The organism is Microcoleus sp. D3_18_C4, from assembly GCF_036702355.1.
GTDB lineage: Bacteria > Cyanobacteriota > Cyanobacteriia > Cyanobacteriales > Microcoleaceae > Microcoleus.
Genome location: NZ_JAUBTF010000044.1, coordinates 1 through 57671, shown reverse-complemented (window position 1 = coordinate 57671; position 57671 = coordinate 1). Strand labels below are relative to the sequence as shown.

General features: G+C 47.4%; 48 protein-coding genes (1 of these 48 running past the window's edge). 20 read left to right on the top strand and 28 right to left on the bottom strand.

Features of this window, described 5'->3' with window-relative positions:
* The 8 genes from QUA90_RS20670 to QUA90_RS20635 all read right to left on the bottom strand — a co-directional run.
* Positions 1-933, bottom strand: the 5' portion of a protein-coding gene (locus tag QUA90_RS20670) for an XdhC family protein (protein ID WP_333390640.1). It extends 207 nt beyond the left edge of the window; 933 of the gene's 1140 nt are visible here — the first part of the coding sequence; its start codon is at positions 931-933; its stop codon lies off the left edge, out of view.
* Positions 934-1136: 203 nt separating this feature from the next.
* On the bottom strand, positions 1137-1901 hold the full coding sequence (locus QUA90_RS20665; protein WP_333390637.1) for an NAD(P)-binding domain-containing protein: 765 nt from the start codon (positions 1899-1901) through the stop codon (positions 1137-1139).
* Between the two features lie 14 nt (positions 1902-1915).
* The gene (locus QUA90_RS20660; protein WP_333390635.1) at positions 1916-2368 is read right to left on the bottom strand and encodes a MarR family transcriptional regulator; all 453 of its coding nucleotides are present in this window, start codon (positions 2366-2368) and stop codon (positions 1916-1918) included.
* 46 nt (positions 2369-2414) lie between these two features.
* Positions 2415-2576 carry a hypothetical protein gene (locus QUA90_RS20655; protein WP_333390634.1) on the bottom strand — a complete coding sequence of 54 codons (162 nt, stop codon included), beginning with the start codon at positions 2574-2576 and terminating at the stop codon, positions 2415-2417.
* Between the two features lie 22 nt (positions 2577-2598).
* Positions 2599-4818: a xanthine dehydrogenase family protein molybdopterin-binding subunit gene (locus QUA90_RS20650; RefSeq protein WP_333390629.1), complete on the bottom strand. Its 2220-nt coding sequence runs from the start codon at positions 4816-4818 to the stop codon at positions 2599-2601.
* 126 nt (positions 4819-4944) lie between these two features.
* Entirely contained in the window at positions 4945-5937 is a 993-nt protein-coding gene (locus tag QUA90_RS20645) for a xanthine dehydrogenase family protein subunit M (protein WP_333390626.1), read from the bottom strand.
* Complete coding sequence (locus QUA90_RS20640; protein ID WP_333390623.1) at positions 5924-6769, bottom strand: 2Fe-2S iron-sulfur cluster-binding protein; 846 nt, start codon at positions 6767-6769, stop codon at positions 5924-5926. Before QUA90_RS20640 ends, QUA90_RS20645 begins: the two co-directional genes overlap by 14 nt.
* 63 nt (positions 6770-6832) lie before the next feature.
* Positions 6833-7777: a (R)-mandelonitrile lyase gene (locus QUA90_RS20635; RefSeq protein WP_333447450.1), complete on the bottom strand. Its 945-nt coding sequence runs from the start codon at positions 7775-7777 to the stop codon at positions 6833-6835.
* Between the two features lie 288 nt (positions 7778-8065).
* Between QUA90_RS20635 and QUA90_RS20630 the strand changes: the two genes are divergently transcribed.
* On the top strand, positions 8066-9049 hold the full coding sequence (locus tag QUA90_RS20630; RefSeq protein WP_333390618.1) for an AraC family transcriptional regulator: 984 nt from the start codon (positions 8066-8068) through the stop codon (positions 9047-9049).
* Between the two features lie 829 nt (positions 9050-9878).
* Here the strand turns inward: QUA90_RS20630 and QUA90_RS20625 are convergent.
* Both QUA90_RS20625 and QUA90_RS20620 read right to left on the bottom strand, forming a co-directional pair.
* A complete protein-coding gene (locus tag QUA90_RS20625; RefSeq protein WP_333447449.1) occupies positions 9879-11357 on the bottom strand; it encodes an O-antigen ligase family protein in 1479 nt (492 codons plus the stop codon).
* Between the two features lie 43 nt (positions 11358-11400).
* Entirely contained in the window at positions 11401-12246 is an 846-nt protein-coding gene (locus tag QUA90_RS20620) for a YaaW family protein (RefSeq protein WP_333082627.1), read from the bottom strand.
* A 469-nt stretch (positions 12247-12715) separates the two neighbouring features.
* Between QUA90_RS20620 and QUA90_RS20615 the strand changes: the two genes are divergently transcribed.
* From QUA90_RS20615 to QUA90_RS20605, 3 genes are all read left to right on the top strand, one after another.
* The gene (locus QUA90_RS20615) at positions 12716-13468 is read left to right on the top strand and encodes a class I SAM-dependent methyltransferase (RefSeq protein ID WP_333329533.1); all 753 of its coding nucleotides are present in this window, start codon (positions 12716-12718) and stop codon (positions 13466-13468) included.
* A gap of 64 nt (positions 13469-13532) precedes the next feature.
* Complete coding sequence (locus tag QUA90_RS20610) at positions 13533-14600, top strand: FAD-dependent oxidoreductase (protein ID WP_333385681.1); 1068 nt, start codon at positions 13533-13535, stop codon at positions 14598-14600.
* 39 nt (positions 14601-14639) lie between these two features.
* Positions 14640-14867 carry a Uma2 family endonuclease gene (locus tag QUA90_RS20605; protein WP_333329527.1) on the top strand — a complete coding sequence of 76 codons (228 nt, stop codon included), beginning with the start codon at positions 14640-14642 and terminating at the stop codon, positions 14865-14867.
* A 20-nt stretch (positions 14868-14887) separates the two neighbouring features.
* Here the strand turns inward: QUA90_RS20605 and QUA90_RS20600 are convergent, their stop codons facing one another.
* The 3 genes from QUA90_RS20600 to QUA90_RS20590 all read right to left on the bottom strand — a co-directional run bounded on the left by QUA90_RS20600 (position 14888) and on the right by QUA90_RS20590 (position 19203).
* Positions 14888-15823, bottom strand: coding sequence for a polysaccharide deacetylase family protein (locus tag QUA90_RS20600; protein WP_333329524.1), 936 nt, complete (start codon positions 15821-15823; stop codon positions 14888-14890).
* A 492-nt stretch (positions 15824-16315) separates the two neighbouring features.
* A complete protein-coding gene (locus QUA90_RS20595) occupies positions 16316-17932 on the bottom strand; it encodes a bifunctional pantoate--beta-alanine ligase/(d)CMP kinase (RefSeq protein WP_333447458.1) in 1617 nt (538 codons plus the stop codon).
* A gap of 194 nt (positions 17933-18126) precedes the next feature.
* Complete coding sequence (locus QUA90_RS20590; RefSeq protein WP_333385685.1) at positions 18127-19203, bottom strand: septal ring lytic transglycosylase RlpA family protein; 1077 nt, start codon at positions 19201-19203, stop codon at positions 18127-18129.
* Positions 19204-19698: 495 nt separating this feature from the next.
* Between QUA90_RS20590 and purM the strand changes: the two genes are divergently transcribed.
* Positions 19699-20727 carry a phosphoribosylformylglycinamidine cyclo-ligase gene (purM, locus tag QUA90_RS20585; RefSeq protein WP_333447447.1) on the top strand — a complete coding sequence of 343 codons (1029 nt, stop codon included), beginning with the start codon at positions 19699-19701 and terminating at the stop codon, positions 20725-20727.
* Between the two features lie 422 nt (positions 20728-21149).
* On the opposite strand, the gene QUA90_RS20580 is transcribed toward purM, so the two are convergent.
* Entirely contained in the window at positions 21150-21938 is a 789-nt protein-coding gene (locus tag QUA90_RS20580; RefSeq protein ID WP_333447445.1) for a pentapeptide repeat-containing protein, read from the bottom strand.
* A gap of 303 nt (positions 21939-22241) precedes the next feature.
* On the opposite strand from QUA90_RS20580, the gene QUA90_RS20575 reads away from it, so the two are divergent.
* Genes QUA90_RS20575 through QUA90_RS20565 form a run of 3 tightly spaced genes read left to right on the top strand, consistent with a single transcriptional unit; the run spans position 22242 to position 24654 of the window.
* A complete protein-coding gene (locus QUA90_RS20575) occupies positions 22242-22658 on the top strand; it encodes a hypothetical protein (RefSeq protein WP_333447442.1) in 417 nt (138 codons plus the stop codon).
* 51 nt (positions 22659-22709) lie between these two features.
* Positions 22710-23648 (top strand): hypothetical protein, encoded by a 939-nt coding sequence (locus QUA90_RS20570; protein ID WP_333447440.1) that lies wholly within the window; start codon positions 22710-22712, stop codon positions 23646-23648.
* A gap of 25 nt (positions 23649-23673) precedes the next feature.
* Positions 23674-24654 carry a type IV pilin-like G/H family protein gene (locus QUA90_RS20565; protein WP_333447438.1) on the top strand — a complete coding sequence of 327 codons (981 nt, stop codon included), beginning with the start codon at positions 23674-23676 and terminating at the stop codon, positions 24652-24654.
* A gap of 371 nt (positions 24655-25025) precedes the next feature.
* Here QUA90_RS20565 and QUA90_RS20560 read toward each other — a convergent pair whose 3' ends face one another.
* On the bottom strand, positions 25026-25649 hold the full coding sequence (locus tag QUA90_RS20560) for a DedA family protein (protein ID WP_333041712.1): 624 nt from the start codon (positions 25647-25649) through the stop codon (positions 25026-25028).
* Between the two features lie 351 nt (positions 25650-26000).
* On the opposite strand from QUA90_RS20560, the gene QUA90_RS20555 reads away from it, so the two are divergent.
* Positions 26001-26345, top strand: coding sequence for an STAS domain-containing protein (locus tag QUA90_RS20555; protein WP_333082637.1), 345 nt, complete (start codon positions 26001-26003; stop codon positions 26343-26345).
* Positions 26346-26389: 44 nt separating this feature from the next.
* Here QUA90_RS20555 and QUA90_RS20550 read toward each other — a convergent pair whose 3' ends face one another.
* From QUA90_RS20550 to psbN, 7 genes are all read right to left on the bottom strand, one after another.
* The gene (locus QUA90_RS20550) at positions 26390-27040 is read right to left on the bottom strand and encodes a hypothetical protein (RefSeq protein WP_333447436.1); all 651 of its coding nucleotides are present in this window, start codon (positions 27038-27040) and stop codon (positions 26390-26392) included.
* Positions 27033-27587, bottom strand: a complete 555-nt coding sequence (locus QUA90_RS20545) for an Npun_F5560 family protein (RefSeq protein WP_333032327.1) — start codon at positions 27585-27587, stop codon at positions 27033-27035. Before QUA90_RS20545 ends, QUA90_RS20550 begins: the two co-directional genes overlap by 8 nt.
* Positions 27588-27996: 409 nt before the next feature.
* Entirely contained in the window at positions 27997-28596 is a 600-nt protein-coding gene (locus QUA90_RS20540; RefSeq protein ID WP_333447434.1) for a class II aldolase/adducin family protein, read from the bottom strand.
* 866 nt (positions 28597-29462) lie between these two features.
* Entirely contained in the window at positions 29463-30386 is a 924-nt protein-coding gene (locus QUA90_RS20535) for a hypothetical protein (protein ID WP_333370562.1), read from the bottom strand.
* 633 nt (positions 30387-31019) lie between these two features.
* Positions 31020-31931 carry an MBL fold metallo-hydrolase gene (locus QUA90_RS20530; protein ID WP_333213683.1) on the bottom strand — a complete coding sequence of 304 codons (912 nt, stop codon included), beginning with the start codon at positions 31929-31931 and terminating at the stop codon, positions 31020-31022.
* A 1-nt stretch (position 31932) separates the two neighbouring features.
* On the bottom strand, positions 31933-33033 hold the full coding sequence (gene aroC / locus QUA90_RS20525) for a chorismate synthase (RefSeq protein WP_190659307.1): 1101 nt from the start codon (positions 33031-33033) through the stop codon (positions 31933-31935).
* 244 nt (positions 33034-33277) lie between these two features.
* Positions 33278-33409, bottom strand: coding sequence for a photosystem II reaction center protein PsbN (psbN, locus tag QUA90_RS20520; protein WP_190742515.1), 132 nt, complete (start codon positions 33407-33409; stop codon positions 33278-33280).
* 212 nt (positions 33410-33621) lie between these two features.
* Here psbN and psbH point away from each other — a divergent pair, with 212 nt between their 5' ends.
* The 4 genes from psbH (at position 33622) to QUA90_RS20500 (ending at position 35166) form a co-directional block, all read left to right on the top strand.
* On the top strand, positions 33622-33825 hold the full coding sequence (gene psbH, locus QUA90_RS20515) for a photosystem II reaction center phosphoprotein PsbH (RefSeq protein ID WP_333082642.1): 204 nt from the start codon (positions 33622-33624) through the stop codon (positions 33823-33825).
* Positions 33826-33976: 151 nt separating this feature from the next.
* Positions 33977-34240 carry a TatA/E family twin arginine-targeting protein translocase gene (locus QUA90_RS20510; RefSeq protein ID WP_333213679.1) on the top strand — a complete coding sequence of 88 codons (264 nt, stop codon included), beginning with the start codon at positions 33977-33979 and terminating at the stop codon, positions 34238-34240.
* The gene (pth, locus tag QUA90_RS20505) at positions 34241-34903 is read left to right on the top strand and encodes an aminoacyl-tRNA hydrolase (protein ID WP_333447432.1); all 663 of its coding nucleotides are present in this window, start codon (positions 34241-34243) and stop codon (positions 34901-34903) included.
* Positions 34900-35166: a DUF3146 family protein gene (locus tag QUA90_RS20500; protein WP_332958583.1), complete on the top strand. Its 267-nt coding sequence runs from the start codon at positions 34900-34902 to the stop codon at positions 35164-35166. The genes pth and QUA90_RS20500 overlap by 4 nt, the downstream gene beginning before the upstream one ends.
* Before the next feature lie 81 nt (positions 35167-35247).
* Here QUA90_RS20500 and QUA90_RS20495 read toward each other — a convergent pair whose 3' ends face one another.
* Both QUA90_RS20495 and QUA90_RS20490 read right to left on the bottom strand, forming a co-directional pair.
* Complete coding sequence (locus tag QUA90_RS20495; protein ID WP_333447429.1) at positions 35248-35622, bottom strand: S-layer protein; 375 nt, start codon at positions 35620-35622, stop codon at positions 35248-35250.
* A gap of 84 nt (positions 35623-35706) precedes the next feature.
* Positions 35707-36537 (bottom strand): CPBP family intramembrane glutamic endopeptidase, encoded by an 831-nt coding sequence (locus QUA90_RS20490; RefSeq protein ID WP_333447427.1) that lies wholly within the window; start codon positions 36535-36537, stop codon positions 35707-35709.
* A gap of 215 nt (positions 36538-36752) precedes the next feature.
* Here QUA90_RS20490 and QUA90_RS20485 point away from each other — a divergent pair, with 215 nt between their 5' ends.
* From QUA90_RS20485 to QUA90_RS20475, 3 genes are all read left to right on the top strand, one after another.
* A complete protein-coding gene (locus tag QUA90_RS20485) occupies positions 36753-38861 on the top strand; it encodes a hypothetical protein (protein ID WP_333447425.1) in 2109 nt (702 codons plus the stop codon).
* 114 nt (positions 38862-38975) lie between these two features.
* Complete coding sequence (locus QUA90_RS20480; protein ID WP_333329490.1) at positions 38976-39398, top strand: hypothetical protein; 423 nt, start codon at positions 38976-38978, stop codon at positions 39396-39398.
* Between the two features lie 179 nt (positions 39399-39577).
* Entirely contained in the window at positions 39578-41047 is a 1470-nt protein-coding gene (locus QUA90_RS20475) for a GTP-binding protein (RefSeq protein WP_333447424.1), read from the top strand.
* A 356-nt stretch (positions 41048-41403) separates the two neighbouring features.
* Here QUA90_RS20475 and QUA90_RS20470 read toward each other — a convergent pair whose 3' ends face one another.
* Positions 41404-42612 carry an argininosuccinate synthase gene (locus QUA90_RS20470; RefSeq protein ID WP_333329484.1) on the bottom strand — a complete coding sequence of 403 codons (1209 nt, stop codon included), beginning with the start codon at positions 42610-42612 and terminating at the stop codon, positions 41404-41406.
* Positions 42613-43178: 566 nt separating this feature from the next.
* On the opposite strand from QUA90_RS20470, the gene QUA90_RS20465 reads away from it, so the two are divergent.
* The 4 genes from QUA90_RS20465 to QUA90_RS20450 all read left to right on the top strand — a co-directional run bounded on the left by QUA90_RS20465 (position 43179) and on the right by QUA90_RS20450 (position 51013).
* Positions 43179-44117, top strand: a complete 939-nt coding sequence (locus QUA90_RS20465; protein ID WP_333329481.1) for a glycosyltransferase — start codon at positions 43179-43181, stop codon at positions 44115-44117.
* A 568-nt stretch (positions 44118-44685) separates the two neighbouring features.
* Positions 44686-47838: a PAS domain-containing protein gene (locus QUA90_RS20460; protein WP_333447422.1), complete on the top strand. Its 3153-nt coding sequence runs from the start codon at positions 44686-44688 to the stop codon at positions 47836-47838.
* A 377-nt stretch (positions 47839-48215) separates the two neighbouring features.
* Entirely contained in the window at positions 48216-50330 is a 2115-nt protein-coding gene (gene argZ / locus QUA90_RS20455; protein WP_333329475.1) for a bifunctional arginine dihydrolase/ornithine cyclodeaminase, read from the top strand.
* Between the two features lie 176 nt (positions 50331-50506).
* Positions 50507-51013 (top strand): DUF29 family protein, encoded by a 507-nt coding sequence (locus QUA90_RS20450; RefSeq protein WP_333447456.1) that lies wholly within the window; start codon positions 50507-50509, stop codon positions 51011-51013.
* Between the two features lie 329 nt (positions 51014-51342).
* Here QUA90_RS20450 and QUA90_RS20445 read toward each other — a convergent pair whose 3' ends face one another.
* The 3 genes from QUA90_RS20445 to QUA90_RS20435 all read right to left on the bottom strand — a co-directional run bounded on the left by QUA90_RS20445 (position 51343) and on the right by QUA90_RS20435 (position 56925).
* Positions 51343-52488 carry a citrate synthase gene (locus tag QUA90_RS20445; protein WP_333082657.1) on the bottom strand — a complete coding sequence of 382 codons (1146 nt, stop codon included), beginning with the start codon at positions 52486-52488 and terminating at the stop codon, positions 51343-51345.
* Between the two features lie 233 nt (positions 52489-52721).
* Positions 52722-53216, bottom strand: coding sequence for a phosphohistidine phosphatase SixA (sixA, locus tag QUA90_RS20440; protein WP_333447420.1), 495 nt, complete (start codon positions 53214-53216; stop codon positions 52722-52724).
* A 67-nt stretch (positions 53217-53283) separates the two neighbouring features.
* On the bottom strand, positions 53284-56925 hold the full coding sequence (locus QUA90_RS20435; protein ID WP_333329469.1) for a diguanylate cyclase domain-containing protein: 3642 nt from the start codon (positions 56923-56925) through the stop codon (positions 53284-53286).
* Between the last annotated feature and the right edge of the window lie 746 nt (positions 56926-57671).

The following is a 57671-nucleotide window of genomic DNA, read 5'->3' as shown; positions in this document are numbered from 1 at the left end:
TTGTAGTTCTTGCAATAATCGGGCTGTTCTTTTCTTAGGGCCAAGTACACCTAAGTATTTTAAGCCAGAAGGCAATAACACTCTCAGCAATTCCAGGTCATCTAAATAATTATGAGTCATAACTACAGCAACAGTACGCTCATCTATCTCGATGTTTTTTAATACATCATCAGGAGAACAAAATTTAACTCGATCTGCTTCTTGAAAACGCTTTCGGCTTGCTTCCCGTTGGCGGTTATCAACTACAGTAATATGCCATCCTAACTCTTGGCCAAAGCGAACAACGGGAAGAACGTCATACCCAGCACCCAAAATTACCAGCGACAGTGGCGGCTGAATGACTTGAATAAAAACTTCAACTTTCCCGCCTGTTAACTGATATTGTTTCCCTACCGAGGTTTTCTGTTGAAGTGCTGCTTGTGTATCCCTTAAAACCGCTGCTGCTAATTCCTCATCGCTGATGTGGTTGATGATATCTGAATTTAGTAGCAAGCGATCGCCTATTTGAGATTTGCTTTCACCCTCTATATTAAATACAGTTGCAATAGCACTCTCAAACCGAGCATCCAGGCATTTGTGGACAAAACTAATTTGGTTCGGCTCGTTTACTGGCAACGATTCAATCAAAACATAAGCAATGCCTTGACAGCCAAGCCCCAATCCCCAAATTAAATCTTCCTCGGAGGTGGAGTCATACTTAACCACACAAGGCCTACCAGTGTTCATTACCTGCTGTGCTTTCTCAAATACATCACTTTCCAAACAGCCACCGCTAATTGCACCTACTATCAAGCCATCTGCACTCATCAACATTCGCGCACCAGGCCGGCGATAAGTTGAACCTTCCACTTTAACTAAAGTTGCCAAGGCTAGCTTTTTCGTGGTGTCTTTTACTTGCTCTAAAGCAGCCTTAATATCGTGTATTTCTTTCATTGCTCAGCCTAAAAATTCTTGTATCTCACTGTTTAAGTTTGATTATAAGGACTTCAGCATAGGGAACGATATAACGATACTTGCAAGTTATTGTACAATCCTGCAAAATTCTTCTTCTAAACTAATCATGGGACGAGCGTGTAAAGCTTTGGTGTAATGACTTTTAACTTACTTGCTTGTCCCTTTCTTATCCCGAACTCACGTTACATATAAATCGCACGGCTCAGACGAACCCCGAAATCCGCATCCGGATTTGTCGTGGCGTCACCAAGCCGCTCTTGCATTACTGCAACTGCCAAGTCCCGGCGCTTTGGCGATCGTGATGCGTCGGCAGATGCCAGCGCTGCCGCCATCTGTTCGCGCGCGAGATCGGTGCAATAGCAGGGCGTGCCTGGTTGCTGACGCCACGAATCGGCGATCGTGCCCGCGTCGAAAGCATCAAGCCCGGTGTCTTCGACGAGGGCCATCGCCACGGAGCGATCGTTCTCGCGGTCAGCAGCCACAGGGAGGGCGATACGGCCAGGGCTTCCAGCAGGCTTGCCCAAGGTGGCGAGGGAGCCAGACCCGATCGCGTTCCACGCCTTGGCGATCGGCCGGCCTAGCTGTTCGGCCACCCAAAGGCTCTCAACCTGCCCGGCCTCGATAGCATCGATCTTGTCGTCGCGATGGGGATAGTAATTGGACGTGTCGATGACAACTGTCTCGGCTGGTAGGTTGGCAATCAGGGGCGCGATTGTGGAAATGCGGTTGAGAGGGATGGAGAGAATCACCACGTCAACGTCCTCCACAGCTTCGGCCGTCGATACCGCGCGTGCGCCGAAAGCCAGCACATCGGCCTCGATGGTCTCAGGACCGCGAGAGTTGGCCACCTTCACGTCGTGTCCGGCCTCAGCCAGTTTGCGTACCAAAGTCTTCCCGATATGGCCAGTACCCAAGATCCCGATGTTCATTTTCTTCGTGTTATCCATGATAAATCATCCTTTTACTGTGTTGTTTGACGGGGTATTGCCAGCCCGTTCAAGGTGTCGCGAAGCTCAGCAAGGTCTTCATCGGAGAGACGGCAGGCCGTCTCGATCTTTTCAGGGATCGAGCACGCTGCCTCGCGAAGTGCCTCGCCCGCTTCTGTCAGATCGATAAGAACGCGGCGTTCGTCCTGTTGGTCACGGGTGCGCGTCACCAACCCCGCGCTCTCAAGGCGCTTTAAGAGCGGTGTCAAGGTTCCGTTATCCATACCGAGTTCTTGCCCTACTTCCCCAACAGTGCGCGGGGTGCCCTCGTAGAGAGCCAGCATGACCAGAAACTGAGGATAGGTCAGGCCCAAAGGCTCAAGAAAGGGCCGATGAAGCCGAATGACGCGGTTCGACGCACTATAGAGGGCAAACGAAAGCTGCCTCCCCACCTGTCGCCGTTGGTTGATGTTCGAGTTGTTATCCATTTTAAAATCCAGTCAACCACTATTATATAGCGCACTACATAATAGTTCAATACCTATAATTCACTTTTTTCTGGATCGGTCTTGCACCCATTCCCATGCGTTGCACCAAGGCGACGGTACGAAGATTCTTCCACACTGCCCACCGTTGCCAGCGCGCACCGTTCCCCCTGAGGTTCGCGGAGGCGATCGCCTCGACTACCGCTGTCACTTCATTCCTCAAATGACCTGACTCAAAGCAGCTTGTCCGGCGTAATCGGCAGATCCCTGATGCGTTTGCCCGTGGCATGAAAAACAGCATTGGCGATCGCCGCCGGGATGCCCACCATGCCGAGTTCGCCCATGCCCTTGACACCGAGCGGATTGACAACTTTATCCTCCTCCTCAACGAATATCGTATCGATTTCCAAGACATCGGCATTAACCGGCACGTGATAGTGCTGCAAATTCGGATTCATAATCCGCCCGTAACGGTGGTCGATTTCAGTCGCCTCTTGCAGCGCCATACCAATGCCCCAGACAACGCCGCCGATTTCCTGACTGTGCGAGGCCTTCGGATTCATAATCTTGCCGCAGGCAGTCACTTCAATGGCGCGCGTAACGTGGACAGTCCCCACATCCGGATCGACCTTCACTTCAATAAACTGCGCGCCGTGCGCCAACGTCGCATACTTCTCCCGATCCTTTGAGGGACGCGACTCGAATGTTTCCGTGATTGCGGTGAGACCATTACGCTTCATCAGTGCGGAGATGTTGACGGAACGATCCGGGTCGCTTATTAGTCGCAGTTGCCCGTCGAGCATCTCGACATCGGAAGAGGCTGCCCCCTTGAGCGGAGAATTCGGTTCCTGGTTCGCGAGGGCGAGCAACTTCGTGCCGATCGCCAGAGCCGCCCCGCGCACCGCCGAGCCGACGCTCGCCGTCGTCCAAGAGCCCCCCTGCGACGGTGCCCGAGGGAACTTCGTGTCGCCGAGTTCAAATTTCACCTGCTCCAACTTCAGCCCCAGATACTCGGCAGCGATCATGGTCATCACCGTGTAGGTGCCAGGTCCGATGTCGCTGGTCGCACTTGCGACTTTGGCCGTGCCGTCCACCTGCAGCGTGACGAGGGCAGCAGCAGGCATCTGGAAAGCGCCCCAGACGCCGGTCGCCATTCCCCAACCGACGAGTAGGCGTCCGTCACGCATCGATCGCGGCTCGGACTTGCGATTCTTCCAACCGAATTTTTCCGCGCCCAGCCGGTAGCACTCCCGCAACGCCTTACTCGAAAATGGCTTGCCGCTCTCGGGGTCTACTTCGGCATAGTTGATCAGCCGAAGTTCGAGCGGGTCGATCCGCAGCGCGTAGGCCAGCTCGTCCATCGCGCATTCAAGCGCGAACATACCGCTAACGGCCCCGGGTGCGCGCATCCAAGTCGGGGTGGCGAGGTCCGTGTTGGTAATCTTCAGTGGCGCGTAGAGATTCGGGCAGGCGTAGACTTGGCGCGTGAAACCCGTGGTGTTGTCTGAGAACTCCTCGATGGTGGAGGTGTTGTGCACGGCTTCATGAATCATCGCCGAGAGCTTTCCCGATCGCTCCGCACCGAGGGCGATCTTCTGAATCGTGTGCGGACGATAACCGTGGCCAGTGAACATTTGCGTGCGCGTATAGACAACCTTGACTGGGCGCCTGAGTTCGCGGGCTGCCATCGCTGTCAGCGCCGGATAATAGTTCGGGCGCAGCGACGCTCCAAACGCCCCGCCGACGAAGGGCGAGACCACACTCACGTTTTCCTCGGGCAGACCGAAACTCGAAGCCAAATGTGTACGCACGCTATAGACCGCCTGCGTCTTGTCGAAGACCGTTAGCTTGGCGCCTTCCCAGACCGCGATCGCCGCGTGCGGCTCCATGGGGTTGTGGTGCTCGATCGGGATGCGGTACTCGGCCTCTACCTTCACGGCCGCTGCGCGCATCGCCTCTTCGGGATTACCGCGCGGCTTCGGAGGCGGCTCTTTAGTAGTGGGGACGCGCGCGCTTGAGCGCACCGCCTCAGTGTCGGTCATGTGCTGCTGTGAGTTGTAGGAGACTTTAACCAGACGTGCCGCATAACGTGCCTGCTCGTAGGTCTCGGCGACGACGAGTGCCACAGGCTGCATATTGAAGAAGATTTTGTCGGACTGGAGCGCCCGAAACGACTTGTCTTCCTCCTCGGTGGCGCGGGGCGGGGCCTGCTCCGTGGAAGACTTCGGACCAAGCTTCGGTGCGTTCAGGTGCGTGAATACGCGAATTACGCCTGCGGCGCCTTCAGCCTCACGCGTGTCGATCGATTTAATCGTGCCCTTTGCTACAGTTCCCAGCACGATAAAACCGTAAGCGAGATTGGGAACCTGGAATTCCGCCGCGTATTTAGCCTTGCCCGTAACTTTGGCTGCGCCGTCCACGCGGCTCATTTCTTTTCCGATGTATCTTGCCATTTCGTTTATCCTCCCTAATATCAAATCCGCCCTTCATCGTCCTGTATTCATCTCTCTGTTCTCTGACTCTGCGTTCTCTGCGTTCTCTGCGGTTTAATCATTCCCATGCAACCGGAATTGATATAATTAGGCCGCACCGCTCGTCATCGCTTTCTGCAAAGCCAGAACAATGGCGCGTTTTCCGAGTTCGACTTTATAACCGTTATGTTCAAGCGGTTTGGCATCTTTCAGAGCCGCTTCGGCAGCAGCCTGAAAAGTTGTTTCCGTCGCAGGTTTTCCGATCAGAACTCTTTCGGCTTCGGGTGAACGCCAAGGCTTATGCGCGACGCTGCCCAAAACAACACGTGCCTGTTTGATGGTGTTGCCGCTTGTTTCTAAAGCAGCAGCCACGGAAAGCAGTGCGAAAGCATAGGAAGCACGATCGCGAACTTTGAGGTAATAAGACTTATTGGCGAAATTATTCTTCGGCATTTCGATCGCGACGATCAATTCCCCATGCTGAAGATTGTTATCTTTTTCAGGCGTGTTGCCCGGCAAGCGATAAAAATCCTGAAGGGGGATTGTGCGTTCTTGCCCGTTCGTGCCGCGAATCCTCACTACCGCGTCCAGCGCATAAAGCGCATTCGCCATATCGCCCGGGTAAGTCGCCACGCATTTGTCGCTGTAGCCAAAAATGGCATGAATGCGATTGAGCCCCTCAAGCGCTCCGCATCCGCTGCCGGGATCGCGTTTGTTGCAGGGCATAGCGATGTCGTAAAAATACTGGCAACGGGTGCGCTGCATTAAGTTTCCCCCGTTGGTCGCCATATTGCGAAGCTGCGCGGAGGCGCCGGCTAAAATCGCCATTGACAGAAGCGGGTAATTTTGCCGGACCAGCGGATGGTTGGCCGTGTCGGTATTTTTGGCTAAGGCGCCGATCGAAATTCCGTTCGAGGTCGATCGAATCTCCGCCAGATTCAAACCTGAGATGTCAACAACTTCGCTGGGACGCTCGACGTATTCTTTCATCAAATCAATCAAATTTGTCCCGCCTGCGAGAAACTTTGCCGTTTGATTAGCGGAAACGGTGCCAACGGCGCTTGCCGCATCGGTGGCGCTGGAATATTTAAACGGTTGCATCGGCTTTGCCCTCCTCGTTTAATGCAACGGCAATTTCTTCATCGGTCGCAAAATGCCAAGCCTGGGCTGTTTCGCGCCCGGACTGAACTTCTCTGATTGCCGCCACGATTCCCGGATACGCGCCGCAACGGCAAATATTGCCGCTCATGCGTTCTCTGATTTCTTCATCAGAGAGTGCTACATTCTGCGTGATCGTCCGCAAATTGTTAGTGACGTGACTCGCGTCGCCGTTTTTGGCTTCCTCCAGAAGCGCCACCGCCGAACATATCTGCCCCGGCGTGCAGTAGCCACACTGGAAGCCGTCGTGTTTGATGAACGCCGCCTGCATCGGATGAAGATTGTCGCCGTCAGCGATCCCTTCGATGGTCGTCACCTCTTTCCCCTCGCAGCTAGCGGCAAGTGTCAGACAAGAAAGCACGCGGCGCCCGTCAACGATCACCGTACAAGCGCCGCACTGTCCTTGATCGCATCCTTTTTTGGTGCCGGTCAATCCCAGTGTTTCGCGCAGGGCGTCGAGCAGCGCCGTGCGCGAATCCACTTCCAGGCTTTGGGCTGAGCCGTTGATTTTCAAAAGAACCTTAACGGCGTTTTCAACCCCACGGGTCTGGGCGAACACGGCGTCGGGCGCAGCGGCGAGCGTGGAAAAGGCCTCCTCTTTAGCCAGCAGGTGGAAGGCGAAGGTGCCGAGTAGGGCAGCCATGCTTTGCCCCAAGAATTTGCGGCGAGCAGCGCCGACAATACCGAGTTGGTCGAGCAGTGTTTCTTCGTCCGCGCTGAGCTGCGAATCGCTCTCGGTTGAACTGAAATTATTCCGTTCTTGATTATCGTCCATGCTTCTCCTTGCAAAATTCTCAAACAATCCCTGGACAAGTGTTTGTTTTTCGCGCCGGCTCTTCTAACGGTCTGCAGCCACCGCAGGCTCTTGTGCGCCTTCGCTCGGGCGTCCTGTGCTCTCGAAGACTTCCTTAGTCACGCCAATCGCGGTAACTGCGTTAGGCCAGCCCGCGTAAAACGCCAAGTGAGTAATCGTCTCGATCAACTCGTCTTGGGTTACGCCATTTTCGCGCGCTCTGGCGAGGTGAAATCGAAGCTGGTCGGGACGGTTCATCGCGATCAGGGCGCTGACGGTCACCAGGCTGCGATCGCGCTTTGATAGCTGAGGACGTTCCCAGACATCACCAAATAGCACGTTGTCAGTAAGCTCGACTAACTTGGGGGCGATGTCGCCGAACGCTCTTTGGGCCGCCGTCGGTTGCACGCTGACAGCGGGGACGGAGCGTGCAGGCACAGCGGATGGCGATCGTTGCGCCTGGACTGGCGTGCCGTACTGCTCGTCGCTGACCTGTTCCATCCAGTCCGTGTTCTTGCCGTCGAGCTGTTCCACGATCGAGATATGCGTCATTGGCGTATTTGGCGAGGCTCCGTGCCAGTGTTTCTGACCTGGCGGAATCCGGACGACATCTCCTGGCCGGATCTCCTCGATCGGTTTCCCCCAGCTCTGCACCCGCCCGAGGCCCGCTGTCACGATCAGGGTCTGACCGAGCGGATGGGTGTGCCATGCCGATCGAGCACCAGGCTCAAATTTAACGTTGGCGCCAGACGTGTCTGCTGGATCGTTCGCCTCGAACAGAGGATCGACGCGCACCGAACCCGTGAAATTTTCGGCTGGCCCCTTCCGCGAGGGCCCAGAGCCGCTTCGCGTGATATTGATTGTCTGCGAATTTTGCATTGGCGCGGTCTGGGGAGCACCGGACCCCTCGGCGGTTCCTGCCGGATTTGCTTGGGCCGAGGCCGAAGCGAGCAGAGAAAGCGATAGGACTGTTGCGGTGAGCAGTTTCATCGTCTAAATTCCTTTTGCTACCCCCAATTGTAGAGATCGAGCACTTAGCGCCTGCTCTATCAATAGGGATGAATTTTTTAAGAAGCAAGGTTCGCCTTGATGCCCTTGTGGTTATCAGTAGGGGAATCTCTTGCCCAATCAAAACTGAGTTTACTTTTGTATAAAAATCCAGAATGCTTACAAGAAGCCAAAATGGTTTTTCATTGCTTTGGCTTCATTCTAAGAATCCTCAACGGCAAGCAATAGAACGATCGTCTAAGATTGTTGTACAATCCTGCAAACTTAGAAATGAACGCTGCCAAAACGAGTGGAAAGCCCGATATGGAGTTAATCAACGACCAGCAGGCCAAGCGCGAGGCAGATAGAGCGCAAGCCCACAGAGACGAACTGACCCAGCGGATTGCACAGGCGATTCGTCATGATGGGACGATTGAGCCGCTCAAAGGATTGCACTTCTACCGCTTCTCCTCACCTTCGGAATGCGTTCATAGTGTCTCTATCCCTGCCTTTTGTGCGATCGCTCAGGGCAGCAAAGAAGTTCTTCTGGGCAACGATCGCTATCTGTACGACCCTTTGCATTATTTGCTGTCTACGGTAAAACTGCCGATTGCCAGCCAAATTCAGGAAGCGTCTAAGGCGCTACCGTACCTTGGCCTTCGCCTCGATCTCGACCCCACTCTTGTTGGTTCAGTCATGGTTGAGGCGGGCGATCCCTCACCACAAAGGGATGCCAATGTGAAAGCGATTAACGTAAGTCCGTTGGATACAAATCTTTTGGACGCTGTGGTGCGGCTCGTCAGGCTTCTAGATTCCCCTGCTGAAGCTCATGTTCTCGCACCACTGATTAAGCGGGAAATTATTTACCGACTGCTGATGGGAGAGCAAGGTAGTCGGCTACGTCATATTGCGGTTTTGGGTGGCTGTACCCACCAAATTGCTAGAGCAGTCGATCGACTTCGTAAAGACTTTAACCAGCCGCTTCGGATTGAAAGCATCGCACGAGAGCTTGGAATGAGTGTATCGAGCTTCCACCATCACTTCAAGTCTGTCACTGCCATGAGTCCTTTGCAGTTCCAGAAGCAACTGCGGCTCCAGGAAGCTCGCCGTCTGATGCTGGGGCAAAACCTTGACGCTACGAGTGCGGCCTACCGTGTGGGTTATGACGATTCGTCGCACTTCAACCGAGAGTACAAGCGGCTCTTTGGTATACCACCGATGCGCGATATGGAGCGGCTGCGAGAAGCTGCTAGGCAGATTGCGAGTTCAACATGATCTCCTCAAGATGCCCTAATCAGGCCAGAAATCGCTAAAACATTGTGGAGACAGCTCTGTGTAGCGCACCGTATGCTGAAACAGGAATAGGGTTAAGCGGTTCACAAGTGAGTCGGATATTAAAGAAATAAAAGTACAGCTATAGCTCAATACGGTTCAGTTAAGGCTCAAACCTTGGTAAATCAGGGTAAGAGCATCTCAATCAGGCTTGACACAAGCACTTGAGAAAAGGCCTCGCGCCAATCGCAGCAGACCCGTTGGGTGTAGAACCCCTTGAAATTCCGGTATGCCGACTGATGGAATGCGATCAAAATCGTCATCATTTCGCTTAAACAGAGGCTGCCAGACCGTTGGCGCTGTTGCACACCGTCCCCCAGCAATTTCTGCTTCCACTGGGGTTCAAACCGTTGACAGAAGTCATACACATGACAAAACAAGGCTTCTCAACTAAGCGTGGGGTGGTCAGATGCGTTGAGAATGAGGCACTTTCAACTGTATCTGTTCCACCCCTCCTTATCCCGAAGTGACGTTATCTTAGGAAAAGAGAACGCCAGTTTAGTTATTTATTCTCTCTCCCGTCTCGAAGTCAAGAAGTGTATCAGGCTTCAGTTTAGATAACTATTTATGGGGCATTGAAAATCTTTCTACGCAAAAACAGTTATTTCAGGAATTCTTAGTTCAACTAACTATTCTCCTTGTTCAGTCATTAGTCAGTAGTCATTAGTCATTAGTCATTAGTGGGTTGTTGGTTGTTGGTTGTTCGTTCTAATAACCAATAACCAATAACCGATGCCCGATGCTCGATGCCCGATGCCTTATTCCCGATCGCCTATTCCCTCTGGCTGACTCCGCAAATTGCGGCTAACAGCAACCAGCTTGTAGTATTGACTCGGAAATCAAACAGCGTCACATCTACAGTGTTAAAAAGCGTACAGGCGGCGAAGGCTAATAAATAACTGAAAAAAATTAGGCGATCGGTTGCTCTTACATCTTGACAAACTATCTGATTTTGGCTAATAATTATAGACTGTTGATTAATCACTAAAGCAGTTTCCACTTGTTCCTGTGTTGCTATTTGCTCGTGTTTGATATCCCCAGAAAAAAGTGGCCAATTCGCCAGCAGCACAACACCTCTAGCCAAAACCCAACCAACTAAACCAAACAAAAAAAGCGTTGCGGGTATTCCCGTTTCCGCAGTCAACATCAGTATCAAACTGTGAGGATGACCGAGCCATTCTTGCATCTGAGCTTGATAGAGAGGCGTAAAATTTCGCAATCCCCAACCAGTCCAAGGACGCTGCTGAGTCATCGACCAAGCAAATTCCCACTGAGTTTTTCTTAAAGTAGCTGTCGGTCGATTTGGGAACATCTCGTCGGTGAGTCTCGCCCAGAAAAAAGCCGGGATAATTCTTCGCAAATACTGCCGTAAAGGTTCCGGGCCAAAGGCAGACAAAAAAACTGTACTAGCCACACTCAAAACCGCAGCTAATAATTTTTTATAACCCGCATAAAGTGCAAAAGCCAAAACTGCCAAAACTGCCAGTCCCCAAGCATTGCGAGAATTAGTATAAATCAAAGCAACAGCATTTCCGATCACTGCAAAACTTAAAAATAGGAATTGGGAATTGGGAATTGGGAATTGGGCATTGGGCATTGGTAAGTGGTGACGACTGACAACTGACAACTGAGAACTGACTTCTGCCATCCACAGTCCCAGTGCTAAAATAAAAGCAATTGTCAGATAGCAAGCTAAAATATTAGCGTACATAAATACAGAAGCCATACGGCCGGGGGGATTGCCTTGGGATGCGAGTACCCAGCCAAAAACAGGCTGCAATTGATCGATGCCACTCCAGCCTAAAAATTGCTGTCCCAGACCTAAAATTATCACTGGAATTGAACTAATTACAATCATCCAAGACAATTGCCATAATTGAGCCGAAGTTTGAATTAAACTGCTGAAAGCGGCAAACAATATAAAGAACGGCAAGAAATTGTACAACCCTATAAAAGCCTCGATGCGGTTGTGGGCAAAAACGGCTGTGATGACTAGCAGCACGCTCAAAATTGCGAATCCTCGATTCAACGGGCGGCGACTAATTTGACGGAACTTTTGTTTACAAGTGCCGGCCAATCCCAGGAATAAACCTAAAGCTCCCAAAATCGGAATTAAGGGAAAAATCAGCATCCCCACTTGGGCGAAATTCCAAGGGATTTGCAGGCGGGGATCTGGATGTTTTTGGAGACGAGACTTGAGATTTTCGGCTGTCTGTTTGGCAGCCAATTTCAAGCGATTTTTGATATTCACCCACACTCCCAATCTCAAATCTAAAATCTACAATTTACCATCGTTAAGCTAGTTCCCAAACGCATTCCGATCGCGTTAATCGAATTTGAGCTAAGGCAAAAATGGTCGGGATAATGCGGCCGTAGTTCGTGGAAATCGATCGCCAACCCAAATCCGCTAAAAACCAAGTCCACATCACCGGGCCTATCAACGAAAATACGCTCCGCGTCGCACCGTAACGAGCTGCACTCACCGCCATACCACGCCGCGCCGTCTGAAGTGCGACATAATTTTGAAACTGGGTTGCTGCAGTTGCAGTGCCTGCAAGCACTCCTTGTTTTGCCATTTGATAGGTGGCAAAATGCAGCGCAAATTGATTAGCCATTAGTTTGAGCAGCATTGGTTTTAAGATGGAACTAACAGCTAAAGCGCTGCCGCCTTTGAACAGTAAACCCAGCGGGTCTTTTTCAGCAGAAATTGGCAGGGGTTCTGAGAGTTTAGAATCAACGATCGCTCGCTGTACGCGCAGTGTCAGCGCTTGCTGTTCGTCTGCAGGTAAACGCTTCCACGCGCGACCCATTAAGTGCAGAAATACTTCTGCCTCTAAGTCGGTGGTTGACAACTGTCTGGGATAAGGGATTTTGAGATAGCGACAAACTTGAATTAGTGCTTGTCTGTAAGTTACTTGTTGGCTTCGCCCTCGGAGTACCGTCAACCCGTCCGCTGCAAGGTAGCGAAACCGCTGTTCTACGGCGTCGAGCCATGCTTCGCGATCGCGACTTTGTACATCTATCGGTGCGGGGGTTTGCACATAATCTAAAGGGTTAAACTTGCGGCTGAACAGAAGTTCTGTTAGTTGCTGCAATTCTTCTTCTGTTGTCAATTCGAGTGCTGCTCTGAGTTCGTCCAAAATTTTGCCCTCCCGTATTCGATTTTAGATTTTAGATTTTAGATTGCTGCTGATTGACAACCAGCGGGATTTAGTATTTACCTACAGTGGCTTTTTTTATTTTGTCTTAATCATGGATTCGTGCTGTCCCTTATTCTACTACCTGGCGCAGGACGATCGGCAGGATTGGCACAGAAGATCCGACTGCTAGAAGCTATAACCTCAGCAGCTACATTGATCGGCGGACGCGCATCTAAATTTTACAGTCAATTTTGGTGTCCCGCCGATCCTAAAAATACAATTTAGAGGCCCAACAGCAAACCCGGAAGCCCTCGGTACGTCTGCAACCCCGCAGCTTGAGGAGTCAAACCGTCGCCCTGAACCCCCACTATTTTATTCGCTATAAACAAAGGAAAAATAATTTAGTGTACTTCTGTTCAAAAATGTCAGTTAATCCTATAATGAGTTTGGTTTTTTTAGAACAAAGTAAATGATGTATTCTTCTGTCGCACCGTCTTTTTTGCAGGGATATTGGCAAGATACTTTCAATCTCAAGCAGCATCTACAGGATTTTTTAAACTTAGATTTAGAAACAATTGAACAAGAGCTGGCACTCGGTCAACAATCCCTAAAAGAAATAGGGCATCGGGATTTTGATTGGGAAAAAGCTAGCGAGTTTTATCGCGATCGAGTCGGACAAGCTTACCTATTTGACCTCGGAGCTTGGCATATGTCCAATCAGGATTACATAGGAGGCACTTTAACCTTAATATCAGATATGGCTGTCGGTCGAGTTTTAGATTTTGGCGGCGGTATTGGCACTCATGCTATTGCAGCAGCTCTTTGTCCTCACGTAGAACAAGTAGTCTATTGTGATCTTAACCCCATAAATTGCAATTTTGTTCAAAGCCGAGCTGCTAAGTTAGGATTGAGTGAGAAGATTTTGTGTAGTCTAGAAGTATCTCCTACAGAGGCTTTTGATACGATTATTTGTTTAGATGTGATGGAACATTTACTCAATCCCAGTCAGCAACTGATGGATTTTCACAAAATGCTAGCTCCGTCAGGGAAGATTATCCTTAACTGGTATTTCTTTAAAGGTTTTAATCAAGAATTTCCTTTTCATTTAGAAGATAAGCAAGAGATGAACACATTTTTTACTAAACTTCAGTCTAATTTTATGGAGGTTTTTCACCCTCATTTAATCACCGCTCGTTGCTATCGCAAATTAACTGCAAGTTAAGAAATCAGCTTAAGGCTTATTTCCTAGAAAAAGTCCGGTAAGTAATGTATCTGAAAGTCCAATTATGTTCGATGTTGCGGTGATTGGTGCGGGTATGGCGGGGCTCAGTTGCGCTCAACGGTTGCGTCAAGCTGGTTATTCTGTGGCGGTTGTTGAGAAATCTCGCGGCGCGGGGGGACGTGTTGCTACCCGCCGCGTACAGGGTACGAGGGCCGATCACGGGGCGCGGTATCTGGAACCGCAGGGGGATGCGGTGCAGGGGTTAATTGAGGTTTTGGTCGATCGCCACATCCTCAAACTCTGGACTGATAGTGTCTGGGAATTCAGACAGGGGAAACTTTCTGCTATTCCTAATTCTTGTTATGTCGCAGCTGCGGGTATGAATGCTGTGGGTAAGTATCTAGCGGAGGGTTTAGAAATTTGGTTTGGGCGCCGCGTACAAGCTATTTCTACTACAGATAACCAAATGTGGCATCTTTCCCTTGAAGTCACTGATGACAATTTACAGAGGCCTCAAGAATTGATTGCTAAGGCTGTGGTTGTGGCAATTCCTGCACCTCAAGCTTTAATTTTTTTGGATGAAAAAATCGGTTTGTCGCCTGATTTTACGGACAAATTGCGTTCGGTCGAGTACGACCCTTGCATTAGCGTTATGGCTGGCTATCCTCCGTCAAAACAGCACGATTTGAGCAATCTAAATCCGCAGTGGAAATCTGTTTCTTTTTCCGATAATTCTGATTTAGCTTGGGTTGGTTTGGACAGCAGCAAGCGGCTCGATCCGCAGCAACCAGTGTTTGTGGTTCACAGCAGCGCAAATTTTGCAGAACGCCATCTAGAATCAATTGATTTGCCAACAGTCGGTCAAGAATTGCTCGATCGCACTTCTGGATATTTAATCCCTTGGCTGAAAGATCCGGAATGGTTGCAGGTTCACCGCTGGCGCTATGCTTTTTGTCGAAATCCTTTGCCTGTTTCTTGTTTGGCTGCGGAGGAGACTTTGCCGCTGGTTTGTGCAGGAGATTTGTGCGGGGAAGGTCAAATAGAGGGGGCTTTGCGATCGGGTTTGGCGGCGGCTATTTGGGTGAATTCTCAGTTGCAAAATTTGCAGTTAGATTCAAGCCTAAATTGGTAATATGGCTAAAATGAATGTATCGATTTGGCCTCTAATGCTATGATTGCCATCCCGTCTGGGTTTAGCCCGGAAGATTACCTTGCCCTAGAACGTGATAATACCGTCCGGCATGAATATCGGCGCGGTTTGGTGTACGCGATGGCGGGAGGTAGCGATGACCACAGCCGTCTCTGTATTAATTTTATAACTGCGATTAACCTTCACCTGCGCGATAGAGTTATAAAAAATCCATCTAACGACTTACGAAAAAATGGAAAAATGGTGTAAATTCCCACTTTTCCAAATTGTTACTTTTGTGCTGTTTCCTGTTGTTGTAAGTCTTGTTCTTGCATCTGCAATAATTCGGGAACTGTTACGAAACTGTACCCTTCATTTCTCAATCGAGCAATAATATCAGGCAAAGCTTTTACAGTTCTTGCTCGATTGCCGCCGCCGTCGTGCATCAGCACAATGCCACCGGAATTTGCCTGCCTCATCACGTTGTCTATCAAAGATTCCGTAAGGGTGCGCCAATCAAAAGAATCAGCAGACCACATCACAACTGCATAATTTTTCTTTTGAGCATAAGCTGTCAATCCATTGTTTAAAATGCCTCCTGGCGGGCGGAACATCGATGTTTGGATGCCGGTCAAGTCCTCAATTAAGGATGAAGTGCGATCGATCTCGCGAGCGGCACCGTCTTCGTTATACTGAAGGTATTGATGGTTCCAAGTGTGATTGCCGATCGCGTGACCGGCTTCTGCGACCTGTTTGCCAATTTCGGGAGAATTTTGCAGGTATTTTCCTACCCAGAAGAATGTAGCCTTAATATTATTTTCCTTGAGAATATCTAGGATTTGTGTAGTTGTTTTTGGCCAGGGGCCGTCGTCAAATGTCAGGGCGATCGCCTTGTGCTGGGAGTCGAGTTTCGCGTGACGAATGGTTGTACCTTGAAACTGCGACGGTACGGCTGATTGAAATCGGATTGCCTGCAATTGGGTTAGAGCATTTTGGGAAAAGTCAACTCGATGGGCGATCGCCTCGGAGAACTTATTAATATTGGACATCGGCGGTTGTTCTTGCGACTGGGATACGGCCAAGACTTGCGCCTGAATCGGTTGCAATGGCTGACTGGCCCGCAAGTTAATCGGCCATGTCACACCCAGCAAAAAACTTCCTGTTGCTGCCATAAAAGCAACGATTAAAGTTTTTCGCCGCCTCCACAGCAGTTTCAATTTTGTCACGTCATTCTCTCCTTCACACCTTGCACAGTTAATTTGAGATTTTATGTTGATATCAAGTTAATCCACTTAAGAGGATAATCTTAAATTGGACAGTCCGTAAAAATGCTACTGGAAATAACCGATCGCGGGGAAGTCCGCCCGGATAAAAAAATTTAAGATTTGTGTGCCACAAATCCCCTAACCCATAAAAACGTGGGATGGGTGAACTTTTTCCCTAGCCAGGGGGACGGCCCTCAAGTCGGATTCATGGCACGATATTCTTAGGGAGTCAGCCCGCATCAGCCCGCGTCCCTACCGGACACTGCAAGTTGATTTAACCTGAGATGTTGCACCATTCTCAATAAGCTTTTTATGAACAGGCTTTTCGGCCTGTTCCACAAGAAAATTTACTCTTTGTGGAACAGCCATCTTGCCTGTTCTTGAGAATGGTGCAAGATGTGAGGTTAACCGGATTTGATATGAGGGCGATCTCGCGCCCCCAGCGTCGTAAAATTAACTTTTAGGGCCGATTCTCTCTTTGTACAAGCCGACAATCCGATCGATAACTTCAGCAACAGTCAGATTGTCTGTTTGAATTTCCACAGCATCGGCCGCTTTACGCAAAGGTGCAACCTCGCGGGTGCTGTCTTTTTCGTCCCGCAGGGCGATGTCTTGTTCCAATTGGGCCAAGCTAGTATTAGCCCGATCGGTATCTTTAAGTTCTAACAGCCGCCTGCGCGATCGCTCTTGTACCGAAGCCGTCAAAAAAATCTTTAGTTCCGCATCGGGAAACACGTTAGTGCCGATATCGCGGCCTTCTGCTATAATTCCGCCTTTTGTGCCGCAGCGCCGCTGTTCCTCCACCAGAAACTGCCGCACGGTGGGAAGCGCCGCCATTTCCGACACGCGGGATGTCACTTCCAAACTGCGAATTGCCTCGGTTACGTCTTCGCCGTTAATCTTCAACATCTTTGATGCGGGATCGAGGTTGTATTCCAAATAACTGGCACTGATTAATTCGGCGATCGCACATTCGTCGGAAATTGGCGTGTCTGTTTTCAATGCCAGCCAAGTCAGCGCCCGATACATCGCACCGGTATCCAGATAAAATAAGTTCAAAGCAGTTGCGGCAAGGCGAGTTACGGTAGATTTGCCAGCTCCCGCCGGGCCGTCGATCGCCACAATGGGCCGGCGATTCCTGAGAATTATATTGTCAATCAAACGAGTAGAGCCAACTCTGGCGGCCACGGCTAAAAGTCCCGCTGTTTCCACAACCTGCAACGGCGTCAAAGTGTCGGGATGGACGAGTTCGGCGTATTCGAGCTTGACTGCGGGTTCTCCTGCGACTGCTGCGTGGGCGGCAGCGAGTGCGGCTGCTGCGGTGCGGTCGCCTGAAGAAAAAGTTTTCGAGGCTTGTTGCAGCGCGCGGTAGAGTACGGAGGCTTGCTGTTTTTGCTCTGCTGTTAAATACTGATTGCGAGAACTCATTGCCAGTCCCGACTCTTCGCGGACGATCGGACAAGCGACAATCTCTACAGGCAAGTTAAAATCCAAGACCAGCTTCCGAATAATTGCTAGCTGCTGGGCGTCTTTTTGACCGAAATAAGCTTTTGTCGGCTGCACCAAACTCAAAAGTTTAGTAACAATTGCCGCGACGCCCTGAAAATGACCGGGCCTTGCTTTGCCGCACAAAACCGATGTCATCGCCGATGGCGGCACTACTTGAGTTAAGGATGAAAGGTGAATCTCTATCTGTTTTTGGGCGGTTTGCTCTGTTTCTGTACGCGCGGCGAAGCTATCCCGTAGGGAATCGAGCGCTTGGTTGCCGAACATTTCCGTTGCTGAGGGAGCAAATATGGCATCAACCCCAACTTGTTCGCACAACAGCCGGTCTTGCTCGATATTCCGAGGATAATCTTGAAAATCTTCTGTCGGCCCAAATTGCAGCGGGTTGACAAAAATGCTGACCAGGGCGATCGCATTTTCTTGCCTTGCCCGCTGGATCAAGCTGAGATGCCCTGCGTGCAAAGCTCCCATCGTCGGCACCAAACCGACTGTCAAATGAGGTGCAGTAGATTTTTGTGAATTTAAGTAGCAGCGAAGTGCTGCAATGGTAGTAAACAGGCGCACCGGTAGAATCTCCTGAAGGCATTCTGCAGAAGGCAGAATTTGTTTGTCGGAATTTGTTCGACTTGACATCTTGCATCATCCTCAAGAACAGGTAAGATGCCTCTTCTACAAATAATGGTGCAAGATGTCAGTTTTATTCTACTTTCTGCCTTCTACACTTCGGATAACTTTTGTATTCGGCCTTAGACTACCGTTCAGCGTCCAACAGTTGTTTGCTGCGGCGGTTCGATCACTTCGATTTCCACTCTGGCTACGCCACTGCTGATCATTCCTAGCACGTTGGCGGCGCCGGCGGACAAGTCAATGAGCCGATCGCCCACATAGGGGCCGCGGTCATTAATACGGACGACTACGGTGCGGCCGTTGTCGAGATTTCTCACCATGACTCTAGTTCCAAAAGGCAAATTTGGGTGGGCTGCGGTCAAATCATTTTGGTTGAAACGCTCGCCGCTGGCGCTGAGGTTGCCGTCAAATCCCGGGCCGTACCAGGAAGCCCAGCCGCTGAGGCGCACTTGAATTGGGCCCAGAGACAGCACAGCGGGTTCTGGTTGGGGTTTGCCTGCGACTTCTTCCAGGGGTGGGGCGTTGCCCAGAAGCCGGCGGAGGCGATTGGTTGCTTGCAGGGCGTCTCGGCTAAAGTTGCTGGTGGTGTCGGGGAGGATTGTTTCGGCGTTGATGTTTACCAAGTCCTCGCCGTTTGCCTGGATAATGTAGCGATCGCCTTTTTCCCACTTAACGGTAATGCTGTTGGGATCGATGTTGTTGCGGGCTAGCTGATTGAGTCTTGCTGCTAAGCTTGATGCCCGCCAAACTGAATCAGGTTCTTGGTTACTGTCGTTGCTGGCAATGTTTCCGACTTTGGGATTTTCTCTCGCGCCCGCTACTTTTGACGGACTGCTAGCACTGGGTTGGCTGTTGCCAGTTTCTCCCAAAGGCGTGTTTGTTTCCGGATTCGCGTTCAGAAAGGTGATGACTGGAATGTTTCGCACGTAGACTGTCGCTGCTTGTCGCCCGCCTAAGTCGTGGGGCTGAATTTTGGCGATCGAGTCTCGGGCAATTTCAGCTCTTGCTTGATACTGATACTGTCCGACTTTTTGCGCTTCGACCCGAGTAGCGTTTAACTGTCGGGACGGTTGGGTGGCAATTACTTGCTCGGAAACCTGAGAGTTTTGGTTGTCGGCACCTGTTGCTTGTGCGTGACAAGAGGATGCCGTTCCTACCATAGGAACTAACAGGACAGCTAGTAGACCACCAACAAATTTTTCCTTCATACGTCCATTTTTGTGAATAGCCATTGCCAACCGAGATTGGAGGATTGGCCATTTGGCGGCGGGCGTCAAGGATTTCTCTCTTGCCCTTCGCCATTCCCCCGTGAGTCAAAGCAAAGTATCCGGGTGCGTTTTTGCTTTAATGCTTCTACCCCAAAAAAAATTGGCGGAAACTTCCCTGACACTTGACAACTCATACTCGATTCGCAATTTGTGTTTTGTTCACGAACTGCAACAGACTACCACAAACTTTTGTGCTTGGGGATCGCTGGGATCGCGATTTTCACCCAATCTTCATCAAATTTTCTCAAAACCCTCTATCATAAAATCCTTTAGTGCCACGGGTTACAGCCGTTTCAGCCATTACGGAAAACTTTACAAAACTTTACAAAACTTTAGTGTATTTTGTGAGCTACGGAATGGCTAGTCTTAAAAAAGCTGTTTGTCAACTGTTATGGGAATAAACTAAAAATTAGAAGAAATCGATTTGGCGGACTTATGGATTATCGAGAAGCAGGTGTGGATGTTGAGGCGGGCAGAGCTTTTGTCTCGCGAATCGGGAGTATGGTCAAGAGCACGCACCGATCGGGAGTTTTGGGCGGATTCGGCGGGTTTAGCGGTTTTTTCAGCGTCCCGGAGGGTTTAAAAGAGCCGATTATGGTTTCGGGTACTGACGGTGTTGGGACTAAGTTGAAATTGGCCCACAATCTCGATCGGCACGACACGGTAGGTATCGACTTGGTGGCGATGTGCGTCAACGACGTGCTGACATCCGGGGCCGAACCCCTCTTTTTTCTCGATTATTTAGCCACGGGAAAGTTAAATCCCGAACAATTAGCTGCGGTGGTGGCCGGGATTGCTGACGGTTGCAAGCAAGCGGGCTGTGCTTTACTCGGAGGGGAAACGGCAGAAATGCCCGGTTTTTACCAAGCGGGTGAGTACGATTTGGCGGGGTTTTGTGTGGGAATTGTCGAAAAGAGCAAATTGTTGGACGGTTCCCAGGTGCGGGTGGGAGATGTGGCTGTGGGGCTGGCGAGTTCGGGCGTGCACAGCAACGGTTTTAGTTTGGTGAGAAAAATTGCGGGCGATTGCGGTTTTGACTGGCATTCCCAACCCGAAAAGTTAGGTGGCAAAACTTTAGGAGAAGTGCTGCTAACTCCGACTACAATTTATGTTAAACCAGTCCTCGAAGCAATTAAGAGCGGTCTAGAAATTCACGGCATGGCTCACATTACGGGCGGCGGTTTGCCGGAAAATTTGCCCCGCTGTTTGGGGGTTAATCAATCTGTGAAAATTGACAGCAATAGCTGGCCAAATTTGCCAATTTTCCAGTGGATTGCTGAAGCCGGCCAAGTTGCCACAGCAGATATGTTCAATACTTTTAATATGGGGATTGGCTTTGTGCTGTTGCTCGATTCCAGGGAAGTAGAACAGGCTGTTAAATGGTTTGAATCTCAGGGAATTGGTGCTTGGGCGATCGGGGAAGTGATTGAGGGGAAAGGAGAATTGATCATGGATAACGGTTAATGGGTAATTAATAAGAAGCAATCGCATGGGGTGAAGATTGCTTTGCTTTGTTTTATGCGTTAACAGACAATCTCAATCTGCATTCATCTGTGTATATCTGCGGTTAAATTTATACTTTTCAAAGTAACCGCAGAGGACGCAGAGGAGACAGAGGAAGAAAGAGAAAAAGGAATTCACAACAGATGACTCGTTGCTTTAATTTTAAATGAAATTGAAATCAGCTATTGTGCCTTTAAGTACGGTATAATTCAAAATCATTTCCGTCAATGAGTGCAAAAATTTCTGCCGAACGTTTAAATTAATTGAAGAGCTATACTATTTATTACATCGACTCTGAAATGAAGGATTGTTAATTGTTGAAGTGAGAAAATATCAAAAACCAAGTTAATATTTGTATCACAGTTTAAATAAAAAACACCTTATTAGGCTTGTACGTGACTCAAAATTTCCAAAAACTCCTGCACAACTAGATCCGGTTGTTCGCTGCATCGGGTAGCGTCGTAATGTTTGACAAGAAAGATGCCAGAATCTCTCAAAAGCCGATCGCACATTTCATCTTCTGTTGCGTTTGGATGGGATGATTCACGGTCAATGTTCAGCATCCCTAACTTGTTTTGGTAGAAGATCAGAAAGTCAGCTTCTAGATTCTGTCTACCTTCGGGTGTTGCGAGTCGGAGTCGGGAGTTGGGGATGTAGAGAGTGGAAGTGCGATCGAGTATTTCGGCAATTTTAACTTGTGCGTCGGAGTGAAGGCGAAAACCGTTCCAGTTAATTTCGTTTTCGGAGTCAGATAATTCAGTTTCGCTGTCAGAGGTTATTATTTTATCTAAATCGGTTTGAACATAATCCGCTTCATTTAAGTTGGCGAATAATCTAGCTCCACTTAAGTTAGCCCCGCTGAGATTTGCTCCGCTGAGGTTAACTTCTATTGTCAGATTTCGCTGTAGATTCACTTGAGTTCGCCGTAAGTATCGCTTTAAGACTGATTTGAGATTATCTTTTTTGACTTTTTCTTCTAGTGCTTTTGAAAGTAATTTCCAGAGTTTAGCACCAGCATCTTTGATATAATCATATTCATATTCAGTGCTGGCTGCAATTTCTTTATAAGACCGTCCTTCCCAGGATTGACGAAACACTATATCTTGAACTTTGTTGAGGCGATCGTAGTTGAGGGCTGTTTCTGCGATCTCTATGGCTTCGTCAACGGTCATGTGTCAAAGTCCCTTCACAGCTAAAACTTCTTCAAAACTAGATTATACTGCAACAAGTACAGAGTTGCACCAGGGCTTCGATCGACTCTGCTATTACTTTAATATTACTTTTAGATTACTTTTGTACTACTATTTTCCCTCTCAAGGCTGATGCAGAATTGCTATAGTTCTACAACAGCAATAGATGTGCGCCACTCTCATAGCTATTAATCTAGTGAGTTACTGGATAAGTTTTTGCTATAGTCAACGCCTCCGTCGCTCAAAAAATAAACGTCTGTTAACTAAATTGAGGAATTTCCTGTTATGGAACCTGTAACGCTGACAGCGATCGCAACTCTGGTCTTAATCAAAGCCACTGAGAAAGCGGCTGAAAAGCTTGGCGAGCAAGTCGTTGAGAAAGGTGGTAAATTGCTATCACTGCTGAAGCCGAGTACAGTAAGTGCTATAGAACTATCTCAACAGCAGCCATTAAATTATGGTAAAGCTGTTCTTGAATTAAATGCCACTACAGACCCAAAAGTTATTAAAGCAGTCGAAGACTTATGTACAGCAGTAAAGGCAAATCCAAGAATTGCTAAATTAGTGGAAGATCAGGTAAATACCCTTAGTTCTGAATCACAAAGCACTTCAAATTATACTAATGTAGCAAAACAACAGGTGAACATACCTCAAGGACCAGGAGCTTCTGTATATATAAATGAGCAAACCAACCACAATTGACCGGAGTCGCCCAATGGTGGGAAAAAAAATAATAAGCCAGGTACTGGTGTAATGAAGGGAACCGTTCTATTAGGTTTATTTTCTTTCTTGGCAGTAATTACTGTAGCAATACTAATAGTAGGCTTGCAATATCGTTATTCTCCTCCCACAGAAACACCACCACTTCCTCCTCCAACACGAAACGAGGGGAATACAGGTGAAGTTGTACCCCCAACTCCACCGGCAATAAATTTGCAGCCTCCAGTTTCGTCAGCGCTCACTCCACCTAAAACACCTGATATTGACCAAAAACCTGTCGTAGAACCACGAAAATCCAGCGATCCCAATATTGGCCTTTTAAAAGAAAGTCGCATTTTTCGGGATCGGCTCACCTCCAAAGACCAGGAAAAATCTTACTTTTTCACCCTAGATAAGCCAAGCAATGTCAGTCTTTACTTAGATCAAGTAACTAACCAAGTTGGAATGTGGCTCTATGTTGATACAAATGGTAATGGAATTATAGATTATGCAGAACAGATAGATACTACCTCGGCTTATAGCACTTCAACCGGAACAATTAATAGAACTTTAGGGCCAGACAGCTATATTGCTACTGTTAAATTTAAAGGTGGCAATAGTGACTATAACCTTCAAATTGTTAACAATACAAATGATGCAATTAATCTTAAATCTTTGCAAGAGCGTAAGACTTTTAGTCACACTGGTTCTTTAACTCGCCAAAATCGACAAAAATATTACTTATTTAGTCTGCAGAGTACCAGTAATGTCAACGTTGTCTTAGATCAAGTAACTAACCAAGTTGGAATGTGGCTCTATGTTGATACAAATGGTAATGGGGTTATAGATTATGGAGAACAGATAGATAGCGTTTCTGCTTATAGCAATTCAACCGGGACAATTAAAAGAAACTTAGGTGCTGATAACTATATTATTGTGGTTCAAGAAAAAGGAGGGAACACACCCTATACTGTGACTATGACTTCTCAATAGTAAATTAATACGTAGCTTCCTATGTGTGGATACTCAAATCAAAGAAATCATTATGACTCCCCCTCAAAACAACTCGAATCTTGTGCCTTGGCAATGGGCTTTAATTGGTGCTAGCTCGACTTTAGTGTTAGCCTTAGCTGGCTTTGGATTATATAATTTACTAAATCTTAAAACTTCTTCAACTTCAACTTCAACTTCAACGTCTACTCCTACGTCAACTTCAACTTCAACTTCTGTAGCTAATGCAACTCCTGAGAATTCTGTTGCTAAAAAATTGATAGGTCAATGGCAAGGGCAAATTTCTGGTCAGTCTGTAACATTAATCTTTACGCAGGAAGGGAAGTTATTTATTTTGGATACGCCTACTTCAGCTACCGAAATGGAGTATCAGACTAACGTAAATCATCAACAAAAAGACCTGGATATATTAGTAGGAGGTAAAATTACCGCGAGGACAATTTTTGATTTAACGGTCGATGGTCAGTTGCGTTTAGAATTAGATAATCTTGGAGAATCTCGACCCACATCTTTTAGTTCCAATGCAAGGGTTTTTCAAAAAATATCTGAGCAAACGACACTGCCCCCTAATGTTCAAGTAGTTAATCTCCAAAATCAACAAAACAAGGCTAGACAGGCAGAAGCAAAACAGTATGTTGGTTCAATGAACAGAGGACAACAAGCTTTTTACGCTGAAAATGCCAGTTTCTCATCTAGCATAGAAAAATTGCAATTAGGTATAAAATCAGAAACAGAAAATTACTCCTATAGCATTGTTTTAAGCAACGATAAGCGTTTTGTTCAATCAATTGGTTTAGCTAAGAAAGATGGATTGAAAAACTATACAGGTATAGTTTATTTAACTAAAAACTCGGATGGCAAATATACCTCTACACAAAGTAAACTATGCGAAAGCAATCAACCATCAAAAGAGCTTCCAGGAACACCAGCAGCTACTAACTTTCCCGACATACAATGTCCTTCAGATTTTTCAGAAGTGCTGCGGTGAAACTTTCCCCAAAATCAATCGATAATCCGCAAATTTATCTCTTGTCTCAAACACCTCAGTTGTTGGAGATAAGATTTCCACTTTATATGATGTTATGTTAATAACCAATAAAACTGCTTTGTAGTAAAGAGTTTAGTCTTTATTGACTAATATTTTCCCTATTCAGGACATAATTACTCACTACCAACTTGATGATTTTGAGGACACAAGTTCGCGCTACAAACTTGATGATTTTGAGACCGAAGTCCTGACTTATTAATAGGTGGCTATTAGACTTTTTGCCAAAATAGATAATATCTGCGTTTATTTGCGTTTATCTGCGGTTAAAAACAGAAAATCCAGAACTTTTGCAAAAAGTCTAACCACCAACCCTACTTAGTCTTGTCCAAAGTCCGCGACTCCAACCAAATAGGAATTGCAATCCAAGCAACTGCTAACAGCAAAGCAAATACCGCAAATTGAGCAGCCCAAGCTACCAATTTCTCTAAAGACACAACTTGTCCCAAGAAGTAGGATAAACTGACCATTACAGATGCCCAACTGGCAGCACCCAGAACATTGAACAGCGAAAATTTCCAAAAAGGCATTTCTGCAATACCTGCTAGGGGGCTAGCAAAAATTCGCAGCAATGCGATGAAACGGCCCAAAAATACGGCTTTAGCTGCATTTTTGCTAAACTGTTCTTTTAAGTCAAACAGTTGTTCTTCTCGAAAGCGGAAAAATTGTCCCAGCTTCAGCAGCAGCGGCCAGCCGCCGTACCTGCCGATCGCATAACCAAAATTTCCCCCCAATGTAGCACCGGCGATCGCACTGCCGAGCACAAACCAGTAATTCAGTTCCCCGCTGCCAGCTAAAAACCCGCCAGCAATCGTAATTGTCTCCCCTGGAAGAGGAACTCCCAGATTTTCCAGCAAAATTCCCAGAAATACTGCCCAGTAGCCGTAATCACGCGCAAACTGCTGAATAGTCTCTAACGATAAAAACTCAAAAGACATTCGATACTGCCTTCGTAAACTTTTGCAAAGCTCAATACATTTATATATTGGCTCGATTCAGCCAATAGTGCAATCTTTCGCTGTGATGAAGAACACACTGTTGTCGCGATCGCTGGCCCAACTAAAAATTAAGCTTTCAGGCATACTAGATGATATAGAGAATTGTTGCGGTTGCGTTCCGCGCGATCGCTAGCCAGTTTTCCTACTAAAATTTATCACAACGGCTCTCCCCACCAATTCCCACAAGGGCGATCGCCAATCCTAAAACATACGCTGAAATTCCCTGAGTCTCTCAACAGAGTCAGCAACTAAACTAACTTATTTATACTTTACGCTCGTAGGATAACTGCTATGGAATTTCCCAACTTCAACCAACCCATCGTCCTTCAACCTCACAACTGCCTCGACTCCCAAGCCGGCAGCCTCCTCCAGCAACAGCTAGCCGAGATTGTTCCCGATCGCCACAAACTCTGGGTAATAGACATGGCCGCCGTAGATTTCATCGACAGTTCCGGGATCTGCGCCTTAGTCGGCGGACTCAACGCCGCCCGCCACCGGGGATGCCGCCTCGTCATCTGCAACCTCTCAGCCACAGTCAAGCTAATTTTTGAAATTACTCAACTCGACCAACTCTTTGAAATCTTCGACAGTTTCGACCAAATAGTCTCCCCTGAAACTCCCGCTTTAGTTGCTTGATTAAAATGAGATCCCCAGTTTAAATCTCAAGTTTGCAAGAGACTTCAAGCAACCCCAGAGTTAATTTGTATATCATAAATAGGTTTATTTGTCAAGCAATACCAATGACAAACAAATAAATCCGGCACTTGAACGCCGACAGAAGCGATCGCAGGTGCAGCCGGAAAAGGCCAAAGTCGATCGAAACAAATCCTTTCCCCCACAAACCCGAACTGCATCAAATAAGTCGCCGGCGGCGCATTTAAAAGATTCAGCAAGCGGTAAGCCAACTCATACAACTGCTGTCGCCAAACATCCGACAAATGCACCGGTTGAGAGTAACTCAACTCGCCAGACTGCTTATCAGGTTCGCCACCGATCACCTCAGCATACAGTGGGCCCTTTGCAGTCAACACCACAGGCAGCCAAAAATTGCCACCCCCGACGGGACAAAGCAACTCCTGAGCCACTCGATCGCGCGCCCCCGAAACATTGGCACAAAATCGAAACACATCTTGAGCCGGAAAAACCAGATTTTCTGGTACATCCAGCGTCAAAGGACAAACGATCGCCCCACCCGGAGCGATCACGCCCGAATCGAGTTCAGAAACCCCACAAATATTGACTTCAGTTAAAGGATGAGATTGAGTGATCGCCGCCTTGAGACTTGCCGCCGGACTTTGCTCACCACCCGCCACAATCAAAACCTTAGACATTGCCAAAGCTCGGCATTTGAATTCCCCGATCGTCCGTTTCATCGACGCTCGGCAGATCCAAGCCCTTAGCCTTGCGGCTCCGCACAGCGAGACGGTAAGTGACGCTTTGCAACTCAGTGTGCAACTGGCGGTTTTCTTTTTGCAGTTGATCCAATTTTTCCTTAATTGGCTCGATCCGCTCGGCAAACTTCTGGCGGTAAACCCCCGGCAATTCCTGAACCACCTGTTCCAGCATCCGAGAGCGATCTGTCAATTCTTGCACCGATTGCCGCAGTTGGTAAACCTCAGCATCCCGCTCGGCGATTTGTTCCTGATAAAAACCCACCTGTTCTTCAACAGCTTGGAGTTGTTCCCGCATTGCCTGCATTTGAGCTTGGTGGCGATCGGAAACTTCCGGCGCCGGCACAAAACTAGAATTGCCCTTCACCAGCCTGAAAAGTTCTTGAGACAACTGCTGCACCAATTGGTCACGCATTTGCAGCTCTTCGGTGAGACGAGACACCTCTGATTGCAATTCTTTTGAGCTTACAAGTTTAGTTTGATTCACGATGACTCTCAGCTTTTGTTATATAATCTGTTTCTATTTAAAAATATCTTTCCCTTACCGCAGAGGCAAGAGGTACTTCAAAAGTTTTGAACCCATTAGGCTAAATCGAGCCAGCGGCCCGAGGTCAAGGGTAAAACTCAGTCTAACTCAAATCAGGCATCCACGTCATCACCTTAGTTTCTTGTCACTGAGATGTTGCACCATTTTCTCTTAACAGGCTTTCCGGCCTGTTCCACAAAGAATTAATTTGTTGTGGGGAGTAGGGGTTGAGCAGGAGAACCCGCCCAAAAAAGGATTAAGGACTATTGATATTGGTGCAACATCTCAGTGCCCATAGACACAGGTAAAATCCTAGGTTTTTTGTCAATAAACCAAGTTTATTAGCTTTTTTTGAGAATAGTTCAATATCTCATGTGTAACCAATTACAGCAGAAAGCACTTTGCCAGCTTCGTCCACTGTGCTGCCAAAACAGATAATCCCGTCCTCGTGACCGGCCATGGCCAGAATTTTGCGCTCGGCCAACTTCTCCTCCTCAAAAAGTCTAAACATTTCTAAGGCCATCTGGGGAGTGCCGTAAGGTATTTCTTTTCTAGTAGTAGGAATCTTAAACAGCAGTTGCTGCCATAGTTTAGGATTGTGGACATGAATTATCGCGCCCAAATCCTGTCTCTGAAAGTACAGGGCCCCGTGAGTCAGGGACTCCGACGAAGCTTGTACGGGGCCCCGGCAGCCGAGGTAATTTTTTTCTAAGTTAAATTCGGTAACAGTACAGTAGAATTCTGGTCCCAGAGTCTTCAAGTTTGCAGTCTGGGTTCCCGAAATCACGAATTGGCCGGAATTGCCGAGTCTGACGCTGGCGTTGCCAAACCCTATGCCATTTTCGTAGACGCCAATTAATCCCCAAGAGTGGAGCCGATCGCGCCAGTCCATCAAATCTGCTATGTTCCGGGCAGCTACAGGGTCTGCTTTTTCCCAGTCACAGCGGTACTTAACGACTCCTTCATCCATTTTTTTGTTTGATCAGACACGACTCTGACACGACAGACCTTGCCGAAGCTGAGACTTAATCGAAGTTGTCAACAAGTTGTCAAACAACTTTTTTTGGCTGCTGCCTTCTGTCTCCGTGCATCAGTGCCTTAACTAATCTACATTCCAGTGTCGCCGTAATTAGCGACCGACATTAGCAAAAAGTAAGCTAGGAAAGAAGAACCAATTATTCCAAAAATCATGATTTAGCCTCTAGGTGATTACAAAAGTTCAATATGAATATGTACGCTTTCAGTCGGGGAGTTTAATTTCAGGCTATTGCCCGATCGAGTTTCTGATGTGAAACTACATAACATCCTTGAATCGCTTATTGTCCTATACTACAGCATTTCTACTGAGGTGAGCTCTACCTTAATAAATATTTAAGGATAAAGTACCCTTAATTCGGTAACTCCGGCAAAAAGCAACCGTACATTTACTGATTTTTTATCATTATACATATAATGAAGCAAAAAGCAAGCGGAACACAAAAAATATTTTTTCGCCAGTCTGGGAGGAACTGGCACAATCTTCGGGTGATCTACGTTAGTCCACACCTCTGTCGATCGAGCAATTTTTAGCTCCGGGGCATCCTACAAGCTAAGAAAGCGGGTTGAGGGTAATATCATGTCGAGTAAAATCACCGCCACGCCAGCTCGCGTCGGCGGGTTCACCAAAATCTGTAGTATTAGTATAAGTTATACATCCCCTCAACCCGCGCCTGCCTAAAGGGGGATAGTCGATCGACCGAACCTGATATAAATCCTATTAAGAAACAAACAAGCCGATCGAGCAGTGAGGGCCCGATCGGCTAAATTTTTCTGTGAAGCGCGATCGCCCCCAGCCCTTTAAATGTGGAAGTGATACAAGATGCTGCCGTCGTCTTTAATTTCGCAATTGGCATTAAAGACTTCAGCTTGTTGGTTCAAAAAACGCTGAGCCACATCCGGCGACAGCCGCGTTTCCATCGCAAACCGCACCAGAGTTATTTCGCCGCGGCCTTCTTTGATCAGTCGGTACAAAGCACTTTGGAGCCTTTCGCTCTCTTCTCGCTGAAAAGCTGCTTTGTACTTCCAATCCGCCACCGAAGGAATCAAACCCCGGCTGACCAAAATCGCCAACAGTAAGCCAATTCCCAAAATCAGAGGCACTGTCGGATCGCTTGTGGGCGTCGCCACAATTTGCGGCACTGTAGCGGCGGCCAAACTGCTGACCATTTCTTTTTCAGACGCTTGCGTATCCGCCATTGCAAGCTGAGTTTTGTTGTAAAAGTCTTGCTGAAGCTTCATTTGCTGCAACAGACGAGCGCGCTCTCTTTCGTATTGGTCGAGTTTTTGCTGAGCTTGTTTCAGGTCTTGAGTGACTTGTGCCAAGCGTTGGTTGAGCGACTGATTGACTGATTGCCACCGATATCTGTTAATCAAGCGGCTTTTTTCCACCATGCCCTTCATCAACATATCCACCGTTTGGATTGCTTGCTCCCGATCGAGCGATCGATACCCAACAGCAATCTCTAAGGGTTGTTCCGGCTTGGAAATCTTGACGCTAGCATTTTGTCGAACTTGCTGGGGCGACAGCTTAACTGCATCTGCCACGGCTTTGACAACATTATCTGCCAGCAGAACCTCCGGGGTGAGTTGCTCTCCCTGCTTGAGAATTGTCGTGCCCGTGGTCGAAAATTTGACTGGCGGATTATTAGAAGTGAGAGTGCCTTGAGCCATGAATCCGGGGGGCGGGGCGAGGCGGTAGGCCAGGGCGCCTGAAATACCCATAATTACAGCAAAACTGCCTAGGGCAATCCATCTGTATTGATGTGCTGAAGATCTAAAACGTAAATTTCCCATTTTGATAGTCAAGTCATAACATTCGCTTGCCGCAGCTACTGCCAAACGCCAGAGCGATCGTTTCTTTCTGGTTAGTCAAATTGACTGCTGAAAATTTTCTCAGTTTGTACCTAAAAGCTATTAGCTTTTGAGAGTTGTCAATATTCATGAGCCCAAAAAACCGATCGCGCTTTTATTTGATCCGAGCTATAACTTCAGTTTTTGTCCTTAATAATTAATCTGTAACAAGGCTTCTGGAAGTCTACTGGCATCAGACTAGCACTCAGGCGTGCGATCGCCGCGCCTCCCCGTGTTTGTTGACATTCAAAACAGTCTCCTTTTCACCCTTGGCAATCCTCCAATTATCTTACGTCTTGGCGTCTTGCGGACGCGGTTGAAGAATAAAAAAAACCTTAAATAATTTGCCTAAAAACTTAACAAGCAAGAATTATACCATGCAGTTAAGAGTTTGCTGCGTATTAAAAAAAATTGTGGATCGGGGCGCGAGACCAGATCCACATATTCACATAACAATTATGGTTCGATCAGTTGATGGTTCGATCGAGCCTCAGAGGCGAATGTTCACAAGCCGATCGGCAAAATAAGACCCTCGCGGGCCATGACAGCCTTCGGAAAAGCGATTTGCACATCTTCGGCGATGCGATCAAGAAAATCGTCAGTATGAGCCGGATCATGGTGAAAAATCACCACTCGTTTCACCCGCGCCTCCTTAGCCATTCTCACCGCTTCCTGCCAAGTCGAGTGTCCCCAACCCACCTTCGGAGATTTGGGGTTGTGATATTCCTCGTCTGTGTACATCGCATCGTAAATCAGCACATCAGCGTCGAGGGCTAAATTGTAGACATTCTCATCTAGGCGATCGGGAAAATGCTCAGTATCCGAACAATAAACAACAGATCGTCCCTGCCAAGTCACCCGATATCCCATAGCAGTATTCGGGTGATTCAGAGAACCCGTCCTAATCTCAATATCGTCCAGCATCATCGTCTGGTTGTGATTGAGTTCGTAGAAATTCAAATCTGCCTGCAAACCCATCAGCGGCACCGGCGAATTCGAGTGGAGCACCCGTTCAACAAAGTGCCTTTTCATGCAATCTCCATCCGGCGGAGTCGCCCCATAAATATCAAAGCTATTGCCGCGGATGAAAGCTGGGGCGAACAGCGGGAAACCTTGAATGTGATCCCAGTGATAGTGAGTAAAAAACATATAAGCTTGCACAGGCATTTCTTGCACCAACTGGTCTCCCAGCATCCGCAAGCCTGTTCCGCCGTCAAAAATCAAGCGTTTGCCAGCGACTCGCATTTCCAAACAAGAAGTATTGCCGCCGTAGCGAACAGTTTCCTGTCCGGGTGTCGGAACACTGCCCCGCACGCCCCAGAACTGTACTACAAAATCATCTATGCCTTTTATTGATTCGGAGGGTTGAGGGCAATCAACGGGAGTTGCCGCTACAGAGGACAAGCTGATTTCCATTTTAAAATTCAGGCTTTAAGGTTCCACATTGTCCGTGATGGCGCAGCAGATGATCGCACAACACTAAAGCTACCATCGCTTCCACCATTGGCACAGCTCTTGGCAAAACGCAAGGGTCGTGCCGTCCTTTGGCAGCCAGCAGCGTTTCTTCGCCTTCTCGGGTAACGGTGCGCTGCTGCTGGCGAATTGTCGCAGTCGGCTTGAATGCCGCCCGCAAAATGATATTTTCGCCGTTAGCAATCCCACCCTGAATTCCGCCAGAGCGATTCGTCACTGTACGAATTACACCCTTATCATCAGTATAGTATTCATCATTATGTTCGCTGCCCTTGAGCAGAGTCCCGGCAAACCCGGAACCAATTTCAAAGCCTTTGCTGGCGGGCAAGGACATGATGGCTTTGGCCAAGTCGGCTTCGAGTTTGTCGAATACGGGCATTCCCAGACCTTTGGGTACATTGCGGGCGACGCATTCGACTACACCGCCGATCGAATCTCCGCTGTCACGAACTTTTTCGATCAGTTCAATCATTCTTTCGGCACATTCGGCATCTGGACAGCGGACGATGTTGCTTTCTACTTGTTCTAAGGTAACAGTGTCCGGGTCGGCGACACATTCTAAGTCTTTGATGCGTTTGACGTAGCCGACTATTTCGACTCCTGCTGCTTGTTTGAGAATTTTTTTAGCGATCGCCCCTGCTGCTACTCTACCAATGGTCTCTCTCGCCGAACTGCGACCTCCGCCTTGCCAGTTACGAATTCCGTACTTAGCATCGTACGTAGCATCAGCGTGAGAAGGGCGGTAAGTTGTCGCCATTTCGCCGTAATCTTGGGGGCGAGTGTCTTGATTGCGGACTAAAATTGCGATCGGCGTTCCCAAAGTTTTGCCTTCAAACACCCCGGACAGAATTTCGCAGGTATCTGCTTCTTTGCGGGGCGTAGTAATTTTGCTTTGGCCGGGGCGACGGCGATCGAGTTCTGCTTGAATTTCCGATGCGTCGATCGACACTAGGGGCGGGCAACCGTCAATTACTACTCCCACACCGCCGCCGTGAGATTCCCCAAATGTCGATATCCGAAATAAATGCCCAAATGTGTTCCCCATGATGCTTTAGCCTGACACCTAATAATTTTTAGCTTAAATGGAATAGAGATTTACTGTATTTATGAAAAATATACCATTGACGAGTAGGCGACAGGCGATCGCCTCACAGCATCACTCCCTTCCCACCCCTAGAAGAATATCTACCAGGGAGAGAGGGAGAGACAGAGAATAGGAGATATCTGGAAACACACTTAAATTCATCCGTATATCCGTGTCCGAATCCGTGTTGTGCCTTCCTTCTTCTTTAGTCTTCGTGTTCTTCAAAAGGATCTCTCAATTCCTTAGCGGGAGGGCCGAAAGCCGTGTAGATCGAGAAACCGGTGATGGCCACCAGACACACACCGAGAGAAATGCCGAGAACTGCTGCGGGTTCCATATTTGTGATCGATTATGAGTGCTCCACTCTATAATATTACAAAAAATAACAATCCGTCTGAAAGTCTCGTGATTTTAGGCGCTGTACGGTATGGCAGCCAACCGCCACTCCCCGTTTTCCGAGTACCCCGGCAGCATTTCTGAGAAATTGCGATCGCAATTAGCGGTAGAAATATGTCAAACTTTTCTGTAGAGATTCATTGCAGGTGACTTATGGCACAACGGACTTGGTTAGGAGATATACTCAAACCCCTTAACTCGGAATACGGCAAGGTAGCCCCCGGCTGGGGAACCACGCTGTTGATGAGCGTGTTCATTGGACTGTTTTTCGTGTTCTTGTTGATTATTTTGCAAATCTACAACTCTTCTCTGATTCTGGAGAGTGTGGATATGGATTGGTCGAGTCTCGACCGCTAAAAATTGATCGCAAAACAGTAAGGCTAAAAGTAAAAGCTGAGGGTTGAGGAGAAAGGGTAAAAGCTAAGTTTTCCCGTTTTTCCTTACCCTTTCCGATTACTTTTGCCATAAATAAACAAAAAGTAACTAAACAAATTGCAGGAGAAAAACCATGAATATTTTTGGCATTGGTTTGCCCGAAATGGCAGTTATTTTTACGATCGCCCTCTTGGTATTTGGTCCGAAAAAATTACCTGAAATCGGTCGGAGTATGGGGAAAGCAATTCGGGGCTTTCAAGACGCTTCGCGGGATTTTGAGTCGGAGTTCACGCGGGAAGCTAAGCAGTTAGAAGAAGCAGTAGCAACTAGCAGCAAACAGGAAACTGAAAAACTCGCAGCGGCTACTCCTAAGAAGGAAGATAGCACAGACAGTTAAATGAACAACCCTCAGAAGTCGGAAACACCAGCGGAGTTAGTGATTCCCCAGCTAATAGTTGGGTTAGGCAATCCCGAACCTAAATACGATCGCACCCGACACAACATCGGCTTTAATGCTGTAGATGCCTTAGCTAAAGCTTGGCAGATTTCCCTGTCGGAAAATCGCAAATTTCAAGGCATATTTGGCGAGGGAAACCGGCCGCGGGGACAGAAAATCCGGCTACTAAAACCTCTAACTTACATGAATCTGTCGGGTCAATCGATTCGGGCGGCGACGGATTGGTACAAAATACCTGCGGAGTCGGTATTAATAGTATACGATGATATGGATTTGCCGATCGGGAAATTGAGAATGCGGCTTGCCGGTTCAGCCGGCGGACACAACGGCATGAAATCCACAATTTCTCATTTGGGTACAGACAAGTTTCCCCGCTTGCGGATTGGCATCGGCAAACCTCAAAACGATGCTGCTAAAAATGAGAAAGATACGATTTCCTTCGTGTTAGGAAAGTTTTCCTCAGAGGAAAGTCAGTTAGTAGAAAAAGTGCTTAAACTGGTTGTAGAAGCTGTGGAACTAAGTCTACATCAAGGAGTAGAAAAAGCCATGAGCCTTTACAATAGTCGCACAATTGCAGAAACAAACGCGGAAACAAAAAGGTGAGTTCGAGACGTTTGCCTGAAACAACTGCATATGTCCGGGTTACTGGTCAATCTTGGCAAAAAGGCACGATTGAGGGTGAAGTGACTGCCGGCAATTTTGAATGGCAGTTTCAGTGGCGGTTCACGTCAGAAAAAACACTGATTCTTGAGCCTTCTCAGGGTAGGGCATTGATTCAGGAACCGCTGCACCGTTTCCTGGAAAAATGGGATTATCAGCTTGAACCAGGTGGCGATTATTCGTTTACGGTTCGGGCTGAGTTTTAAAATCTTAGTAATGGGAAATTGGGAAAAGGTAATGGGGAATGCAAACTTTCTGTAGTAGTATCTCCCGATTCCAGTAATTCTTTAATTAATTACGGGAAAAGGCTGTAATGGGAAATTGGGAAATGGTGATCGGGAAGGCAAACTTTCTCTAGTAGGAGGTCTCGATTCCAGTGATTCTTTAATTAAAGCAGGGTTCATCCCTTCTCGGTAAGCCCCGCAATAATACATTGTCAAAACAGCTTTGTAAGCCCAGTGATTGGAAGGTACATCGCTAAAAGGATTTGGCAGGGTTTCAGCCTGATTCTGCACGCAAGCAGTGAGAATTTGTTCTCGCAATTGCTGCACTTGAACTAAAGAATTATTTGGCTTGACTTGTGCGGTATTTTGTGCCTTTGCAGGAGCTAAAAAGCCTGTATAAATTAACAGTGTAGCAGTGGCAAAGAGGCTGAGTTTCATAAGTTTATAAATTTCTGAATAAGTTGATTGGTAGTGAGGACTTTAGTCCTCAAAGCTGTGGCAAATAAGGTCTCTTCGTCCTTACTACAAACCTTTGGAATGTTCGGACATTTTTTGCATTCGCAAAGCCAATACACTCAAAAACAACAGCCCCACTGCGCCAGCTAGCGGATTGCCGTTAACTCCTGTCACCCACTCGGGTACAGATCCCGAATATCGCACTAACTGCCCGATGTTAATCATGTAATATCCCCAGACTAAACCTGCATGAAGCCCGATCGACAAACCGAGGCGATTTTGGCGCGATCGTTTTCCCCAAACCAGAATCAAACCCAGCAACAACAACCCCGGAAACTGCGGCCAACTCCCCAGCATTGCCGCGACAGGTTTGATAAAATGAGATAGGGCAAACACCAGGCTATTTGCCCACAGAGATATTTTATAATTGTAATCCCGCTGCAACTCGTCCAGCAACCAACCACGGAATACCAACTCCTCCGCAAAACCGACTCCAAGGGCGCTTAAAAGCCCTTCTGCGATGATTCTAGGCAAATTATCAGAATTTTGCCACGCGACTAAGCCGAACAGCCCTTGCACCGCAAATAAGCTGAAAGTGAGCAAAAGCCCGATCGCCAATCCAATTAAAAGCTCAAAACCGTTTTTTCGCGTATTGGCTAAACCGTAACTTTTGAGTAATTGGGTTTGTCCGTAAACCTGTTTTCCCCAGCGCGGCACTAGGAACAGAAACTCAGTAAACAACAATCCCATTGTCAGAATAGTTGCTAGGTTACTATCTTTAACTAACAGATAAATTGGTGCTGCTAGCGGCAGCCAAATTGCTAGCAAAATTAATAGGAAAATTATCACACGTAAAGGAAATGGATAAGTGGCTATTATTTGGCAGCGGTTAATCATTGGTTACAATTTACTTGCTGAGAGATTTTAATTTTTAGTAAAAATAAACATAACACGGGTCGGACGCATGAGTGAAATAGTCAACAACACTGTCGCTTAAATGAGTGACACTCAAATGGTGTAGCACAAATAAGTGTCACTCCAAAAAGCGACTGTAAACTCCCCAATACTGCCACTTATATATGGAGTATCACAATATGAAAGGATAAATAAAAATGTCTCAGCAAGATCCTACAAGTATCGATTTAACCAGTAGTGATTTTTCGTTTGGAGAAATGTCAGTCGATGACATAGCTGCGATCGCAGCAATAGAGGCTGGAATTAGCGATCCAACACATCCAATCGAGGGCGAAACTGCACCAATACCTAGCATCCCACCGCTACCGATCGCACCGACCGCAATTCCGATCGCCAAACGGCCCGTCAGTGGGCGCTACCGCGGTACATTAGGCAGCTTTCAACTCGAACTCCGGGTTGACGTTGATCGCACTCGACCAATGAAGCGGTTAAGCGGCGACTTCTTCCAAGTCAGCGGCGGTACGACTACCTATTTTGGCTCCTTTATCGTCGATGCGCCGACGATAAAGGTAACAGCTTCTCAAGTCGTCATCAAGGGCCTCGGAAGCTTTACCTTTGCCGCCGGATCTCCCGTAATACAGGTGACAATCCAGCGCAAGTTCATCTTCCAGCCGCAGGCGCCAGCAACGGTGGAATTTTTCACAAAGGGCGGAGTCGCCGGAGCAACTTACACTTGTGTCTTCGAGTCTGTCTATTTCCGCAGTCTGCGACTAGAAACAGACCAGGTTTCCGATGTTGTCACTCCCATATTCAGCAGCTACAACACGGGTTCCCTGCCGTCGGGGGGGCCAGCGCGCAACCTCAGCGTCGTCAGTTCCTATGCAGAAGCTGGGATCGAGATGATCGCAACAGCAGGAAACAACGTCATCAATATCGATGAAGCTGGTGCGGGCGCTAAATGGAGCAACTCAGAACTGCACGCTTCGATGCAGAAACACTTCACCTTGTGGCAGGATTTGCCGCAGTGGGCTGTTTGGCAGGTAGTTGCTCAACTTCACGACCTGGGCCCTGGGCTCTACGGCATCATGTTTGACCAGCAAGGGAAGCAGCGGCAAGGCTGCGCCGTTTTTCATCAAGGTATAGGCGGCGAAACTGCCGAAAAGCTGCGATTGCAGCTCTACACTTATGTTCACGAGCTGGGGCATAGTTTTAACTTGCTGCACTCGTGGCAAAAGTCCTTGGCGACGCCCCCTGGTACGAATCGCCCGCTGGCGCTGTCTTGGATGAACTATCCCTTTAATTATCCAGGACCGGGTGGCGAGGCTACCTACTGGAGCCAGTTTGCGTTTCAGTTTGACAATGAGGAGGTCATCCATCTCCGCCATGCGTTCCGCAACAATATTATTGTGGGTGGAAACGACTTTGCGATCGGCTCTGGTCTGGGCCAGGAAGTGATGGCCGATCCGATTCGCGATGAGTCGGGACTGACTTTCAGTATCTCTACCAACCAAAAGAGCTTCGCGCTAGGTGAGCCTGTGGTACTGCAATTAATGCTGGGAACGACGGCTGCGGGTGGGCGCCGGGTGCATACTTGGCTGCATCCGAATTGCGGCTTGGTCAAAATCGTGATTCGCAAGCCTAGCGGCGCAGTTGTGGTTTATGAACCGCTAATCGATCATTTAGTTGGTCAGCGAGAAAGCACGATCGCGCGCGATGATGTAATTCCAGAAAGCGCATATATCGGCTATGGCAAAGACGGATTTTATTTCGATCAACCCGGAAATTACCGGGTACGGGCGGTCTATGGGGCTTTGGACGGTTCAGAGGTATTCTCGGATATCATCACTATTCGCGTTCGCTATCCTGTGACGCCAATTGAGGAAGAATTGGCCGCTCTGTTTATCGGCGACAAACAGGGTTCTTTGCTCTATTTGCTGGGTTCGGATGATGAGTCTTTGCGAAGCGGTAACGATGCTTTTGAGGAAGTTCTAGCAAAATATCCGAAACACGCGATGGCAAACTATGTTCGGATGGTGAAGGGTATCAACGCTAGCCGTGACTTTAAAACGATTACCGACGATCGTGAAACCCGGGTGATTGTACGCCCTGCGGAGTTGGATGAAAGCGCCAAGTTGCTGACAGCAGTCGCCGATTCCAATATTCTCGACCCTGTTTCGGCACAGATGTCCCTTTCCTGTTTAGCTGAGGTTCAGGCTAAAACCGGCGATGAGGATGCTGTTAGCAAAACCTTTAGCAAAATCTCAGCAATGGAAGTCAAGACATTGCGATCGGCAGCCAAGAAGTAAAAAGTGAATTGGTGAATTACCCAGAAGATTGCTTTACTTTATTTTAAACTAAATAAGTAAAGCAATTTTTGTTAGTTTGTACAAAACACTGCTAGCAACAACTTCACAGCATTAATGATAAGTCTGTTGTTGGTTCGACACCTGATAATTCTGTTGGCACTTTTGGCGATCGGGTCTAGCTGCGTACCCGATCGCCCCCAAGCCGATTTTTTTACCCCTTACCATTACCAAGCGAGTACCACTATGCGTTTATCGATCAAACTTCGCGACGGTTTCAGCAATAGTACGGTCATTATAGAAGTCAACGGACAGCAAGTCTATCGCAAGTCAGGCGTGACTACAGATTTGACGATTTCCTTCGCGGATGCGGTGGAAGTTCCTGTTGAAGAATCCACAGTTAAATTGAAGGTGGCGGTGGAGGGTGGCGAGACGCAAACCAAGGAAATCCGAGTGCAAGATACTCCTTTTGTTGATGTCTGGATTCTTAACGGAAAAATGGAGTTGCGAGCATCCAAGGAAGAGATGCCGATGCTTTAGCAACTAGCCGATTCCACGGGAAATTAAACATTGACATCTTGCGGTTATTTCATAATTGTGCAAAGCCGATTTTTGGGCGCTGCGAACTGGTGCGGGCTGTACGCAGCAGACAGAAACAGGTACAATAGCATTGTATCTGTTGCAACTTTAGGTAAAATAAGTTAAAAAGCCAGGTGACAATGACTGAAGCCTCCGATTTTTCCAATGTCGATCGAGAATTAGATGACACAATTTTAAGCTTCGCAGACATTCAGGCAGAACTCAACCTGCGCCACGCTAAAGATGCTCTGCGAGATATAGTAGAAAATCTCGACTTGACAGTTCAAGAGCGAACTGGACTGGAACCGGAAATTGGCGGGTTAGAGAAAATGCTCGACAAGCTAGAGCGCGCTTGCGTGCAAATAGCTGTGTTTGGGATGGTGGGAAGGGGAAAATCTTCGGTTTTGAACGCGCTGCTAGGTCAAAATGTGTTTGAAACTGGCCCGACTCACGGGGTGACTCGCACGACGACTATCGGCCAGTGGGATGTCGGAGAGAGAATTGATGAGAATTTGCCCGATGGCTTACGCCCCGCTACGCTACGACTTTCGCCAGTTATTTACCGTTTGTCGCAAGTTGAATTAGTCGATACTCCGGGAATAGATGAAGTTGACGGCGAAACTCGCGAACTTTTAGCCCGCCGCGTTGCTCAACAAGCAGATTTGATTTTGTTTGTGGTTGCTGGCGACATTACGAAGGTGGAATACGCAGCACTTTCGCAGTTGCGGGAAGCCGGAAAACCGATGTTATTAGTGTTTAATAAAATTGACCAGTATCCTGATGCAGACAGGCTGGCAATTTATCATAAAATTCGAGACGATCGCGTCAGAGAATTATTGTCTCCCGATGAAATTGTGATGGCGGCGGCTTCGCCTTTGACAGCGAGGGCGGTGCGCCGTCCCGACGGCAGTATGGGTGTGCAAATGACTCGCAGTTTGCCACAAGTGCAAGATTTAAAATTAAAGATTTTGGAGATTTTAGACCGAGAAGGCAAGTCTTTGGTGGCGCTGAATACGATGCTGTGTGCGGGGGATATTAACGAGCAGTTGGTGCAGCGAAAAATGGAGATTCGAGATGACGCGGCTAATCGAATTATCTGGAACGGGGTAATGACGAAAGCGGTAGCGATCGCACTTAATCCAATTACTGTAGTTGATCTTCTTAGCGGTGCGGTAATTGATGTGGTGATGATCTTAACTTTATCTAAAGTTTACGGCATTGCGATGACGGAAGCGGGCGCGGTGGAATTGCTGCAAAAGATTGCGATTAGTATGGGGGGAATTACTGCGGGGGAATTGTTGGCTAATTTTGGTTTGAGTTCTTTGAAAGGATTGTTGGGTTTGGCGACGCCGGCGACGGGGGGTTTGGCTTTAGGGCCTTATTTGTCTGTGGCGGTGACGCAAGCTGCGATCGCGGGGGTTTCTTCCTATGGTATCGGTCAAGTTACTAAGGCTTATTTGGCTAATGGTGCTTCTTGGGGAGATGATGGGCCAAAGGCTGTGGTGAGCAAGATTTTGTCTTCTTTGGATGAGGATTCTATTTTAAATCGGATTAAGGAGGAGTTGCGGGCTAAGTTGGATTTGGGAAGTGTGGAAAAACAGAAATCTTAGCGATCGGCTGTTTTACGTTGACCCAGCAATTATGGCGCAGCCCTGGCGCAATCCGGCAGGGGTTTAAACCCCTGCCTCAAAGCTAAATTTGTGTGAAGACAATTTAACAAATTATTAGGATAACAACCTGTTACCAATTAGCAATTATTACTATATCTTACTAACTCAAAACTTATGCAACTGGCACAGGTGGGGCGATTACGGCAAATAAGGTGTGCTGTGCACACCCTACTCTAATTCCGCGAAGGCGAACTTTGTTTGTGTAGCCGCCAATTCGATTCGGCGGGTTAAGATCGAATTTTTAATCCTAATCCGAGTCAGCGGCTTAACATCGGGTTTTCAACCCTAATTCGCTCCTATTTATAACCCCTATTTTTCTCCGACCAAATGCGGGTTGGTAGTCCCCAAACGTAGACAAATCCTTCGGCAGCTTTGTGATCGAATTCGTCCTCTGCGCCGTAGGTTGCTAAGTCGAAACTGTACAGTGAATTGTCAGATTTGCGGCCGACAATCGTCGCATTTCCTTTGAATAGTTTGAGCCGCACGGTTCCAGTGACTCGCTTTTGCGTGTCCTGAATAAATGCGTCTAAAGCGGTTTTCAAAGGATTGTACCAAAGACCGTTGTAAATCATTTGGCTGTAAGTTTCTTCGATGCCGCGCTTGTATCGCGTGACATCTGCTGTCAGGGTCAAACTTTCTAAGTCTTGGTGCGCGTGCATCAAAACTAAAATCGCTGGTGTTTCGTAAATTTCCCGCGATTTAATCCCGACTAAGCGGTTTTCAATCATGTCGATGCGCCCTACTCCGTGATTTCCAACTATTTCGTTGAGTTGGGAAATTAAGGCAACTGGTGATAAATCTTTGCCGTTTAAAGTGACAGGATTCCCGCAATCAAAACCGATTTCTAGGTATTCGGGTGTGTCGGGAGTTTGCTCGATCGCCTTTGTCATCAAATACACCTCTTCCGGCGGTTCCGCCCAAGGATCTTCGAGGATTCCGGCTTCAATTGCCATTCCCAATAAGTTGCGATCGATACTGTAAGGCGAAGACTTTTTCACTGGCGACGGAATGCCACATCTTTCGCCGTAGGCGATCGTTTCCTCGCGGCTCATTTTCCACTCCCGCGCCGGTGCTAAGATTTTAATCTTGGGGTTGAGCGCGCCGATCGACACATCGAACCGCACCTGATCGTTTCCTTTACCTGTGCAACCGTGGGCGATCGCATCTGCACCGTATTTTTCCGCAGCTTCTACTAACAATTTAGCAATCAGCGGGCGAGCCAGGGCAGTCGAAAGGGGATAACGGTTTTCGTAAAGTGCGTTAGCTTGAATTGCTGGAAACGCATAGTCTTTGACAAATTCTTCGGTAGCATCAATAACTAAAGATTCCGAAGCACCGGATGCTAAAGCTTTTTTGCGGATCGGTTCTAATTCGTCTCCCTGTCCCAAATCCGCAGCCAGAGTAATTACTTCTTCAACACCCCACTCGTTTTTGAGGTAAGGAATGCAGACGGAGGTATCGACTCCGCCGGAATATGCTAGGACAACTTTTTTAGCGCGACTCATGAAAATACTCGGTAAGTGGGAAACTCAGCGGCTTTGGCCCTGAGAGGGAAACGACACGAGCGGTTTTAACCGCCTACCCCTTTCGGGGCTAGACAAGTAGAGGAATGGTACTTGTCTAATCCCTGTATTGCCGGGAGCGCCTTGCCATTCCAGTAAAGTGAGCTTCGCCAATGTTTAAAGAGCTTTTTAGACTTGCAACACTGTTCCAGTGACCTTAGAACTGTTTAATTGCAAATGACAGAGCAGGAAACTAGCTACGCATTTCCGGGTGTCGTGACTCAACAAACATAGTCAGTTAAGACTTAGGCTGGTCAGTACGGCTTGCAGGAATTGCTCTTACAAGCCCAGTATCTTTTAGACCTGGGTTACTGACTGCTATTTACATCCTGAATTTAGATGTGATATTTAACCAACTTTGTATTATGCACCTAATTGAGATCGATTCTTGTCATAAATAGTACAGATTTATATATTCTTTTTTTGCTAAACTTGGCTATTTACCGGGGGAGTTGCTGCGAAAAATCTGCTACCGTGGGATACGGTAACTGTGGCGATGGGGAAAAAGCGTGTTTTTTAGTGTTGTGATTCCGACGTATAATCGTAAACCGATTTTGGCAAAATGTCTACTGGCTTTGGAAAATCAGCAGTTCGGTGAGATTGTCAGAGAGTATGAAGTAATTGTCGTGGATGACGGATCGACGGACGGGACGCTGGAGTGGTTGGTGGCAAATGCTGACTTGTTGCCCCATGTGCGATCGATCTGTCAATCTCATCAGGGCCCGGCGGCGGCGCGGAATTTGGGCGTTGAAGATGCTAAGGGCGATACGATTATTTTTATTGACAGCGATTTGGTGGTAACAGAGCATTTTTTGCAAGCACACGCCGATGCTTTACTACAGGGTTACAAAGATACTGATGCTGTTTTTACTTACGGCAGCGTGATTAATACTTGCAATTTCGACAATCCTACCTCAGAACCTTACAAAATAACCGATTTTTCAGCCGCTTATTTTGCTACGGGAAATGTGGCGATCGCCCGCCACTGGCTGCTGGCTGCTGGACTGTTTGACAATCGCTTTCAACTGTACGGATGGGAAGATCTAGAGTTGGGAGTTAGGTTAAAAAAATTAGGTTTAAAACTCATCAAATGTCCGGCTGCTGTTGGCTATCACTGGCATCCACCTTTTAGTTTAGAGCAAATTCCGGGCATGATTGACCGAGAAATTCAGCGCGGTAGAATGGGAGTTTTGTTTTATCAAAAACACCCAATTTGGGAAGTACGGATGATGATTCAAATGACTTTTTTGCACCAAATCCTATGGGGAGTTTTATCATTAGGTGGGATGCTGAACGAGCGAACTATGACTCCTTTTTTGCAGTGGTTGATTGACCAAGGCAAGCCGCAGTTAGCTCTAGAAATTGCTCGGATTTTTCTGAATTGGTATAACGTGAAAGCCGTGTACGCCGCTTGCGGGGAATTGCAGACCGAGACAAAGATACCATAAATCAGCCCGACAGCGCAAATAAAATATAAGATATTGTAGGAGTATTTCAGGGCCCATTGGTGTCAACTTAAGCTCAAATGTAGTAAAGGCTTACTGTTTGACAATTATGCTACACTGCCCTAGCGCTGCTAAAAATGGGGATTTAGGGAACTCAAGACTTGGATACAAACCAGAAAAACAAATAATTTTAGTCTTAAGTTGACACCCATGTTCCGGCCGATTTGAATTAACCTTTCCCGTGAGGATATCTACTGAAAAAGACACAAAAAAAGCCACCAGATAAAGGCAGGCAAAATCGGTTTATAGAAAGTGTACAAGCTTTACCTTTAATCAAAATTGCTTGCTTACCTGTGATTTGAGCAAGATAGGCTGTTTTCTCACTCGGCTCCGATAATTTTATCTACCAACATTTTCCAACGAGCATTAGTTTTGATATAATGACAGATAATTTAGGAGTGTGCTAGAGAGTCAATAGTTGTGCTGGTTTATCTGAGAGTGTTAGCTACAAGCGGTTAATGACTTTAAAAATATTCCCACATATACAACTTGAATAGTTTGAGGGTCTGCTGTGAATACAACTGACAATAAAAATCCAAGACTAGAAACACTTAGACTTCAAAACACTGTCTTACAAGAAAATATTTTAATGGTGGACGACCATCCAGAAAGCTTGCGGCTTTTATCCCAGCTTTTGTCTAAGCGGGGATATAAAGTGCGGCCGACACGAGATGGCAAATTGGCTCTTAACTTTGCTCTGTCGAGTCCACCAGACTTGATTTTGCTGGACATCATGATGCCCGGTATGGATGGCTATCAAGTCTGCGAACAGCTAAAAGCTTGTCCGCAAACCAAAGATATTCCTGTGATTTTTATTAGCTGTTTCGATGAAGTTTTTGATAAAGTCAAAGCTTTTTCACTGGGGGCGGCAGACTACATTACTAAACCCTTTCAAACAGAAGAAGTGGTGAGTCGCGTCGAAAATCAACTGCTTCTGAGCCGTCTTTATAAACAAACTTTAGCACAAAATGCGCGGCTGCAAGCAGAAATAGAAGAACGCAAGCGGATCGAAGCAGAACTCCGAGACAGCCAACGCTGGCTGTCGGCAATAATTCAAACACATCCTAATCTTTTGTACGTTTCCGATTTGATTGAACAGCGAACTCTGTATATCAACCGCGAAATCTATAGCGATATTGGCTACACCCTAGAAGAAATCCAGCAGATGGCAGGAGGATTTCTTCCTAACTTAATACACCCTGACGATTTGCCAGGATTCTCAGAACATCTGAGGAGGATTGAGGCAGCAAAAGACGGTGAAAGCTTTGAGTTTGAGTACCGAATTCAGCACAAAAATGGTGAATATCGCTGGTTTGTTAGCGTGGATACCGTGTTTGCCAGAACAGCCGACGACAAACCTTGGAAAATTTTGGGGACGGCTACTGAAATTAGCGATCGCAAACAAGCAGAACTCGAACTTAAAACAGCTTTAGCTGCTTTGGAACGGCAAATTAAGCAAAGATTTCTGCTAGAAACAATTACTCTGGAAATTCGCTACAGCTTAAAGCAGGAGCAAGTTTTTCAAACAGCGACGGCCCAAATTGGTCGTATTTTTAATGCGGATTGCTGCTTGTTTCACACCTACACAGAACACCCTATTCCCAGAATTGTTAATGTCGCTGAGTACAGAAAGTCCGCATCCAAATCCCTTTTAGATTTAGAAATACCCATAGATGGCAATCCTCACGTTCAGTTTTTATTGTCCCAAGATCAAGCTGTAGTTTCTGACGATGTTTTTTCCGAACCGCTGCTAGAAAACGTCCGAGATTTGTGCGGTCAAATAGGTTTGAAGTCGATGATATCCATCCGCACTTCCTACCAGGGAAAAGCCAACGGAATGATATGCTTGCACCAGTACGATCGCCCGCGCCACTGGACACCAGATGAGATCGGATTATTGAAAACTGTGGCGGCACAAATGGGAATTGCGATCGCTCAAGCCAATCTTCTCGAACAAGATAAACAACAGCGACTTAAACTTCAACAAAGCGAAGCTAGTCTAGCAGCAGCCCAGAAAATTGCCCATATCGGCAGTTGGGAATTTGATTTGGTCACAAATAAAATCACTTGGTCAGAAGAAGTATTCCGCATTTTTGGTCTTGACTCAAGTGCAACTGAACCGACATCTGCCAAACTTTTAAAGATGTGTCATCCCGACGACAGAGAATTATTTCAACAAACAGTTAGCCTGACTATCTCACAAGGAATTTCCTACAAAAGAGAGTTCCGCTTTTTGCATCCTAGCGGTCAAATTATATACGTGGAAGGAAGGGGAGAAGCGGTTTTTAGCGAGACTGGGGAAGTAATCAAACTGTTGGGAACAGTGATGGATATTAGCGATCGCAAACAAGCCGAAGCAGCTTTGCAAATTAGCGAAGAACGTTTTTATCTGGCATTTGAAGGCAGTGCGATGGGATTGTGGGACTGGAATCTGGCCACGGGAGAAGTCTATTTTAATCCGCGGTGGAAAATGATGCTGGGATATGAAGTAGAGGAAATAGCAAATAGTTTTGCATCCTGGGAGAAACTGGTACATCCAGAGGATTTGTCTCCGGCTAAAGCAGCGCTAAATGCTCACCTCGAAGGCCAAAATCCTACTTACGAAGTGGAATTTAGGATGCTGACAAAATCCGGCGTGTGGAAGTGGATTTTAGCTCAAGCGAAGGTGATGGAACGCGACGCTTCGGGAAATCCTTTGCGGATGACGGGCACGCATATTGATATTAGCGATCGCAAACAAGCCGAAGTAGATTTGCAATTTAGTGAACAGCGAGAACGAGAAAAAGCGCAACAGTTAGAAAAAACTTTGGCTGACTTGAAAAAAGCTCAATCTCAGCTTATTCAATCAGAAAAAATGTCAAGTATTGGGCAAATGGTAGCGGGAGTAGCCCACGAAATTAATAACCCCATCAGCTTCATCTATGGCAATATTATTCCCGCCGCACAGTACGCTCGCGATTTGGTAAAATTGATCCATCTCTACCAGCAATACTATCCCGAACAAGTTCCAGAAATAGCCCAAGAATTGGCAGAAGTCGAGGTAGATTTCATTGCTGATGATTTCCCAAAAATCATGTCTTCAATGCAAGAAGGTGCTAACCGAATTAAGCAGATAGTGCTGTCTTTGAGAAACTTTTCGAGACTAGACGAAACAGAGCGCAAAGTAATAGACATTCATGAAGGGATAGAGAGCACTTTGGTGATTTTGCAGCACCGATTCCAGTCACAGCCAAAACGTCGGGAGATTCAAGTTATTAAAAATTACGGGAACCTGCCCAAAGTCGAGTGTTATCCGGCTCAATTAAACCAAGTATTTATGAATTTGCTGGTGAATGCGATCGACGCTGTGGAAGAGTCATCAGCAAACTGTACTTGCAAAGTTAACCAGATTCGCATTGTTACTGAAGTCAGCAGCGAAAATCAAGTGCGTGTGCGGATTTCTGACACCGGGCCCGGTATCCCTCCCGAAATTCAGTCAAGGATGTTTGACCCATTTTTTACTACCAAACCGATCGGCACCGGCACTGGTTTGGGGTTGTCGATTAGTTACCAAATTGTGAAAGACACCCACGGCGGTAAGTTGGAGTGTCATTCAGAAGTTGGCCGGGGAACAGAATTTGCGATCGAACTGCCAATTTCGCAAAAGTTAAAAGTTAAAAGTTAGGATAAGCTGTTAAATCAGGGGCGGTAAATTAACCATAATTTTTGTAGGGGCCAGTTCACCAACCATCTATAATATCAGCCAGAGATGAGCCTAAACCCACCCCGACCGTCAGATGGGGGGGAATTCAACGGATATTATATGAATCGTCTATCAGAACCTATTTTAGAGTGCGTCATAACCTGAGATTTTCTCCCGTATTTGCTGCGAACGGTCTGTCATTTAGTTTAATCTTATCTTAAACATGATATAATAAAAAGTTAGCCTTTTGAGGCTCCAGACGTGGAGCTGCTAAAATTAGTAGTGAATATTACAGTTGCTATTATACAAACTCTGTCAACATACGTCTGCTGTAGCGTCTACCACATTTTAACTGAATTATGACTGACTCAATTCGCTTCCTCATGTGTGCTCCCGACCACTACGATGTGGATTACGTGATTAATCCGTGGATGGAGGGAAATGTCCACAAATCATCGCGCGATCGCGCCGTCGAACAGTGGGAAAAACTTTACCACGTCCTCAAAGAAAACGCCGTGGTAGACCTCGTACCGCCCGCAAAAGGCTGGCCGGATATGGTTTTCACCGCCAACGCAGGCTTACTTTTAGGCAATACCTTCGTCCTCAGCCGTTTCTATCACAAAGAACGCCAAGGCGAAGAACCCTATTTCAAAGCATGGTTTGAAAGCAAAGGTTTCACCGTGCACGAACTCCCGAAAGACTTGCCGTTTGAGGGTGCGGGCGATGCTTTACTCGATCGCGAAGGACGCTGGTTGTGGGCCGGATACGGCTTCCGTTCCGAACTCGACTCGCACCCGTTACTAGCAAAATGGCTCAACATAGAAGTGCTTTCGCTGCGTTTAGTTGACGAACGTTTCTATCACCTAGACACCTGTTTTTGTCCTCTGACAGGCGGATATTTGCTCTACTATCCAGCAGCATTTGACTCGTATTCCAACCGCTTAATCGAAATGCGAGTTGCGCCGGAAAAACGCATTGCTATTGAAGAAGCAGATGCCGCAAATTTTGCCTGCAATGCGGTCAATATTGACAAAGTTGTGGTAATGAACAAGGTTAGCGAAGCCTTGAAAACGCGCATTACTCAGGCCGGTTTTCAAGTAATTGAAACGCCGATGAGCGAATTTCTGAAAGCGGGCGGCGCCTGTAAGTGTTTGACGCTGCGGGTAACGGAACCGGTGCAAGAAGATCGATCGGCAAACGTGATGGTAGAAAGCCGCACAATTCGCATGGAAGGTCACTTGCTGGATGCTGGTTTAATTAGTCGTGCTTTGGACTTAATTGTCGATCTCGGTGGCAGTTTCCAAGTGCTCAATTTCAATCTGGGAGAGCAGCGGCAAAGTACATCATCTGCCGACGTTAAAGTTTCGGCTCCTTCCCACGATGTGATGGAAGAAATGATGGGAATGCTGATTGACTTGGGTGCAGTGCCGCCACCACAAGAGATTTGCGACGCTATTTTAGAACCGGTAGTCCAAGATGGTGTCGGCCCAGACGACTTTTATGTAAGTACAATTTATCCCACGGAAGTGCGGGTAAATGGTCAGTGGGTGAAAGCGCAAAATCAGCGGATGGATGGAGCAGTTGCTATTACTGAAACCGCTGATGGCCCAGTGGCTAAATGCAAATTACTGCGAGATTTAAAAGTAGGAGAAAAAGTCGTTGTTGATGTGGTCGGCATCCGCACCATCCGCAAAACAGAATCGCGGGAACAGCGCAATTCGCAAGAATTTAGCTTTATGTCGGGCAGCGTTTCTAGCGAGCGGCGCGTAGAATTGGTCGTGGAACAAGTAGCGTGGGAATTGCGCCAAATTCGCGATCGGGGTGGCAAAGTTGTAGTTACTGCAGGGCCTGTTGTTATCCATACTGGCGGTGGCGAACATTTAGCGCATTTGATTCGCGAAGGTTACGTGCAAGCGCTGTTAGGTGGAAATGCGATCGCAGTTCACGACATGGAACAATCGAATATGGGAACCTCTTTAGGGGTTGACATGAAACGCGGTATTGCTGTGCGCGGCGGACACCGACATCACTTGAAAATAATTAACAGTGTGCGGCGCTACGGGAGTATTGCTAAAGCTGTTGAAGCAGGCCTGGTTACTAACGGTGTGATGTACGAATGCGTGAAGAACAATATACCGTTTTCGCTGGCTGGTTCGATCCGCGATGATGGCCCACTTCCCGACACGCAAATGGATTTAGTTAAGGCTCAAGAAGAATATACTGAGCTGTTACGTGGTGCGGATATGGTGTTAATGCTGTCGTCTATGCTGCACTCAATTGGTGTGGGAAATATGACGCCTGCGGGTGTGAAGATGGTCTGTGTGGACATTAATCCGGCGGTGGTGACGAAATTGAGCGATCGGGGGTCGATCGAGTCTATTGGAGTTGTTACCGATGTGGGATTGTTCCTAAGTTTGTTGGTTAATCAATTGGATAAATTGACCAGCCGCCATCATGTAGCTCAATCTGTTTAGATTTAGCGAGTAGGGTGTGTTTTGAAACCCGGAGATCCCCCCTAGCCCCCCTTAATAAGGGGGGGACTGGAAGCACTCTTTCGTCCCCCTTTTTAAGGGGGATTTAGGGGGATTGAGACTAGGCTACAACCCTGAGTTAGAGTACGAAATTCCTATAAATGTTGAGGCAAACAGCAATGGTACAGGAATTAATAGACCTCAGAAATTGTATTTTAGAAGGCAGGAAGGAAGATGCTCTAGCAATTGTCGATGAATTAGAGGGCATGAGCAAACAAGCAACTCTGCGGAATATCGGGTCTTTTTTATTGATTCTGCTAATCCACCTCATTAAAAATCAAGTAGAACAGCGTTTAACAAATTCTTGGGCCGCTTCTATTGCAAATTCTGTCCGAGGTATTAAAAAGCTCAATCTCAAAGATAATAAAACATCCTACTATATCAATTCCTCGGAGTGGGAGCCTTTCCTAGATGATGAACTAGAAGCCGCAATTCGTGAGGCTACCCGGGAAGTGTTGGAAGGAAAGTTAAGCCGTGCTCAACTCAATCAAAGAGTGGACAGAGAGCAAATTATGGCGATCGCAACTGGGCTACTGTCTCTGACATACACTTATTCTAGAGGTGAATTCGAGGATGCGATCGATGAGCATTTAGCTGACTTGCCTGGTGGTGAAGACTGGAATTAAGAGATTTAACCGCAGAGGGCGCAGAGAACGCAGAGGGAGATCCCAGAGAGATGAATAATTCCGATGAAGCGCGGATTTGATATTGATATTCCAATAAAAAACCTCAGACCCGCAAGTCTGAGGACCGGAGTTCCTGAAAATCGTCACTTCTTACTATTGTCGCTAACAAACACCCGAACATACAAGAGGGGTGCAACCCAGCAGGACAGCTTGTGGCAGATAGAGATTGCTTCGTGACTCGGAAGGCGAAAGCAATTTTTAACTCAACACTTCACAAAAGCAAAACAATTCTTCTCGCCATTTTCAGATCTGAGTTGATAATTATTGCTTTAGGATGGCAGTCTGTCCTCGATCGCAATATAAGGCTCACCGTGAGTGCCCGTATATATTTGAGTCGGGCGGTAAATGCGGTTTGCCTCTAGCTGTTCCTTCCAGTGGGCCAACCAGCCAGCAACGCGGGCGATCGCAAAAACTGGTGTAAATAAGTCGATCGGAATTCCCATTTTTCGGTAAACCAGACCCGAATAGAAATCTACATTTGCATAAATTCCTTTGTGACCCAATTTCTCCTCAACCACTTCTTCCAACTCGACAGCAATGTCGTAATAATCGTCGTGACCGAAGTTCTCAAATAACTGTTCTGCTAACCCTTGGAGAATAGTTGCTCTCGGATCTTTCACCTTGTAAACTCGGTGACCGAAACCCATGATTTTGTCCTTATTTGCAACGCACTTCTCGACAAAAGGCCGCACATTTTCTACCGAACCAATTTGCTCCAACATATCAATCACTTCTTCATTAGCTCCCCCGTGCAGCGGCCCCGCCAAAGTGCCAACTGCTGAAGCAATTACCCCGTAAGGGTCTGTCAGCGTCGAAGCTGTTACCATTGCCGAAAATGTAGAGGCATTAATTGTATGTTCAGCGTGGAGAGTCAGACAAGTGTCAAAAATGCTAGCTAACAGTGGATCGGGTTCTTGCTCATTGAGCATATAAAGAAAGTTAGCCGAGTAGTCCAAGTCATCCCTCGGCCGCACCGGGTCATTTCCCCGTCGCATTTGCTGGAACGCTGCTACCATTGTGGGAATCTTAGCTAGCAGTCGCACTACAGCTTCTCGAATGTATGCTGGGTTAGCCAGGGCTCTGCGAGAGTAGAACAAGCCCAAGGCGGCCGCTGAAGCTTGCAGGGCGTCCATGGGATGTCCTCTTTCTGGAAAGCATTTCATCATGTCCCGGATGCGATATTTGATCCGGCGGTGATAGCGAATTTCATGCTCGAAAGCTTCTAGTTCTTCCTTTGTCGGAAGTACCCCCCAGATTAATAAATATGAAGTTTCGAGAAAGGAGCTTTTGAGTGCCAGTTCCTCGATGCTAATCCCGCGATATTCCAGCAACCCTTTTTGTCCATCGACGTAGCTAATGCTGGACAAGGTGGCGGGAACACCTTCTAAACCTGGTTTGAATTCGCCGACGACCATTGCGATACCGTTTTATGTGAGTTCAATCTACTAAAAGTACATTACCAGAAACGAAGATAGTGTCACAGTCTTGACAAATAATCATTTAATTGGGGTTCAGAAACCGGGTTTTTCAACAGATAGCCCGATCGCCCCGCTGCGTATTGTCGCCCCTCAAACCCGGTTTCGCCGTGCCAGAATGCGGTTTTAAGAGGGCTGGCGCGTCCTGTTAATGTCGGGGCAGTTCGCTGTTTCTAGGGGAGCAAAAACTTGGGCGCAGTTAGCCAAAACATTTGGCTGCGGCCCACTGGGGAGCCTGTTTCGGGGAGGATTAAGCCGATGATACCTGCTTTTTTGAGAATCAGGGCATCTTGCGATCGACCCCAAAGCAAAGTTTCTGCCCAGTTGCCTAAGTCTGGTTGGTGGCCAACCAGGGCCAAGCTGCGGCTACCTATTTCCTGCCACTGTTTGTACCACTCCAGCCAGTTCCCGATGTCTCCTGAAGGTGCGAGGGTGGCGGATTCTTCTATTTGGGAACTCAAACCGACTGTTTGCAGGATTTGGGCGGTTTGCTGGGCCCGCAGTAGGGGACTGGTGAGAATCAGGTCAAACTGAATTTCGAGTTCGTACAGCCGTTGGGCAATTTTCCTGGTTTTACGATCGCCCTCTTTAGTCAGGGGGCGTTCTGAGTCTGTATCATATTCTTCGGGTGCGGCGGCGATACCGTGCCGGATCAGATAAATAACCATATATCAATACTTCCAGGCATTGGGTCCCGTTTTTCTAGGAGCTGTCTAGGATATACCTACCTTTTGCCTATTCTACAACTGTATTGAAATCTGGCGCTGTCATCTGGTTGGCGCTTGTGTAGCGATCGCGCCCTTGTCGTTTCGCATCATATAATGCTCGATCGGCGAGGGCAATGAGTTCATCCGGTGATGTTTCCGCAGTGGGAATCACAGTTGCAATTCCCATGCTAACAGTCACGATCGAGCTCACCTCAGATTGCTCGTGAGGGATTCCCAAATCTCGGATTGCCTCTCGGATCGACTCAGCAACCGCAATCGCGCCATCTGCATCCGTATTCGGTAGGATAGCAGCGAATTCTTCGCCCCCGTAACGTGCAAACAGATCCGATGAACGTTTAACCGCTTGTGCCGCCGATGAAGCCACTTTTACTAAACAAATATCCCCAGCTTGATGTCCGTAGCAATCGTTATATCGCTTGAAATAATCTACATCCAACATAATCAACGAAAGCTGTTGTTTCCCCTGCATCAGCCGGTGCCATTCCGACTGCAATTGCTCATCGAAACAGCGACGGTTTGCTACTTGTGTTAACCCATCTGTCGTAGCAATTAATCTTTCTTGTTCCGCCCGGTGTCTGAGCATCTCCTCGGCCCGCTTGCGTTCTGTAATATCAGCAAAAGTTGTTACTACCCCATAGGGTTGAGACTGATTCATCTGGAACAGCGGTTGCGAATTAATCGAAATCCAAGTCAGCGTTTTATCCGATTTCTGAATGCCCATCACCACATTTGATACGGGTTTTCCCGTCCGTAGGGTAATCATTGCCGGATGCTGTTGGCAGGGGAAAGGAGAGCCATCTTCGTGAACGGTTCGCCAGTCTAAATCTATGGATGTACGCCCCATCAGTTGTTCGGGGGTCAGTCCGAGAATCCTTCCGGCACTAGCATTACAGGTAGTAATTTGTCCGTCTGCTAGCTGAAGTACGACGCCTTCAGTCATGCTTGTAATCACAGAACGATACCGTTCCTCGCTCTCCTGTAATTGACTCAGGAGAATGTTTTTAGCCTCAAACTCTGAAGCCAGATGCAGGCTACCCGCCAAAAACCCGGCCATCAGTTGTAAGGTATGAATATCTGACTCTGTAAAGGCACAGGGTCTAGCGGAAACAACTTTTAAGACGCCAACCCGATCGTCCTGATAGAACAAGGGAACAACCACCAGTGACCGGATACCAATGCGCTGACAGACAGACTGCTCCACCCGTGCATCGGTTTGTGAATCATCACAAAGCATAATTTGGCCGGTCGCAATACATTGTCCCGATAAACTTGTCCCTACTTTCATCCGTAATCCAACATAGGTGCTGGCGATACCGCTGGCTGCCCGATACACCAACTCATCCCCTTCCAAGATTTCAATCACGGCCCCATCGGCACCGATCAATTTTTGAGTTCGATCGTTAATCACCGCCATCACTGCATCCAGGTTAGGATTGCGGATGGCGATTTCCTGTTGGGTGGCAATCACCACAGCCAGACGCCCGAACTCTTGCTGTAATGCTGCTTCTGCTTGCTTGCGATCGGTGATATCCTTCATAAAGCAGTGATGCCCGATCGATCGCTCCTGCGAGTCGTAGGCTGCCAACATCACCACCTGCTTGTAAAAAATCGAACCATCTTTCCTGATACCCCGGGCCTCAACTTCCACTCGGCCCTCGGCTAGCATTTTTTGATAAGCCGTCATCATCCTGTGGCAGTCGTCGGGATGAACTGTTTTCTGCCAATTCATACCAACCATTTCTTCAGGCTGATAACCCGCTATATTGGCGTAGGCTTGATTAACGGTGAGGTAGCGTCCGAAAACATCCAGTCGCGAGATGCCTTCCACAGCATTAGCAAGAGCTGTACTCATTTCTCTGAGTTCTGTTTCCGCCTGGACAATATCCGTAATGTCTTGAGATGTACCAAACAACCGAATGACTTTTCCCTCTGCATTGAGTTGAACCTGTCCTCTGGCTTCGGTATGGCGGATAGAACCATTCGGGCCCACGATTCTAAGGCGCAATAGATAAGGCTCTCCGTGAGTGAGCGCTCGTTGAACTACCCGGTGTAGCTGTTTGGCACTTTCGGGATGGTAAAGCCGCAAGTTTTCTTCATAAGTAGGTTCGCCTAGGGCCCTAGATCGTCCCAAAATCTCAAATAGTTCGGGAGACCAGGTAATTTTACCCGTAATCACGTCCCACTCCCAGTTACCGATGTGGGCAACCCGCTGGGCTTCTGACAACCGGGTTTCACTCTTTTGCAGGGCTGTTTCTGTCTGCTGGCGGTCGGTAATGTCCTTTTCGTTCACGAGCAACATCGGGTTGCCTGTTACCGGGTCGTTGGTACACCGCACGTCCATCCCATGCCAGCGAATTCCCGCCAGAGTAATCACTTGAGCCTCCGTGCTAAATACCTCACCGGACTGAAGAACTGCCATTGCTCGCTCTGCTACCTGAGAGTCAACAAAGTGACTCACAAAAGCATTATCTGTCGCAGAGCCACGGTGCAGCGCCTCCCCGTAACAGCGCAAGGCCGCCGGGTTTTGCAGCAGCGGCACACCTTCGAGGGTGTATAGCGAAACCATCAGCGTGGTGTGTCGGATTGCCTCGATCGATCGCAGGGTTTCTGGTTCGATTTGAGGAGCGGTTTCGACCTTACCCTCGACCAGGATTGCCAAACGCCCGCTATCAATCCTGATGCCAGAGCACCGACAGCCGACAGAAACAGCCTCACCTGCCGGGTAAAACGTCCACTGCTCGGACAAGGTTTGGCCTTGCTCAAACTGCTGCAGATAGCTCTGCAAGCGAATCCGAGTAGACTCTGACAACATATCCCTAAAGTTGCGGATCGCGAGTTGCTGGCGCGTGGAAGCATTCCACAGGTACAAGGAAGCTTGGTTTGCCCACCGCATTTGCCAATCCTCAATATCAAATATCCAGATCGGGTTTTGCAACAAGTCAAAGGCTTTGAGGTGGACAATATCGCCGCTCAGGGAACAGGCCAAGTCTGGTGGTAGACAATTTTGATGATTGACTCTGGGCGCGCTTTCTGTATTGGGAGCAGTTTGATTTGGTTCTGTTTCGAGTTCCGGCGGTTGGTTTAGCCCCAGCACCGGGGGGTGAGATTCCAGATGCCGCATCCTCAACCCAATGTGCACTGCAACCTGTTGCAGGATCTGAATGTCGAGAGGTTCCCACTGACGCGGACTTCGGCATTGATGAGCAATCAACAGTCCCCAAAGCTTCGGAGATTGCTGTTGTTGGCCATCTAGCAAGATTGGCGCAACTAAATTTGCCTGAACTTGGATGCGATCGAGCAATTCGACATCACAAGCTTGAAGATCACCAGCGTGAATATCAGAAATGCTGCTCGTTTGTCCCTGGCTGTAACGATCTACCCAGGTGGCTTCTAAGCAAGGATCATAAATCTGTTTTCCTAGGGTTGGCGGCCACTTAGCATCAACCGATTCTGCAAATACTACGCCATCTCTATGCGATAGGAAGCGATAAATAATTACGCGATCGGTTTGCAGCAGCACCCTGGTTTCTTCTAGCGCACATTGCAAAATTGTCTCCAGAGCCACGAACTCGTTGATTTTAAGTGCAATTTCTGAAACTTTTTCTAGGCTTTTCTCTAACGACCAAGAGAAAGTCTGTTTTGTAGACATCTCCGTGTTCCTTGTTTTTTTAAGCTATTTTCTACTATCCTAACCCGCGGCAAATAAATATAATAATTTGTTTGAAATTGTAGGAATCGCTACATGGGCTTAGGAAAAAAACCATATTTATGTGAAAAGCAAAACTTTTTTTGACTGCTACAATTCCTTTTTTCATATCATTTAGCCAATGGCTTAGGTTGTTGGGTATCTATTTTGATTTTTTTCAAGGTTTTTTTTACTAATTATTATCGAAACTTTCCTGCACCAACTATAACAAATTGTGATTGATTTAGCGAATAAACACTAAAATATCAAAAAATCAACCTTGCATAATTGTTAAAAAGTAAGAATTATTGTGACTTTAGTAAACTCGATAAAACTAAATTGGCTCCGCAACCTGGTTTTTTTGAGCAAAATACTTCGTTGCCTCCCTTGACAATAGTTAAAATACCCAGTTTATTTGGTGTGTATTTTGGGGACATGGGGATAAAATTTATTAGGGTTAGTCCTGGAGAAGTCAACAGGGTTTTTTAACCTCCTTACTTCGTTAAAAGTGGCATCTTGCAGGATTTTCAATAAACTTTTTATGGGCGGATTCTCCTGCCCAACCCCTACTCCCCACAAGAAAATACAGTTGTTGTGGAACAGGCCGGAAAGCCTGTTGATGCCAGAAGCGTACTAGTACAGCTCGGCGTAAATACACAGACTATTAAACAGCCAAGACTTTACCCTTGTATGTCCACTTAAAAGGTTTG

Excerpts from the sequence above, each read along its gene's own strand:
- QUA90_RS20665 (WP_333390637.1), bottom strand. The coding sequence starts at position 1,901 with ATGGATAACACGAAGAAAATGAACATCGGGATCTTGGGTACTGGCCAT.
- QUA90_RS20660 (WP_333390635.1), bottom strand. The coding sequence starts at position 2,368 with ATGGATAACAACTCGAACATCAACCAACGGCGACAGGTGGGGAGGCAG.
- QUA90_RS20650 (WP_333390629.1), bottom strand. The coding sequence starts at position 4,818 with ATGGCAAGATACATCGGAAAAGAAATGAGCCGCGTGGACGGCGCAGCC.
- QUA90_RS20645 (WP_333390626.1), bottom strand. The coding sequence starts at position 5,937 with ATGCAACCGTTTAAATATTCCAGCGCCACCGATGCGGCAAGCGCCGTT.
- QUA90_RS20640 (WP_333390623.1), bottom strand. The coding sequence starts at position 6,769 with ATGGACGATAATCAAGAACGGAATAATTTCAGTTCAACCGAGAGCGAT.
- QUA90_RS20635 (WP_333447450.1), bottom strand. The coding sequence starts at position 7,777 with ATGAAACTGCTCACCGCAACAGTCCTATCGCTTTCTCTGCTCGCTTCG.
- QUA90_RS20630 (WP_333390618.1), top strand. The coding sequence starts at position 8,066 with ATGAACGCTGCCAAAACGAGTGGAAAGCCCGATATGGAGTTAATCAAC.
- QUA90_RS20615 (WP_333329533.1), top strand. The coding sequence starts at position 12,716 with ATGATGTATTCTTCTGTCGCACCGTCTTTTTTGCAGGGATATTGGCAA.
- QUA90_RS20610 (WP_333385681.1), top strand. The coding sequence starts at position 13,533 with ATGTTCGATGTTGCGGTGATTGGTGCGGGTATGGCGGGGCTCAGTTGC.
- QUA90_RS20605 (WP_333329527.1), top strand. The coding sequence starts at position 14,640 with ATGATTGCCATCCCGTCTGGGTTTAGCCCGGAAGATTACCTTGCCCTA.
- QUA90_RS20590 (WP_333385685.1), bottom strand. The coding sequence starts at position 19,203 with ATGAAGGAAAAATTTGTTGGTGGTCTACTAGCTGTCCTGTTAGTTCCT.
- purM (WP_333447447.1), top strand. The coding sequence starts at position 19,699 with ATGGATTATCGAGAAGCAGGTGTGGATGTTGAGGCGGGCAGAGCTTTT.
- QUA90_RS20580 (WP_333447445.1), bottom strand. The coding sequence starts at position 21,938 with ATGACCGTTGACGAAGCCATAGAGATCGCAGAAACAGCCCTCAACTAC.
- QUA90_RS20575 (WP_333447442.1), top strand. The coding sequence starts at position 22,242 with ATGGAACCTGTAACGCTGACAGCGATCGCAACTCTGGTCTTAATCAAA.
- QUA90_RS20570 (WP_333447440.1), top strand. The coding sequence starts at position 22,710 with ATGAAGGGAACCGTTCTATTAGGTTTATTTTCTTTCTTGGCAGTAATT.
- QUA90_RS20560 (WP_333041712.1), bottom strand. The coding sequence starts at position 25,649 with ATGTCTTTTGAGTTTTTATCGTTAGAGACTATTCAGCAGTTTGCGCGT.
- QUA90_RS20555 (WP_333082637.1), top strand. The coding sequence starts at position 26,001 with ATGGAATTTCCCAACTTCAACCAACCCATCGTCCTTCAACCTCACAAC.
- QUA90_RS20550 (WP_333447436.1), bottom strand. The coding sequence starts at position 27,040 with ATGTCTAAGGTTTTGATTGTGGCGGGTGGTGAGCAAAGTCCGGCGGCA.
- QUA90_RS20540 (WP_333447434.1), bottom strand. The coding sequence starts at position 28,596 with ATGGATGAAGGAGTCGTTAAGTACCGCTGTGACTGGGAAAAAGCAGAC.
- QUA90_RS20535 (WP_333370562.1), bottom strand. The coding sequence starts at position 30,386 with ATGGGTATTTCAGGCGCCCTGGCCTACCGCCTCGCCCCGCCCCCCGGA.
- QUA90_RS20530 (WP_333213683.1), bottom strand. The coding sequence starts at position 31,931 with ATGGAAATCAGCTTGTCCTCTGTAGCGGCAACTCCCGTTGATTGCCCT.
- aroC (WP_190659307.1), bottom strand. The coding sequence starts at position 33,033 with ATGGGGAACACATTTGGGCATTTATTTCGGATATCGACATTTGGGGAA.
- psbN (WP_190742515.1), bottom strand. The coding sequence starts at position 33,409 with ATGGAACCCGCAGCAGTTCTCGGCATTTCTCTCGGTGTGTGTCTGGTG.
- psbH (WP_333082642.1), top strand. The coding sequence starts at position 33,622 with ATGGCACAACGGACTTGGTTAGGAGATATACTCAAACCCCTTAACTCG.
- QUA90_RS20510 (WP_333213679.1), top strand. The coding sequence starts at position 33,977 with ATGAATATTTTTGGCATTGGTTTGCCCGAAATGGCAGTTATTTTTACG.
- pth (WP_333447432.1), top strand. The coding sequence starts at position 34,241 with ATGAACAACCCTCAGAAGTCGGAAACACCAGCGGAGTTAGTGATTCCC.
- QUA90_RS20495 (WP_333447429.1), bottom strand. The coding sequence starts at position 35,622 with ATGAAACTCAGCCTCTTTGCCACTGCTACACTGTTAATTTATACAGGC.
- QUA90_RS20490 (WP_333447427.1), bottom strand. The coding sequence starts at position 36,537 with ATGATTAACCGCTGCCAAATAATAGCCACTTATCCATTTCCTTTACGT.
- QUA90_RS20485 (WP_333447425.1), top strand. The coding sequence starts at position 36,753 with ATGTCTCAGCAAGATCCTACAAGTATCGATTTAACCAGTAGTGATTTT.
- QUA90_RS20480 (WP_333329490.1), top strand. The coding sequence starts at position 38,976 with ATGATAAGTCTGTTGTTGGTTCGACACCTGATAATTCTGTTGGCACTT.
- QUA90_RS20475 (WP_333447424.1), top strand. The coding sequence starts at position 39,578 with ATGACTGAAGCCTCCGATTTTTCCAATGTCGATCGAGAATTAGATGAC.
- QUA90_RS20470 (WP_333329484.1), bottom strand. The coding sequence starts at position 42,612 with ATGAGTCGCGCTAAAAAAGTTGTCCTAGCATATTCCGGCGGAGTCGAT.
- argZ (WP_333329475.1), top strand. The coding sequence starts at position 48,216 with ATGACTGACTCAATTCGCTTCCTCATGTGTGCTCCCGACCACTACGAT.
- QUA90_RS20450 (WP_333447456.1), top strand. The coding sequence starts at position 50,507 with ATGGTACAGGAATTAATAGACCTCAGAAATTGTATTTTAGAAGGCAGG.
- QUA90_RS20445 (WP_333082657.1), bottom strand. The coding sequence starts at position 52,488 with ATGGTCGTCGGCGAATTCAAACCAGGTTTAGAAGGTGTTCCCGCCACC.
- sixA (WP_333447420.1), bottom strand. The coding sequence starts at position 53,216 with ATGGTTATTTATCTGATCCGGCACGGTATCGCCGCCGCACCCGAAGAA.
- QUA90_RS20435 (WP_333329469.1), bottom strand. The coding sequence starts at position 56,925 with ATGTCTACAAAACAGACTTTCTCTTGGTCGTTAGAGAAAAGCCTAGAA.